Consider the following 40,732-nt stretch of genomic DNA (forward strand, 5'->3'; position numbering starts at 1 on the left):
TTTTTTGGGTGCCGTATGCACGCTTCGGGGCACCTGAGCATATTTCTCATTAACATAGGTTTGCAGCCATTGTTCAGAAACCTGGACGGCACGAGCGATTCCAGCCAGAGAAATGCGTTCCAACAGCAATCGGTCAATCAGCTCCCGTGTTGCTTGGTCGATCACTTTTTTAGTCGGTTGGAGGACAAACTGTCGTCCGCAGTCAAGGCATTTAAACCGTTGTTTACCGTTGTGGATACGACCATTCTTGACCGTTTTGGAAGACGCACAAATGGGACACGCAGGCATGGGAGGAGAACAGCAAGAAACTCTACTCCTCTATCATTACATCTTGAGCACTACCTATTTGGTTACTGGGTCATCCAAATGAGCGAACGGTGAGATATTACTACCATCGCCTATTCTGTTTATGCAACAGAGCGCAGATCCATCATCAAATGCCCCGGCTTCGATAGCGCTCAATAAGGAGCCCCTCTGTACTTGATTGGTTTGCCGCTTGGCTGCTGTGGAATCCCTTGCATGAATGCCTAACTCTCTAGCACTTTTAGGCACTCCACTTTGAATCTAACCGCTTTACTTTAGCGGAAGCTGCCACTGGTCGGTGCAAGGCATCTAGAATCTGTTTGCGCTCAGAGCTACTAGGCTGTGGAGTATAGATAGTATTTTCGGTCAAAGCTTTTTGAGTTGCCCTCGCTGAGGAGTGTAGGTAGTATTCTCAACTCTAGCCGGAAAGCTAAATAACACAGTCGCTAAAATGAAGCACAATTTTCGGGCACATGGCATAAGCCTGGTTCAAATCGGCAACAGCGAGGCGAGTCCAAGCGATAGTTACTTGCGCCATTTAGCAAAGGCAGCAGCTACTTCTTCGTCGCTAGCGAACTCGCCAGCATCCGCTTGACGCAGACCTTCTTTAATATGGTCTAGCTGCCAGGAATGGACTTCCAGATAAGCATCAATTGCCTGGTTGAGAACAAAGGAGCGATCTCGCTCTATACCCGACGCAATTTCATCCAGAGCGATTTTTTTTTCAGTATCCAAGCGAAAGGTGATGGTTTCTTTGCTCATGATTGACTTGTTGAAGTGGCAACGTCTTCTTCCATAATGCGCTGTACTACAGCGTGTCGCAAATATCGTCTATACCCAAAACCCATATACTCCGTGGCTTACTCGCCTACCACCAACAAGTTAGGAAGTTAATTTGTTGACTTCCTGACTTGTTGACTATTCAAGAAGTTAACTTGCTGTAAATTTGACTTGCTATATTGATAGCTTGCCAGTAAGCTGAGAAGTTATAAATCAGCTATCTAGTGAATGATCGTTGCAATCGCTAACCAAAAAGGAGGCGTGGGCAAAACCACCTCCGTTATCTCTTTGGGAGGGCTACTGGTTAAACAGGGTGCCAGTTGTTTAGCCGTTGACCTTGACCCCCAAGGAAATCTGACGACGGGTTTAGGAGTGGAAGTAGCCGACGGCCAACTCAGCTGCTATGACGTAATCACGGAGCAGGTGGATGTCTGCGATGCGGTTGTGCCAACCAAAAGCGGTCTAAGTTTACTTCCATCTGATATAACGCTTGCTAAGGGAGAAACAGAAATCCTCACTAAAGTAGGCAACTTCTATATCCTCAAAGAGCGCCTAGAACCTGCTATTGGCCAATTTCCCCACATCTTGATTGATTGCCCGCCTTCTCTGGGAATATTGACCGTTAATGCTTTGGCAGCGGCTGATGCAGTGTTAATTCCAGTGCAGTGTCAGTTTTTTGCCCTCAAAGGATTAGCAGCTCTTCTCGAAACAATTCAGAGCGTGCAGAGGCGACTCAACCCAAATTTACAGATATTAGGGGTTCTGCCAACGATGGCAGAGATGAACACTATCATGACCCAGGATGTCTTAGCTTCTCTAAAAAAGCGGCTAAAAGACACTGTAATTTTTGAGCCGGTACCTAAGTCAATTAAGTTTTCTGAGTCGAACTTGGCAGGGGAGCCGATTCATCTTTATGCCAGGGAAGCAAAACTGGTGCAGCCTTATCAGGCGATCGCCAAGGTAATAACTGCACTGCCTCACCGGAGTCAAGACTGATGGTAAAACGACGTGCCCGATTAACTGATGAGAATGACCCGCTTTCTTCTACTGACAAGGTTCTAGCTGGGTTTGAGGAGATTAGCCAGTCAGCTAGAACCTTGTCAGACAACAAGCAAAGCAGTCAGCAACTTGGCGTGTTAGGAAGTCAGGAAGATAACAACCTAACAAGTCAACTGTCTGACCAACCAACCAGTCAGCAAGCTAAACTCCAAACCTCTTCAGTCGAGGGAAAGCCAGCCAGTCAGCCCTTTGAAAAGCCAAAACTGCGTAAGTCTACATTTCAGCTTGGTGAAACGGTGTTGCATCAGCTAGACCAACTGCATCTAATGCTCCAGCTAGAACTAGGAAAAGCCAATGCTCCTTACAAGGAAGTAATTGTGGAAGAAGCGATCGCGCAGCTGTTAGAGCAAGCTAATTTTAACCGCTCCGAATTGATAAAAGTGTTGGTGAAAAGGCAACAGATGCGAGAGTAGATGTACAGTGCCAAATTAAATGACATCGAGACAAATTCGTGTCGTTCGCGCGGAGTCGCTCTACTGCAAGATTGCACAGAAAGTTTGCGCGAGCGGCCTATCATCAGCTCCAAAGGATTGCGTGCCCTGGCTCCAAGCCCAAAAGCAGCTAAGTTTAGCTTTGCTGCTTTAACGACACTAATATGCCTCCGCGACAATTAAAAAGTCGCTCTACCCTAGATTACAGCTCCCATACCCCCAACACCAAGTTGCATTTGGACAGGTTTAAGGTCTTCAACTCCATAACTGATTCGCTTACTTTCCCCATCCGGCTGCACCTCATAGTACCCACCCTCCATCACCTTCCTAACCGTACCTAGCTTTCCGATATAAGGCGATAAAGGATTCCAAGAACTTGGGTCAATACACACACGCGAACCAACTTCGAGTAAAGACACCACCTCCAAACTTTTAATCCGCCGTTGCTTTTCCGGCTCCAAAAGCTTCCAAGCTTCATCTTCGTAAGCCTCATATAAAGCAATCGCATTCTCAACCTCAGCCCAAGTTCGACACTGCAACAGTAACTTAGCTAATTGCAACGCCGGAGCCTCCTCACCAGCATCAGACACCACATCTAATACAGGTGACTCTAAGCTGGCTAACTCCACCTCTAAAGATTCCTCACAAGTGACGCATAAAGTGTCTAATCCCGATGGCTCCTCAAAACCCTTACCCGATAAAGCATTGAAACCAAGTGCCAGCTGACTGACTTCCCCTTCTTTACAATTACACTCCGTTGCCACTACTAATTCAGACTTACAATCTCCTTTATAAATAAGAGAAGATTCGTCATCAAAGCTAGAAAGCATACCCTGTATAGTTTCTGACCTGTCACCTAATTCACCACCTAATCCGGCACCTGAAGAATTACCGAGAGAATTCTCATCTGTCACCCGCTGCATCAACAAATAGTCATGAGTTGGGATATTCAGATCCACATCAGTACGTAGCCTCAACCCCTGAATAAACTTACCTATCTTCGTCACCTTCCGCGACACCTCCCAACCCAAGACACTCCGACACAACTCCAATAAATCTGGACTGAAATTCTTATTGGCTTTCGGAGAAGTCCCAGATTGTTTGCAGTGCAAGCAATAAGACCCGTACAAAGTCCGAGGAGTGCCGTTTAATCCCTCCTCCTTATCGTTACCAACCGGAGTAATAGCCAAAACATCGTAAATTACCCAGTCATTGACCCAAGCAGCAATAGAATCAACACGGGCGCGGTTTTCCCAAAACTCCAACGTGCATTCTGGGATATCCACCAGCCCCATCAACACCTTAGTGACATGGGCATCCGAGAGACCTAAAACATGATTAGTAAAAGCATCTAACTCCCCCGCGAACTCAGCATTCAGGTCACGACGTGAGTGGACTGACACCGAGTTATTGCAAGGGACCGTAATCACCCGTCGCGCTATCCGCGAAGCAGCATCCCCCGTGAAGATAGGAATATTAGATAAAACCAGCGTCATCCCGTCATATTGATACTGGAAGCCTTTTTTCCCCTTCTCCTCAGCCCGTATCCAATCATCACCTGTCAGAGAAAGAAACTTACCCAACTTCCCAGTCTGCTTATCTTCATCCCAGAACACCACTAAACGCTTTCTATAAGCATTAGCAGCTTCAAATCGATTCCCACACCAATCCTCCAAAGTCGTGCTGTAGATGTTGTCAGACCCAATTAAATCAGTCAGCAGCCGTCCAAACGTTCCCTTACCCGTTCCACCAAGACCAATCAAGTGCAGGAACTTATGCAAGTCTTTGCGCCCTTTTAAGACAGCATTACAAAAACACAGTAAGGTTTCCTTAATCGCTGCATTGCCGTGGGAAAGGTGGTTGAGAAACGCTTCAATCCTGCTCCAATTCCTGCCATTAGGGTCATGGTCGCGGGGTAGCTGCCAAGTGAGGTGATAACCTGGCGAGTGAGGCAGGAGCTTACCTGTAGATACTTCCAGAACCCCATTGCGGAAAGGTAGCAGTTCTTTAGGAGAAGGCTCTACCCATTTGCGTTTAATCAGCAAAACCCGCAGGTTCTTCACCACATTGGTGATATAGCTATAGCTCCCATAGCCTCTGATTCCTTTAGAATCCAAAATTTTGGCGACAATCGACTCCATATATTCATTAGTCTCGATAGACCAGATACCGGGATTGTCAGCTTCATAGCGCATCCAATAACCGATTTCATCGTTGAAGGCAAGTTGTTCGCGGTACTCTGCGGCGATTTCATGAGCCACCAGGTCTGCTGGGGGAATCTTTCCGGTTCTTTGACGCTGATTGTCAGCATTGCGATATCCGTGAAACTGCTGTTCTAGTTTCTTGAGCCATTCACTATAAGGTGTAGCGTTATTCACAACTTCATCCCATTTCTCTTGACCATGAGCCACAATGAAATCATCGCAACCCTTCCCTAGTTGTAAATCCCAAGTGACGATACGGACAATCGCTTTGGCAACATTGAGAAGATGCCCCAAGAACTTGAGTGCGGATTGGACTTCCGGCTTGACCACAATATCAGCGTCAAATACCAAGTCAACCTGTCGTCCTGGCGTAATGAAAGGTTGTAAGGACGGTATCAGAGCCCGTTTCTTTTGTTGACCATTCCAGACACCCGTCAGAGCGATTCCCACATAGCCACCGGAAAGCAAGCAGGCAGCTTTTTTAACTCCCTCAGTGATGCTAATCGGGATTTCTGGATGTTCTAGTACCCAAGCCCAGAAACCAAGGGCTTCTCCAGAATCATTGATTTCAACCTGCTCTGGCATAGACACCCCATAACGACAAGCTATCGAATACCAAGCACTCAAAGAAATTCGCAGGAAGATAGCTTCTGAGACAGCGCCTTTGGGGAAACTGAAATATTTTTGTGGTTTATCCGAGTCAGGGAACTGAATTGCCTCGTCGGGTTTGAACTGCCCAAAATTCCGAGAAGCGCCGGTTATCGGGTCAATTCCTTGGACGTACCAGCCAGCTGTGCCACTATAGGCTTTCCAGGAGAGTAGCTGAGCAATTTTGGTTGGGTGCTCCAGACTTTTGAGGTTGAGGCAAGCGATTTCGGGTGAGATTCCGCTGCCGTCCATCCATTCGTTCAGGTGAGCTGGGAAATATTCGGGAGAAAAAAAAGATTTGTTTGTAGATGTTGGTGCCACCATAAAAACCTCCAAAAGTATATGTAGTGCGCGATGGAGGCGTTGGAGGGAGGAATTTAATTAATCTTTGACCAAACTTAGGCAAAAAAAGTTGACAAGTTTGGAGCCAGATTAAGTAAAATGTAAATGCCACGGTCTAGCTCCCCACGATTTATTTCGTGGTTAGCCCTCATCGCGCATTCTCAGTTGGTGATCTGGTCAGCAAAACTTTCGCACCTTCTGAGTTAGGAAAAAATTCCTAGCCCGTGGCAAATATTTAGTTGTTTATCAATAGCGCTCTTAAAGAGCGTTTTTCGGGAAGCTGAAGTAACTTAAGGGTTTACTTGTGAGAACGTGGTCGTCTTTGAAGCACCCGATGCTAAGTAAACTTGCGAGCCCTGAGAGAATTATAAGCGGGCAGGTTGAATTTGCACGCGAAATTGATAGAGATTTTGGTTTATTTTTTGGATAAATTCTAATTTCTCTAGTGTGCAAGCACATTCGGTCAAGTTTATTTAGGTTATCAGTGTGTGTTTACGCCCAGCCAGTGCGATTACTCAAACCGCTCTGGGTTTATTTTGTTTAACCATGTCTTATGGAGCGGTGACACTAGAAGCGATGACTGTGCTTTGTAGTGGAGGTACGGTCACGTTTGCTCTTGATGGGAGAATGTTTCTTGACGCAAAACATCTTGAGCAAGCAGAAGAAATCTAGTGATCCCCCAACAGCTAGCAGAGTCACTCCAGCCAGCCGAACTTGTAAAAGTTCAGGCGATGATTGCGACTTTGGAAGTCAAAGCTCCCCAATCAGGCGAGGTTGGGTAGTCAGGTCCTACGTCTTAGCGAATGTAATTAGAGAGAATTAACGGGTGAGCATTCGCTAAGAAGTTATGCCTAGCTCAACCTCCCTAGACGCGATCGCTGTCTCGACTTCCGGTTCCCTACCGAGTGAAGCTTGACTTCGGCGCTCCGAAATTTTGAGGGCGAGCCCTGTCTCGATTTCCGGCCCCCTGCGGAACTGGAAGAACTGTAGGCACAGAGGGAACGAGGTTTGTTAAGTAGCTAGACAAAATTGATTACATAGATTTTTCCAAATTCTCTCAAAATCTTTTCAACAGATGCAACAAAAATTTCCCAGCTAGAGTAACCATCAATCTCAATCCATTCATACTTAATAAACTGCCACAAAATTTCAATCAAACTTAATTCGGGAGAGTAGGAGGGTAACTCAAAAATACTAAGATTTCGTTCTCGCCATTCTTCCTGTTTCTCAAGAATGGCATCACTGGTATAAATAGATGATTGATCGACAACAATCACTGTTGGCTTATCCACTACTGGGGAAAAAGCATCAATACAAGCGATAACCACATCGGAATTAATACAATCAAAATCAGAAACGTTGAATACTGATACAAAAATTTACATATTTAGGTAGAGTAAGATTAGCAAGGGAAAATTACTTAACAAAACATTATCTCCTCAAACCAATGGACATAACTAATTTTCTGACACATACAAGCTTGGAGATAGCGAAATTTATCTAATAGTTTATTACCCCATTGTTGGGAAATCGATATAAGTTGTAAAATTAGATAAGCAATGAGACTCGAATAAATTTGTATAAGAATATCATTCACACTTTTGCTAATCAATTTATCAAATTTTAGATGCATCTTTAAAAACTTCCCTAATAATTCAACTCCCCATCTTAAGCGATATATCTCTCTGATTTCATCATCAGAAACTGCTGCGTCTCCATCTACAGGCAAATTAGTCACTAAGCGAAACTCAGTTTTGTCTCCAAATCACAAAAAATTACCATTCTATAAGATTGAGCATCTGTCGATGAGCCAATTTTTACCAATCCGGTTTCTGGCTCAAATTCTAACTTCCAATTATTTTTAATTCGCAAAACTTGCGTATTTATTTTCTTGCACTAATTCTTGAATAAATTTTAATCCGGCAAATCCTCTATCCATCACTCCAACAGCATGGGCTGGTAACTTAGACATCATTTTTGAGCCAAATTTATAATCATGATTATGCCCAAAGCTGATTAGGTTGTCTTCTAGTCCTCCTGTAGCTAAATTTAAGGAAATAAAAAGTTTGACTTGATGATAACCTAGCACCCACAATAATTTACTTGTCAATGTAATAACTGTCGAATCAATTGGACAAATTGCGTATTTATCATGTAACTTTTTGTGGGGTTTATTCTGGACTAATTGATTCAAACGATGATAAATTTCCTGAAACGGTTCTAGACTTCGATGAGTGTTAGCTTTGGAAAAAGTTGAAATATCAACATCAAATGCTGTCTTGTTTAATCGGTTAAATAAATCCCGCATAATCGTTAAGCTATTATCGAGCGCATAAGCTAGCCAACACTCAACAAAAAGACGGCTATTCAAAACTGGATAATCATTTTTTGGTAGCTCTTTGAGGATACTTTTGACAACTTTGGGAAATGAGTTTAGAATCATTGCTAATCGGATATATTAAAATCTCTTACCCAAAAACTAACATATTCTTGGCTATTTTCATCCCTCATTTATTAACATTCAATATTTGTATGGTATGGTAATGAAAATGAATGAGGAACGATAGCTGATGACCCAACAAACACAAACCAATATGGTGAGGGATGGTATCAAAATTCGCATTGCCTGGAATTGTTACTAAATATACCTATTAATCTATTCTTAATTTTTAGTTCAAACATTCTTAACTAAATTTTACTGTGAGGGATTTTTTTAAGACATAGCCTCAGCTATCCTTCAATCATGGTTTGATAAGGTTTGAAATTGGTATTAGCAAACCCTCTGACAGAAGATGATTCAAAGCCTACAGATCAACTCCTGCTAGTTTACTAGGGAAAATCTCATGACTCACTTTGGTATTATCTGTCCGGCAGAAACTGGCCATCTCAACACGATGCTCCCGTTAGGTCGCGAACTGCAACGGCGTGGTCATCGCGTTACTCTTTTCGGATTACTCGACGCTCAACCAAAAACAGTAGCAGCAGGATTGGATTTCTGGGCAATTGGAGAGGCAGAATTTCCAGCAGGAGCATTGCCCCAAGCCTTTGCCCAGCTAGGAAAACTTAGCGGGTTAGCTGCCCTGCGATATACTATCAATTTGCTGAAGCAGGGGGCGGATGTAATTCTCCGAGATGCCCCGCAAGCCATTAAAGAAACTAATGTAGAGGCACTACTAGTAGACCAATCTTCACCAGAGGGAGGGACTGTTGCAGACTTCCTAGAGATTCCCTTCATTACCGTATGCAGTGCTGTGGTGCTAAATCGAGAGGAAACTGTTCCCCCCTTTAACACCCCCTGGAGTTACAATCCTGTCTGGTGGGCACGTCTGCGAAATCGCATGGCTTACTCTTTACTCAGTCGGATCACAAAACCCATCCGAGAGTTGATAAATGACTATCGCAAAGAATGGAAGTTACCTCTGCATTCTCATCCCAATCAACTCTATTCCCAACTGGCTCAGTTAAGTCAACAGCCGGCGGAATTGGAATTTCCTCGCACTACTTTGCCCAAATGCTTCCATTTCACCGGGCCTTACCATAACTCAACGGGACGGAAGTCTGTGCTTTTCCCCTATGAGAAATTAACAGGGCAACCGTTGATTTACGCTTCGATGGGAACCTTACAAAATCGTCAGCAGGAGATTTTCCAGCGAATTGCTGAGGCGTGTGTAGGGTTGGATGCTCAGTTGGTGATTTCTCTGGGTGGTTCAGGTAGTCCGGAATCTCTACCAGAATTGCCCGGTTCACCTCTAATTGTAAGTTATGCACCTCAACTAGAACTGCTTCAAAAAGCGACGCTCACCATTACTCATGCAGGGATAAATACCACTCTGGAATCCCTCACCAATGGGGTGCCAATGGTAGCGATTCCGATTGCCAATGACCAACCTGGAATTGCCGCACGTATAGCTTGGACAGGAGCAGGAGAGGTTGTGCCCCGATCCGGATTGACTGTTCCCAAGCTTCGAGATGCCATACAACGGGTACTGACTGAAGAATCTTACAAAAACAATGCAACCAGATTACAAGATGCGATCGCTAGTGTAGGAGGAGTGCATTGAGCCGCCGACATTATAGAACAGGTCATATCTATGGGGAAGCCAGTCTTGGCTCAAACACAACAATAAGCGAGTTTTTTTGCATACGTGGCGAAACAAGCTCTCTCCGAAAACATTCAACAGGTTCCCACAGCATCACTATGGACTCCCTAAATAGGAAACTTAGTCTAATCGAGAATCTGTTTGAAATTCTCCACGATCTGAGAGCAATGATTGATGTCAATTTTGCCCGTATCGAAGGACTACTAACACCTGATATTCTCCGACAGGCTCTCAATTTAGTGCAAAAGGGTCATCCAATGCTTCAAGTCCACCTGATTGAGCTAGCAGATGGCTTGTATTTTGAATCGGAAGGTACACAGGAAATTCCATTGCGCGTCATAGACAAGCAATATGAGAATCAAGGAATTGAGATTGCTGAAGGCGAGCTGTACCAAAGATTTTCTGGTGGCTTAGCTCCTCTTTGTCGGGTAAATTTTCTTCATTCTTCTATCAGTAACAGTGTCAGTGAAATTATTGCAACGCTTCATTACGCTATCACTGATGGGATGTCATGTATGTGTTTTTTCGACGATCTCTTGTCCTATTGTCACCAAATTGCTGCTGGATGCTTTGATCTTGCATCTTAGTAGTGCTATTTTTCACGGGCTGCTCACTTTGGCAATGAGGGTACTTCATAGGCAGAATCCACGCACTATGACTATTTTAGCAACCATCCTTTAGAAGACCAGTGCCTTCTGACCTAAACGCTTACGAGTAAGTAAGTAAATGAGCACAATTAAAAAGTTTTGTAACTATCTGCATAATTCTGACCTAAACACTGACGAGTAAGTAAGTAAATGAGCACAATTGAACGGAAGGTGGGCATTACTTATTCAAAATCCTGTAGTTAAACTCCAGAGAGAATAATGGACAATTTCCAGTCTACAAATACGCTGTGTTTATTTATGTCAATCTACCTAACAACGCTCAACTTTATCTATCCCAAAAGTGTATGAATTACTCTAGCTTACACCCATGAAGAATATAGAAAGAAAGCTTGCAAGCTAAACGCCTATTCTGCAATCGGTAGGGATAAAAGCACATAATCATATTTTTATCAATGTGTAACCCCTATTTTAGAACATCACGAATTTGGGCAACAGAGCCCGAACAAAAAATGTAGTAGCGAGTTGATGTATGACTTTTAATCAGAGCATTCCAGAGTCAAGCAATCTTCAGTTTACACCGCAACCGGAAGAGGAGTTACAGCTTATTAAGTTTCTAATGGAGCGTGTTACAGATGCTGTTTTCTGTGTAGCTCCAGACACACATCTGCTGTACGTTAATCAGTCAGCCTGCACAATGCTCGGGTATTCTCGTGAGGAATTGCTCTCCCTAACTATGGATGACATAGACCCAGACTTTTTACTAAAAGTTCGGTCAAATCACTGGAAAACTATTAAGCAGCAAGGCTCCTTCATTTTTGAATCTCAACATCGGACTAAGGACGGCTGGAGCTTTCCGGTGGAAATCACCGTTACCTACGAGGAATATCATAGCAGGGAGTATAACTGTATTTTTGCTCGCGCTCTTACCCAACGCAAGCAGGTAGAGGTAACTTTACAGAAAGCCAATAAAGCAGTAGAGTCTAGGCTGGAAGAGCGTACAGCTTTAGAGGAAGCGCTGCGGCAGAGCAAAGTCGAATTTGGCACTTTCCCCCATCTGAATGAAGTCTTTCACTTCATCGAAGCCAATTATCACCAACCGATTACCCTAAGCGATGTGGCGCAGGCAGTGGGTTACTCCCCGGCTTACTTAACTGATCTAGTGCGCCGACAGACGGGACAGACGGTGTACCGCTGGATTATCAAGCGCCGTATGGCAGAGGCTCATCGCTTACTTCTTATGACTAGTCAGTCGGTGCAACAGATCGCTGAGGCAGTAGGTTATCTCGACCATGGTCATTTCATCCGACAGTTTCGCCGATTCAATAGCATGACTCCGCAAGCATGGAGAAAGGCTTATCTAAGTAACCTGACTTCGGGTTAAGCTAAACTTTTGCAACGTTCCATCCAAGCATTTGAGTCCTCAATGACCCATCGAGTTGCGACTACTACAAATCCCGTTTTCCCAAGTGCTGCTTTTTCGGCTTTTGCCGGTTTGAGTGGCAGTTCAAATCGGATCTTGGTCATGATCTGGGGGTAGAGGTCTTGCAAAGCTGCCGTCACCACCTCTGGATGATAGCCATTGTCCAGCAGAATGGTGATATAAGAGGATATTGACTTGTTTGGCGCGAAAGTAGTCGAGATTGTGGCTCAACATCTCGGATTTTGCCTTGGTCATCGGAGACATTGGCTTTCGTGCAGTGGGTAAAAAACAAAAAGCCCAGCGTATCAACGGCGAGATGTCGTTTGATGCCGTTGGTACATTTGTAAAAGCAAAAGCCTTTGGACTCAACACTGGCATTGCAGGTATTCTTCACGGCTTGCGAGTCAATCATCAGCAACGTTGTCCACTTGGCTTTTTTTTGACTTGTTCACGCACTTGTCCATGTAAGACGGTCATTAGTACCAGAAAAGCTCCTGCATCCCGCCACTGCTTGTAGTGCCAATAGACGGTTGAGTAGGGCGGCAAATCTTTGGGTAAATCTTGCCAATTACAGCCATTCTTAAGTTGATAGAATATGCCATCCAACAGCTCTCGTTTCGTCCAACCACAGGGTCTTGTCTGCTTCTTCACCAGCAATATCTGGGGCAGGAGGGGTTCAAGAATTTCCCATTCTTCGTCGGTGAGACTGCTGGAGTACGGCATGGTGAGTAGGATATGGCTTTTGCGCTACCTTAAGTCAACGGGGTGAGAGATATCAAATGGGTTCTATAAAGATGTGTGAGGCAGCTAGGGTAAAGCGATCAAGCCGTGAGCGCTAAATAGGGTTGGCTAAGTTCGAGTAATCAACCTGAAACGGGTGAGTTTCTTTCCTGTCGATAGCGCTAAGGAAAGTGAATTCTCTTACCCAAGTGTTAAATTTTCTATTCCAATCAAAAACGAAATAATGTTCAATTATTCCGAAATATTGTTCCTGGTAATTGTGTTTTATATTTCCTAAGCTTGTTTTTAGCAAGATAGCTAAAAGTTGGTGTTGCACAAATAAAAATATGAACCTGTGTTTCACGGGACAAAGTGTTGTTCTGAATCATAAAGCTATCAGTAACTCCTTCTCAATTTGATAATGGGACTTAGACATTTTCTAGCCTCTTAATGGGCCGAAAAGCATTCTGGGCAAGGAAAAGAGGTTGATGACCTCAAAACGCCTGAAATCCTTGTCAATACTAGCTTTATTCCCGTTTGAGCCAAAAGTCTTTCTAGTTTTAAATTTGAAGCCATTTTTGCTTCATTTTTTGTCTCAGTCCCGATAAGTTCTACCTTGGTGGGCACTGATATAAGTTCCCGCAGTTGGCTCGCTAGTTCTATTTACGTGCAATAAGTTGCTGATGACAATGCAAGATACTTAATACACTTATTACCTAATAGGGCCATTCTTTCAAAAGTTCCGTTGACCAAATACAGATTGATTATTTATAGCTAAAACGATTAATGCAACAATTGCTTAATACAACTTGGGCTAGAAGAAAGAGTTTTTATTCTATCCTGCTACCCTCCGTAGAACTTCAAATATGACTATTTTTGTTGTGAAAAACTATCCTATACCTCAACATACAGTTGTTAGTATTGACGAAACTTTAGCACAATTGCAAAGCGATGTAGCCGATCTATTTAAGTACCAAGAGAAGCTAAGTGAACTGAAAAAGAAGCAAATTCAGGAAAATTTAAAGATCGAGGTGGCTGAAGGAATTCAAGAGCTAGCATCTCTGGCTGATAGTATCAACACTTTATCTAGTCAGTTAGAGGCTAAAATGCTCAACTTTAAGAGAGTTGCCATCGAAACTAACAAGGCTTACCGCGCTATCCATCTGGATGCAAACTTGAAGGCTACGGGTATAGAACAACCGGGATTTCAGGGCTGGAAGCCTCTTAGTATCTGGCAACTTCATCATTCAGCTGTGCCTGCTGTAGTAGAAGGAAAAATGGGGTTTATCTTGACGGCAAGAACTGTGAACTTGTCCGAGGTAAACACAGAAAGAGACGCCCAAAGACGAGCAGAAGCAGCAGAAGAGCGCAGAAAAGCATTTGAACATTGGCTAGCAGAACGGCGGCAGTTCTAAGAGCGACCGTCCTGACTTCTGAGAAGTTGATTGAAAAGCTTGCGAATGCTTTTAGGTAGCTTACTGACAGGTTAAGTCTGCGACCTAATTAATAAAGCTGATTGAAACACTGAATCTGAACTTTTTAAACCCCCTGTGAGTAGCTGAAGATGATTTTTTTCTTGAGACTCAAATTTATAGGAAAGAGCAAATGATCGACTCTCCCAAGAATTTTAATTTTTCCAATCTAGTTAAATGCCTGCGCTACAGAGCTCTAGATCAACCTGACAAAATTGCTTTTACCTTTTTGCAGGACGAAGAAACCGAAGAAGCCAATTTGACTTATCAAGCCTTAGACGAGCAGGCTCGATCCATCGGCGTTATGCTCCAAAATCTAGGATTAAGCGGAGAGCGAGCGCTGCTGCTTTACCCACAGGGTTTGGAATTTACTGCCGCGTTTTTTGGGTGTCTTTACGCTGGAGTTGTTGCTGTCCCTGCTTATCCCCCCCGGTCTAATCAATCCTTGTTCCGTCTTCAAGCGATTATGGCAGATGCACAGGCAGCGATCGCGCTCACCACCACAAGTGCGCTGTCCAATGTAGAGCGACAGTTCACCCAGGCTCCGGATCTACAAGCTCTGCGCTTGTTAGCCACCGACGACATTCCTATCGATTTAGCACAAGTATGGCAGGAACCAGCGTTGAGCAAGGACACGTTGGCGTTTCTCCAGTACACGTCGGGTTCTACAGGCAAACCTAAGGGGGTAATGATCACTCATAACAATTTGCTGCACAATTCGGAGTACATTAAGCAAGCATTTGAGCTCACATCGGACAGCGTGTCCGTATCGTGGTTACCCAGCTTCCATGATATGGGACTCATAGATGCGATTATTCAACCCTTGTATACAGATTTTCTGAGTGTCCTGATGCCGCCAGTATACTTTCTTCAACGACCAATTCGGTGGCTTCAGGCGATTTCACACTACAGGGCGACCCATTGCGGCGGACCTAACTTTGCCTACGATCTATGTGTTCGCAAAATTACACCCGAACAACGGGAGACTCTTGACCTGAGTAGCTGGTATAGCGCTTATAACGGTGCTGAGCCAGTTCGCCGAGAGACCCTAGAGCGGTTTGCACGCACTTTCGCTGATTGTGGTTTCCAGACCAAGTTCTTCTATCCCTGTTACGGGATGGCTGAAACCACCCTGATGGTTTCGGGCGGTAGCGTGAAAGATGAGCCGGTTCACTGTACGGTTCAGGCAGATACTCTGGAACAAAATCGGGTCTTGGAGACATCTGACGATGCTCAGAATGTTAGGCATCTAGTAGGGTGTGGGAAAGCGATTCTGGATACGAAGATTGTCATTGCTGACCCAGAATTGCTGACGCAGTGTGTTCCTGACCAAGTGGGAGAAATTTGGGTATCAGGTTTGAGCGTGGCTCAAGGTTATTGGAACCGACAAGAGGAGACAGAAAAGACTTTCAATGCCTATCTAGCAAATTCGGGCGAGGGACCGTTTCTGCGTACTGGTGACCTGGGATTTTTGAAAGACGGAGAACTATTTGTCACTGGTCGTCTCAAGGATCTAATTATCATCGGGGGTCGCAACCACTATCCTCAGGACATTGAATTAACAGTGGAACAGAGCCACCCAGCTCTTCGGTCAGGCTGTGGTGCAGCTTTTGCGATTGAGGTGGACGGTATTGAACGACTGGTGATCATACAAGAGGTAGAGCGTCAATACCTCCGGCATCTAAATGTTGATGAGGTGGTTAAAATAATCCGTCAGGTGGTGGCGGAACAGCACGAACTCCAAGCCTGTGCTGTAGTACTACTCAAGACCGGGAACATTCCGAAGACTTCCAGTGGTAAGATTCAACGCCATGCCTGTAAAGCAGGGTTTCTAGCTCAAAGCCTAAGCGTAGTAGGGCAGTGGTCTCAGCAGCTAAAAAAAATCAAATCGCCTCATGTTTCAGCGTTATTCACAGCCAGCCCAACCCCACAGCAGAATCCAAACTTATTTGTAAGCAGCAACGCAGGAGAAGTCACGAATGTCGCCCCTCTCTAAATTAGACAACCAAACACAATTGCGCCAATTAGATATGAGACTCTAAGAAGCGAAAAACAGTCAGTTCTGTACCTTATCCAATAGGAAAGGTTTTGACGAACCAACGACTTTGCACAATAAGGAAAGGAGTCTATGAGCGCAGAAGACATTCAAGCCTGGTTAATCTCTAAGATATCTGAGGAGTTCGAGTTAGACCCTGATGGGATAGACATCTACGAACCCTTTGCCTGCTACGGTTTAACTTCGATGACGGCAGTAAGCCTTTCCGGTGACTTAGAAAATTGGCTTCAAATTAAACTGTCTCCTACATTGACATGGGACTACCCAACTATTGAGACTCTTGCCCAGTATTTGGATGGCAAAGTCAATGTCTCAGTTTTGAATCCAAAACTCAAGGTTAATGTCAACAGGGGGCGGTGGTGAAATGGAGCCTATAGCTATTATCGGTATTAGCTGTCGTTTTCCAGGAGCCAAGGATAAGAAAGCTTTCTGGCAGCTTCTGCGAGACGGGGTGGATGCGATCACAGAAATTCCCTCAGACCGCCCGAATCTCCTTGCCTCCTATGACCCGAACCCTAAAGAAGCCGGTAAAATGAGTGCCCGTTGGGGTGGGTTTCTGGAACAGGTTGATCGGTTCGACCCCCACTTTTTCGGAATTTCTCAAAGGGAGGCTGTTGCAATGGACCCCCAGCAACGGCTCTTACAGGAAGTGTCCTGGGAGTCTTTGGAGGACGCGGGAATAGCGCCGGAACGCCTAGCTGGCACTCGAACTGGCGTGTTTATCGGAGCCATGTGGAACGATTACACTCAGATGCAGATGAAAAATCCATCTAGCATCGACGCCTATACGGGTTCAGGCAGCGGCGGTTTTATGATGGCTAACCGCCTCTCCTATCGGTTTAATTTTCACGGACCGAGTATGACGGTTGATACTGGCTGTTCCTCATCGCTAGCTGCGGTTCACCTAGCTTGCCAGAGCTTGTGGCAGAGCGAGTCCACCCTTGCCTTAGCTGGGGGCGTGAACCTGATGCTCGAACCTGGTCCGAGCGTATTTTACACCAAAGCGGGACTGATTGCGATCGATGGTCGCTGCAAAACCTTTGATGCTCGAGCTAACGGTATAGTGCGCGGCGAAGGCGTTGGGGTTGTCGTCCTCAAGCGCCTGTCAAGTGCCCTGAGCGATGGCGACCCGATTTATGCAGTCATCCGAGGCAGCGCAGTTAACCATGATGGGCTGACCAATGGTGTTACTGCTCCCAGCCAGTGGGCTCAGGAGGCCCTACTGCGGGAAGCCTACCAGCGGGCAGGTGTCTCTCCAGGTCAAGTTCAGTACGTAGAGGCCCACGGTACGGGTACGTTGTTGGGCGATCCAATTGAGGCTAAGGCTCTGGGAGGCGTGCTAGCAAACGACCGCTATCCCGGAAGCCCTTGCGCTATCGGTTCGGTTAAGACCAACATCGGGCATCTGGAAGCGGCAGCTGGGATTGCTGCCCTGATCAAAGTTGCGCTGGCACTCAAGTACCGAGAAATCCCACCCAGTCTCCATTTCCAGGAACCTAATCCCCATATTCCTTTTGATATTCTTCCCTTGCGGGTTCAGCAGACCTTGAGTCCGTGGTCTAAGAAATCCGGTTCGGCTTTGGCTGGCGTGAGTTCCTTTGGTCTGGGGGGAACTAATGTACATATGGTACTGGAGGAGGCACCGGTACTCATTCCAGCAATCAGCGATGTCGAGCGTCCCCTGCATATGTTGACCCTATCAGCTAAAAGTGAGAATGCCTTACGAGCCATGGCTTGCTGTTATGAGGCCTTCTTAGCGAACCATAGTAAAGTCTCGCTTGTAGATGTTTGCTTCACCGCCAATACAGGGCGATCGCACTTTGCCCACCGCCTTGCGCTCGCGGTAGAATCCACCGAGACGTTGCGCGAGCAATTGAGTGCTTTTGCTGCCAGGAAGCAGCCTACCGGACTGGCGAGTGGGTACGTGCGTAGCAGGAAGCAACCCAAGGTAGCATTCCTGTTCACCGGACAAGGCTCCCAATACGTGGGTATGGGACGCCAGCTTTACGATACCCAGCCTACCTTCCGTCAAGCGCTGGAGCGTTGCGACGAACTGCTGCGCCCCTACCTCGATCAGCCTCTGTTGTCGGTACTCTATCCCGAATCTAGCGCGACCTCGCCCCTCAATGAAACCGCGTACACCCAGCCCGCACTATTCGCGTTGGAGTATGCGTTGACCCAGTTGTGGAAGTTGTGGGGCATAGAACCTGATGTAGTCATGGGTCACAGCGTAGGAGAGTATACGGCAGCTTGCGTGGCTGGTGTCTTTAGTTTAGAAGATGCACTGAAGCTGATTGCCACACGAGGTCAACTCATGCAGCGTTTGCCGCACGACGGTGAGATGGCAGTTGTGTTTGCGCCTGAGGCACGGGTTACTGTTGCCATATCGCCTTATGCTGAAGCGGTTTCTATCGCGGCAATCAACGGTCCTGAGAACATTGTCATTTCGGGTGCGCGTCAGGCAGTACAGGCGGTACTGCGACAGATGGCGTCTGAGGGGGTCAGAACTACTCAGCTAAATGTATCTCACGCCTTTCACTCACCTTTGATGGAGCCGATGCTCAATGACTTTGAGCGGACGGCTGCTGAGGTAGACTATTCATCTCCACGGATTCAGCTGATTTCAAACCTGACTGGGCAAGTGGTGGGGGCAGATGAACTGATGCTCGCTGAGTACTGGCGTCATCATATCCGCGAGACAGTAAGATTTTCAGAGGGGATAGAGAAACTTCATCAGCAGGGCTATGATCTGTTTGTTGAGATAGGACCGAGTCCCATACTATCGGGGATGGGACGGCGGTGTTTACCCGAAGGTGCCGGGGTTTGGCTCCCTTCACTAAAGAAAGGACAGGAAGATTGGCTACAATTGCTCGATAGTTTAAGGGCGTTATACGTTGGTGGTGTGGAAGTGAACTGGTCTGGATTTGACCGGGACTATTTACGGCGACGCCTATCGCTACCGACATATCCCTTCGAGCGAGAAAGTTTCTGGCTTCAGACTGAAGCGGTGGAAACAAGCTCCAGTCGCCAAAGAGTTCAGCAGGAGCAGAAAGTTGTGGAATCTCCCCCTAAAACCAAGCTGCAATCTATCGCAGGACAAGCAACAGCAGAGGAGCAGGGGAGCAAGGTAGCAAGGGAGAAAGTACATTCAAATAACCTGTCTCTACAAAGTATTTCCGAGGCGAGAACCTCAGCTTCTGCAACTCAACACGGGTTTTATAACTGGCAATGGTACCCAGAATCCTTTGTCGAATCCAAAGAGATTCCTTCAGGAGCTATCCTCATCTTGAAGGACTCTCAAACGATCGCCAAAAACTTAGAAAAGCTGTTTGATGCCGAACAGTACACTATTTACTTTGTCGCTTCCGGTCAAAAATTCACACAGAAAAACCAACGGAATTTTACTATTAATCCTGCCTGTCCTGAAGATTATGAGAGGCTAATTCGAGTTCTTAAAGAAGATGGTTTGAAGATTACGGCGGCTATCCATCTTTGGAATTACAGTCAAGCTCTAGTGTCAAGGATGCCCGTAAGTTCAAATGACCCTGTACTGTACGAAGGTGTGTACAGCGTCTTGTTCTTGGGACAGGCACTAATGAAGCATTACCGAGATTGTCCGATCGATCTCCTTGTGGTGACTCAAGGTGCCTATGCAACCTCTGCCATTGAATCTCTTCAGGGATTACATCAGGTGATGGGAGCTACTTTAGCCCAGGGACTTGCTCAAGAAAACGCGACCATCCAAACCAAAGTAGTAGATGTAACCCCCCAGAGCTTATCCTCAGAAACATTAGCCAAAATTTTATTTCAGGAGATGAAAGCTAAACCTTCTGAGGAAGGTATTGTGGCTATCCGCCAGGGACAACGATTGATCCGAACTCTAGAAAGAATGGAGGTATCTCCTACTGGGAACTCTCAGCCAGTCCTAACAGCAGGCGAAACTTGGTTGATTACTGGGGGAACCAGTGATGTGGGAGGAGAAATAGCAAAGGGGCTAGTTAGTCAAGCACCCCTTAATTTAGTGCTCACTGGACGGCATCCCCTTCCGCCCAAGAAGGACTGGGACAGGCTGGCTGGAGATGACACGACCGCAAGTAAACGCATCCGAGTCATTCAAGACTTAGAGCAGCTTGGAGCTACGGTGATGTATCAGGCTATAGACGTTACGGATGCAGAGGGTATGGAGCAGTTGATGGAAACCATCCGAGCCCGTTTTGGTCATCTGGATGGAGTAATACACGCTGCGGGTGTTCAAGATACTACCAGCTTCAAACTGTCTCAAAAGAAACCCGACACAGTCACACAAGTGTTCGCGCCTAAAGTTCAAGGAACCATCATCCTGGATAATGTCACCCAAGATGAACCTCTGAAATCCTTTGTTGTCATCTCGTCCGCTGCGGCGTCGAAAGCAGAATGGGGAGCTAACTTAGGAGACTATGCGGCAGCGAACGCTTTTCTGGATAATTATGCGATTTACCGTACTCAGGGGGGAGCATCAGGGCGATCGCTAGCTGTTAATTTTTCCCTGTGGCGCGATAAGGGGATGGCAAAAATCGGTGGATTTGCGCTTGTACTAGTGGCGAAAGCCAAAGGGCTTAATCTGCTGGAACCAGAGCAGGCTGTTCATGCCTTTATCAAAGCTCTGTCCATGGATAGCTCTTCTGTGATTCATATTATTGATTTGATTGAGCAAAAGGCAGTTGAGGTAGCACCACAATCTTCACCCGTCCAAGAAGCAACTGTCGTTTTGCAGAATATCCCTACCTCCCAACCTAAATCCAAAAATCTGCGGCATCTGGTTCAGGAAATCTTAGCTCAATATCTGTCTATTCCCCAAGAGCAGCTAGAAGGACATAAAACGTTTCAGGAGCTAGGGCTAGATTCAATTGGTGCCATAGAAGCAATTAAACAGCTCAGCAATACTCTCAATGAAGAGCTATTTCCAACGTTGCTGTTTGAGTATCAAACGCCCAATGACCTCGCCGATTACTTAGAACGCCAGTATGGATATGCCACCAAAACTGTGCTGACAGCCACTCCCCCATCATCAGCAGAAGCCTCTACAAGCAGCATTGAAACAGATAAACCGAAGACCCAGAATCTAACAAAACTCAGCATTCAGGAACAGGAATTTAAAGAACAGGATATCGCCATCATCGGTATGGCTTGCAAAGTGCCAGGAGCTGAGAATTTAGAACAGTACTGGGACTTGCTTATGGCAGGAAAATCAGCCATTCGTGAAGTACCTACAGAGCGTTGGTCTAGTGAGGACTACTTTGAAGAAAATGGAACTTCTGCTCACACAACTTATTGCAAACATGGTGGTTTTATAGAGCGTCCGTTTGATTTTGATGCGATGTTTTTTGGCATCTCCCCACGCGAAGCAACTGCAATAGACCCACAACAGCGATTATTCCTAGAGGTGGCTTGGCAAGCCTTACAACAGGCAGGCTACGGCGGAAGATACCGAACACAGGATATCGGCGTATTTGTTGGTTGCGGACAAAATAACTATGTAGAACACTTCATCAATTATCAACAATACGCGGTATTGCGTCGGCGTTTGCAAGAAAGTTCCTGGTTCAGTACCTTGTCTCCCCAGGAACGCAAGCGCTTGCTAAAGACCCTAACAGAAGTGCTGCAACCGAGCGAAATCCTCCCTGAAACAGCCGCTGGCAACGAGTTGAATGGAATTGCAGCGCGGGTTAGTCACTGTCTAGATCTCAAGGGACCAAGTCTGGCAGTCAGTACAGCTTGTTCCTCTTCTCTTGTGGCATTGCATCTCGCCTCTGAAAGTTTACATGCCGGTCAAACCCGCATGGCTATCGTGGGTGGAGTTAATCTCAATCTCAGTCCTAGCCCCTATACTTTTCTGAGCAAGGTAAAGGCGCTCTCCCCAACTGGAACCTGTTACCCCTTTGACCGCCGTGCCAACGGCATGGTTTTGGGAGAGGGTGCAGGTGCAGTAATCCTAAAACCCCTTAAACAGGCTATAGAAGATGGGGATTTTATTCATGCTGTTATTAAAGGTTCAGCCATTAATAATGACGGTCACTCTCAGGGAATTACCGCTCCTAACCCCAGAGGTCAGGCCGAAGCAATCCGTAAAGCTTACAGCAATGCGGGTATCGATCCTCAAACGGTATCCTATGTTGAAACTCATGGTACGGGTACTCTGCTGGGAGATCCCGTAGAAATTGAGGGGATGACCCAGGCGTTCCGCACCTTTACCGACAATCGCGAGTTTTGCGCCATCGGTTCTGTCAAGTCTTCGATTGGTCACATGCTGTCTGCCTCAGGCATTGTCAGTCTGATCAAAGTGGCACTAGCTATGCAGCATGGTAAGATACCTGGGACTTTGGGCTTCCAGGAGTCTAATCCACATATCAATTTTGCCGATACACCGTTTTATGCGGTTGGCGAGAGAAGTATGAGCTGGTCTGGAAACGGTAGCCCATTTCGTGCAGGTGTCAACGGATTTGGATTTGGCGGAACTAACTGCCACGTTATTGTTGAACAATCCCCGGTATTGTCAACGTTCAAATCCGAAGCGAACAATTCTTCCCCTTATCTGTTATTTCTGACAGCACGCAACCAACAAGCTCTCAAAAAAGTAGCTGGGCAACTTCGCGAGCATATCCTCAAGAACCCCAAACAGGAAGCGTCCCAAGTCTGCTTCACCATGAACAATGCCCAGCGGGAACTGTCCAACAAGGCGGCTTTACTAGTCAATGACCGTCAGCACATGCTGGATGCTCTGGATGCCATCTGTTCGGAAAACACAAGATCATACATTTACATCGGTCGAGCCAATCCGCAACGGGTAACGCCGATACACCTGGTAATAGATGGCAGCAGTCCCTTAGCGCCTGAGGAAGTGGAGATTTTAGGAAAGCGTTTCCCAGATTTTCAGCAAGCTTATGCTGAGTGCCAACAGCACTGGGTTCATGGGCTAACCCAAGAGAATGGACACCACCGAACTGGGCTGGCAGGAAAAGCATATGCCTTTGCGGTGCAATATGCGTTGGGGCAGTTGCTGATGTCTCTGGAACTTCAACCCACCACCCTGCTGGCACAAGAGACGGGTATTTTGGTGGCAGCCTGTCTAGTGGGAATGATGACATTAGAACAGGCAATGACTTTGCTCGTACAGCTAGAAACACACAAAAGGATCAATCCTGACAATGTGCCAATGTTGGAAGAAGCGTTAGCGTCTACCTGGGCTTGCCCATTGGTGACTGCGGGAGGAATTTTTAGACATCCTGTCAAAGTTCCTGGCTTACAATTGGCAGCGCTGGTGCAAACCTCTCAGCCATTGGACGCAGCTTGCTATCGAGAGGTTATCGACGAAGAAGGAGTTTATTTGCACCTGGGAGGTTCCTTATCTGTCAGAAAGCAATTGGGAGTTTTGGATGACCCCCACGTTTGGATAAATCCGGACAAAAAGCAACCGACAGTAAATCGTTTGCTGGCAACTCTTGCAAAGTTGTACGTCGCAGGAGTTCGGTTTAATAGTACACCTCTATTTTCCTGGAATGTTCGTCGAGTACCGCTACCGACTTATCCTTTCGAGCGAAAAACCTACAAAGTATCACTTGCCGATAGTAGCGATGAAGATAACGATACCAAGTTTGATTCAGTTGCGAACAATATCAAGGAAGAGAAAACTATACCAGAATTATCTGAATGCATAGTTTTCCCTGCTCTCAGTTTTACGCAACCGAATGCAACTGGGTATGAGATTTCGACTGCTGGTACTAGACTCTTGCCTGTACAAAAACTGTCTCCCCTTTCAGAAGAGCAGCGTCAGTCAAGTTATATCGCTTTAGCCAGGGAATTGGGTAACTTTGGCAAACCCGATCTGGATATTCCTAAGTAGTGTATTTCCTGGATTTGCTTAACTGGCTTAGTGACGAATCACAGCTTACAACCCACGTTTCATACCAAGTCCGGTTAATCGCTTCGTTTACAATATGTTGCTTTTTGCTAGTAGCTATAGAGGCGCAGAAGTGGAAAATAACCACTAACTTAAGTTTTGTATCAAACAGCGTGAACCCTGGGCTTGGGTCTGACAAGTCAATAGGAGCATAACCAGTCAAACGGCATAATCTCTTGTTGCATCATTGGCGGGCTAAAAACTTCTGTTGGTCTAGATGGCTCGGAAAAACTGAATGCTTCACAGCTTAACTTCAACCTTCTAACCATTCCTTAAGCGTAAGATGATGAAATTACCTGATGGTCCTAAGACTCACCCCTTACTACAGTTACTACTGTGGATGATTGACACACTCGGATATATGGAGGGTGCAGATCAACGCTATGGTGATATCTTCACAGCACGGCTCGGCTCAAAATCGAAACCAATAATTTATGTTAGTAATCCAGAGGCAATTCAACAGATATTAAACGGTGAGTCAAAGCAGTTTGATAATCCTGGTAACCAGCTTTTTAAGCCGATTTTAGGGGAAAACTCGCTGATCGTACTCACTGGCGATAGTCACCGTCGTCATCGCCAGCTAATTATGCCTTCATTTCATGGATCGCGCCTGAAAGCCTATGGGGAACTAATCTGTAACATTACTGAGCAAGTGTTTAGCCAGTTAACTCCTGGGGAGGCTTTTTCAGCTCGTTCTGCTACAGAAAATATCTCAGGGCAAGTCATCCTAAACAGCGTGTTTGGCATCAGTAAAGGAGAGCGTTTACAAAAGCTCGATCAACTCATTAGTTCAGTGCTTGAATTTGCTAAGTATCCCTTAGCTTCTAGCCTGTTCTTTTTACCCTTCTTGAGAAAGGATTTAGGTCGATGGAGTCCGTGGGGATATGTTTGTTACCTGATACGGCAAATTGACGAACTCCTATACGCTGAAATTCAGGAACGTCGCCAGCAATATGACCCGGAGCGTACCGACATCCTCAATTTACTCATGTCTGCTCGTGATGAAGCAGGTGAGCCAATGACCGATGAAGAATTACGCGATGAGTTAATTACGCTGGTGTTTGGTGGCAAAGATGGCCTTGCATCGGCAATGGCTTGGTCGTTGTACTGGGTTCATCATCTGCCTGATGTCGCTGAAAAGCTGCTCCAAGAACTCGATTCCCTCGGCCCATCACCAGATCCGTTAAGCATTGTCCGACTGCCCTATCTAAGTGCGGTTTGCAAAGAAATTTTGCGGATCAGTCCAGTTGAGATACAGGCTCAACCACGGGTTGTGGTATCACCGGCTGAGTTCATGGGATATGAGTTGCCACCAGGTACAGTATTGATGCCCTCAATTTATCTCCTTCACCGACGCGAGGATTTATACCCAGAGCCTCAGCAGTTTAAGCCTGAGCGGTTTCTAGAAAAGCAATTCTCTTATTACGAGTATCTGCCCTTTGGTGGCGGTAGTCGTCGCTGTATTGGAGCCGCGTTTGCTGAGTTTGCAATCAAGCTGGTATTGGTAACAACCCTATCACGCTATCAGCTAAGACTGGCTGGGAACCGACCCGTGCGACCCGTTCTCAGTGGTTTAAACCTCGTACCTAGTGATGGCGTGAAGATGGTGTTTTTAGGGTTACGGGCGAACGTCGGTTTCAAAGGGGAACCCTCGCTATCTGAATGTGCCTAACTGCAAGCGATTGTAGCTAATGCTCAGCAATTTTGAATGATTTAGGGAGGCAGAATGAATCCGAAAAGCTTGGAATGGCAGATTTTTGCAGTGGTTGCCAAAATCACGGGACATGGAGTGGAAGATTTAGAGCGAGATATGTTCCTAGAGGCTGACCTGGGCTTCGACTCCATTAAGATGGTGGAACTGCTCAACGCTCTGATGCAACTGATTCCAGAGGAACAGCAAGCAGAATTTATGCAAGCAGTGCCTTTGCAAACTTTGATGCAGTTGCAGACTGTAGGAGAGGTGGTTCGAGCCGTTGAAAATTGGTTACTTCCCCAAAAACAAGAATTTAAAACGTCCCCAACTAGTTCATTGCAACAATCTGAAGGAACGTCCACCCAACTGGAACAAAAGCGGAGAGACAATTGGAAATCAGTTAGTAGCCTGGAACAGCAGATCTTTGCAGTGGTTGCCAAGATCACGGGACATGGAGTGGAAGACTTAGAACGAGATATGTTCTTGGAGGGTGACTTAGGCTTCGACTCGATCAAAATGGTGGAACTCCTGAACGGTCTGATGCAACTAATTCCAGAGGAACAGCAAGCAAGATTTATGCAAGCAGTGCCGTTGCAAAATTTGATGCAATTGCAGACTGTGGGAGAAGTTGCTCAAACAGTTGAAAACTGGTTAATTCCCCAAGCCAAAGAAGTGACAGTCTCCTTAAGCAAATTGTCACCGCAGCCTGAGAAGATATCTAGCCAAGTGGAAGCGGAAGTTGAAATTCTCCATGCCCAAAATATCTTCCTTGCAGCTCACTGGGCTGTATCTTCCTGTAGTTTGTGTTCTACGTTACGTTTGAATGGGCCTTTTGCTCCTGACGTTGTCCAGCAGAGTTGGAAAGACCTGATTTTACGTCACCCGATGCTAAGGGCACACTTTTCTATACCTACAGGTGCAACCAGTTTTAGGGATTACCGACTGGTCGTACTCGCCAATCCAACTCCCCCAGAGATTTCCATAACCGATTTAAGGCATTGCGATCGCGATACTCAAGAGCAGATCATAACAGAGGAAGTAAACCGATGCATCAATGCCAAATGGTCACTAGAGCAATGGCCTTTGCATCGATTTTTCGTATTTCGTCTTGAAGATTCAGTCTATGAACTCTTTTTTACTAACCATCACTTAATATCTGATGGTTTGAGCAATCAAATAGTGTTACGCGAATTCATGGAGATTTATGGTGCGAAACTCAGTAACACTGAGCCTAATTTGCCTCCACTAACTCCAGTGAAAGATTACCTTAAATTTGTCCAGGCAATTAATAGTTGGCAGGAACCGCAGGCGGAGCAGTCACTGCAAAACTATTTAAGCAAGCAGGGCAAGGACAAATTCTTCTGGAATCCGAAAGAAGATACCATCACTGCGACTCATTCCAATACCCGTTCCTTACGCTATCGATTAGGTCGCGATGTCACAACCCATTTGATTGCCTGCACCCGCGATTGGCGATTACCTCTGACTTCTCTGCTAGTAGGAGCGTATCTACGGGCTATTGAAAAGTTTGGAGAATTACCTAGCTCCGTTATCCTTAATATTCCAACCAGTGGTCGTATCTATCCTGGCGTGGATGTCTCCGATGCTGTTGGCTGTTTTGCTCAGAACGTAGCGCTTAGTTTCAATTCTCCAAGCTCTGGTGAAGACTGGGAAACGCTACTGCATGAAGTTCACCGCGAAATCCTAGCCGCATTAGTTGCCAATTACGACAGCGCTCAAACCCGCCGGATGGGTACTTCACTCCAAGAAAAGGTCATGTTGGACGATGGAAAAATTCCTAACACTACTGCTAGCTTAATCAGAGCTGGTGTGAAATCTAATCTGTTCCTTTCCAATATTGGTCAAACCCATCTTGAAGCCCAGTATGGTTTTGTGAGGGTACTCGATTATCGGGCCGCTACTGTAACCAATATTGGCAGTTTAGACACCTTGGTGGAAATATTTAATGATTGTTTGTACTTAAACACTAATTATGATAGCAGTTTCTTCACAGAGTCCTTCGTAGATGCCTTATGTAGACAGTTTATTGCACAGATAGAGAAATTAGCCTCGCTGAAAATTCAGCCCCAACAAGCTACCCAATCATTCCAAGAGTCAAGAGAGGATAGGTTCATTGAGTCCCAAATCCGACAGATAACTGAGGAAATCTGCCATGAGCGCATTACTCCCGCTGATATGGACAGAGATTTGGAAGCAGACTTGGGCATAGATTCTCTGAGTCATATCCGTCTAGTTACCCGACTCCAAAGTCTTCTCAAAGAAGTAGATCGCGAGACCTTAATGAACTGTAGAACGCTACGGGAAATGGTCTGTGTACTTAGCAAAAAACAGTCGCTTCCGGCTTTAGAAAGCCAACCCGTTGCTGAAGACAAAAAGTTTCTAGAAATTCCTTATCTACAGATTGTAGAGCAAGCCCGACGCACCCCTGACGCCGTGGCTGTTCTTGATGAGACGACTCAACTCAGCTACCAAGAGTTGCACCGTCTTTCCAACCAGGTTGCCAATTATTTGAGGAGTCAGGGAGTGGGGGCTGGTGACCTCGTGGGCATCATGATGCGACGCGGATCCCTAATGTTGGTAGCAATTCTCGGTATCCTTAAGGCTGGGGGAGCTTACGTTCCCTTAGATCCCTCCTATCCGGCAGAACGAATTCGATACATGCTCGAACATGCCGAAATCGGGATTTTGCTGAGTGAGCACTCGTTGACCTCCAAATTAGCAGAATCCCTGACTCGGCAGTTACCGTTGCATACTCTGATGTTCTTGGACGAGGGGGAATACTTTGATAATGGTCAAACATTGACGCAAGTAGATAGAAACACTTGGTCAAGTTGGTCGGATAGGGAGCCAATCTGGGTCAATACCCCAGACGATCTGATGACAGTGTTATACACCTCTGGCTCCACGGGTCGTCCTAAAGGGGTCATGCTCAATCACCGAGGCTACATGAACCGCTTACAGTGGATGCAGGATGCCTTCCAACTCCGTTCCGGCGATCGCATAGCCCAGAAAACGTCTTGCTGTTTTGACATATCGGTATGGGAACTATTCTGGCCGTTGATGGTGGGAGCCACGGTTTGTCCTATAGAAACGGAAACAGTGAAAAATCCCTGGCGGTTTGCACAGTGGATGAAGGACACCCAGATCAACATTGCCCATTTTGTCCCTTCCTTGTTTGGAGAATTTCTCAGTGCATTGGAAGCCGAATCGTGGACTTTCCCCGACCTTCGCTGGTTAATCTTTAGTGGTGAGGCTTTACCCGGACCTTTCATTCAACGTTGGATTGACAAGTACGGCATGAAGGTTGGGCTTGCTAATCTGTACGGCCCCACCGAAGCGTCCATAGATGTAACCGCCCATATCATTCGTCAACGTCCTGGTGAGCAGGGAGAGAACTGTATTCCTATCGGCAAACCCATTGACAATGTCTATATCGTCATCCTGGACGAACAAATGCAGCCGATGGCACCAGGACAATTGGGAGAACTTTGGATTGGAGGCGTACAACTAGCTAAGGGTTACCTCAAAGATCCACAACGCACATCAGAGGCATTTCGCGCCAATCCCTTCCCCCACATTCCAGGAGAACACTTATACCGAACTGGGGATTTAGCCAAGGAATTACCAGACGGAAGTTTTGAATACCATGGACGCATCGACCACCAAGTCAAGATACGGGGTTTCCGTATCGAACTGGGAGAAATAGAGAGTGTGCTCAATAGCCACCCAACAGTTCACGAAGCGGCTGTTTTGGCTGTAGATTATGGTAACGGGCAGAAAAGGTTGGTAGCTTGGTTAGCGGGTCGTCAGGTAGACAATAAACAAATCAAGGAACACCTTGCTCACCGATTGCCGAATTACATGATTCCCCACCGCTTGGAATGGTTACCAAGCCTACCCAAGACCCATAATGGTAAGCTCGATCGCAAAGCTCTCCAAGATCTATTGAGTGATGGGCACTCGACACCGGACAAGCGCGAGATTGATGGATCTGATGAATACCTGCCTTTAGGGCCTGCTCAACGCTGGCTGATGAAATACTTTGAGCCTCCGTATCAATGGACTGGGTACACGCGTTTTCGTTACCTCCAACCCTTGGATACGGATGCTTTCAACAAGGCGCTTAACCTAGTAGTGGAGAGCCATTCTGCCCTGCGTACCGTATTTGTCCTACGCGATGGACAATGGTGTCAACAATTAATCCGTCCAGAAAAACCGCTAACTACAGAAGTCTACGACGGTAGTCATCTGGAAGCTGAACAACGCGATCGCGAAATCCGCAACCTGATCGAGCAAATCGGTCAACAAATCAGAATCGACGAGTGGCCCTTGCTGAAGGTAATTGTTGTCAAGGTTCATGAATCATGCTACGACATTGCCATAATCGGGCATCATATAATCGGCGATTTGCTGAGTTACACTGCGGTTTTCAATCAATTCTGGTTGGTCTATAACCAGATTTTTTGTAACCCAAGCGAGAGCCCAGAAGGTAAGCTTCCTAAACCTTCTTATACAGACTACGTGCGCCTGCTTCTGGAAGAAGAAAAACGGGGAGCCTTGACCAGCCATGTTGATTATTGGAAATCTCAGTTTCCCTCTCAGGACTATACCTTTCAGGTTCCCTGTGATCATGAAAAGGGAGCTAACGTGGAGGCTTCTGCCGCCAGCGAACAATTTACTCTCAAAAGAAGCGATAGCGACACGCTGTTACGTCGAGCCAAACAGCACTACGGGTGTAACTTGTACGCGCTTTTACTGGCACCCCTATACCGACTGATGGGCGAGTGGAGCGAACGGCATAGAGTAGTACTCAGCCATCGCAGCCACGGTCGGAACCTGGGCAACAACCAAACGTTTATGGAAAGCGTCGGTAATTTCGCTGTCAATTTCCCTGTTGGGATAAAGGTAAGGCACGATGAACAGTGGAAGCAAACCGTCAAGCAAATTGCGGAAGCCTTTGACGCGCTGCCGATGAATGGTATCACGTTTGATTGGATAGCCGACCAATTGCCGGGTTACATTTATCCCGATAACAATCTAACGCCGATAAGAGCCAATTACCTAGGTAACCGTACTGTTCCATCTTCTAAATTGTTCGAGTTTATAGAGGCAGACCGTGATCGTCGATTATCCCCTCCCGAACAGAAACGCACAACTCTGTTAGAGTTCTTCTTTTCCATCATTGATGGAACCTTACAGTTAGAAATTGAATACTCACGCAATTTCCATCTTCCTGCAACTATCCGCAAGCTGGGCGAGCGCTACTTAGAGCTGATGCAGGAGATGCTGGCGGCTATCTTCGAGGCCAATACTCCATCATCAATCAGCCTGATTAGCATGAGTAACGGTCACCCACCTCGACGCGAGACTTATCCTAATGCCCTTCGCAATCTTCCGCTAGCTGGTAAAGTCGCCATTGTTACAGGCGGCGGACGGGGTATTGGTCGGGCGATAGCGCTCAAGCTGGCTGAACAGGGAGCTCACGTTGCAGTAGTGGCGCGTTCTTCCGCTCAACTCGAAGAAACTACGGCACAAATTCGGGAAATAGGCGGAGAAACAATAGCTATTCCTACTGACATCAGTGACCTGGATCGGGTCAAGGGCATGGTAGAAAGCGTAGTCAGCCAATTTGGAGGTCTTGATATTCTGGTCAACAATGCTGGAATTACAGGATTTGCAGCATTAGCTAATTCCGACCCTGCACAGTGGCGGCATATTGTTGAGGTGAATCTTTTTGGCACCTATTATTGCTGCCGCAGCGTTATTCCTCATCTCAGTCAACGCGGACAAGGAAAGATCGTCAATTTGGGTTCAGATTCCTCCTTGATTGGCTATCCCTTATTTAGTGCCTATGCTGCTTCAAAGCATGCGATATCGGGTTTAACTAAATCCCTAGCCGAGGAACTGAAACAGCAAAACATTCAGGTTAATGCGGTATGTCCTGCCTTTGTAAACACCGATCTGACTCCCAAAGCTTACCGACAGGAATCTATTCCGGTGGAACAAATTGCTGAGGTGGTTTTGTTCCTTGCTTCACCCCAATCGAACAGCATCACAGGAGAATGCTTGAAGGTATTTGGCAAACAGGACATGTTTTTTTACGGCTCGAAGAACATGTTAGATCCTTTCAAGAATAAACAGTAATGGCAGACGACAAAAGCCCAAACTGATCGCTTAAGCTGCCAACGCCCTACGGTTAATTTACTTTAGCTTAAGTCATCGGCAAAGCAGGTATCTCACCCAAGACTTAAGCTATGGCTGGAAGGAGAGAGGATAAGGGTTTCATGCGTTCAAGTCAGGACGGCAACTGTCTACGAGTCAATATGATTGCAGCACTGTGTAACCAGCAACTGGTGGCTCCTTTTACAGTCGAAGGTTTTTGCAACCGAAGCGTATTCGAGATTTGGTTGGAAACCTGCTTGATTCCTCGGCTGCGATCGGGGTAAGTAGTGGTCATGGATAATGCCACGTTTCATAAAGGCGGACGAATTGAGCAACTGATTCAGGACGCAGGCTCTCTCATTGCTGTACTAACCTACTTATTCACTAGACCTCAACAAGATTGAGCGATGCTGGTCCTAGCTCAAAAGTCGGTAAGCCAAGCAACTTGACCAGTTTGAGTGTCTCCGCGATGCGATGGAGTATGTCCTGCACCTAGTGTCCTAACCGCCCTGGCGGTTGCTATAACTCATAACTTTTGAATATATAGGTTACAAATTGAAAAAAACAATGCAGCAATCTTCTTCTACAAAAACGGGTTCTCTGTTCTCCACTCGGTTACTTGCCTTATACATCATCTCTTTTTCGGCTGGCGCATCCTTAGGAATTTTTAATCCTCTAATATCAACATTCATGGAGCAACGGCAGATTGATGAGGTATGGATAGGAGCAAATTCCACGGTCTATTTTCTGACCATCGCCCTTAGTACGCCATTGGTGGAGAAACTATTACGCCAAACTGGAATTCACCGCATCATGATGTTTGGTTTGTTGCTTACAAGTTTTAGCGCTCCTCTGTTTCCAATGACCGCGCAATTACCGTTCTGGTTTGTCATTCGCATAGTAATGGGCTTCGGGGTCTGTTGTTTCCTGGTCAGTGGGCAAACAGCATTGAATAATTTTTCTCATGAAAGCAACCGAGCAAGCGTTAGTGGGATATATTTTCTCGCTCTTGGCATGGGATTTGTTATTGGTCCAGTCATCGGTTCCCGGATTTACGCAATTTCTCCACAACTTGCATTTATTGTGGGAGGCGGAGTGCTTTTGTGTGGACTAGCTTTTGCTTGGCGCGACCTGCCCAGAAAACTTATTGTTTCTACACCGTCGCCTACTTCATCTTCAAAGATTTTAAATAAGCTTACATTGCCTATTTTTGGGGTATTTTCCTATGGCTTTGCTGAGGCTACCTTAATCACTTTATATCCCGTGTTCCTACTACGCCAGAACTACAGTGTGCAACAAATGGGTTATACCTTCTCTGTATTCGTAGTTGGAAGTATACTTAGTACTGTTCCCGTTACTCAACTAGCAGACCGCTCCGGGAAGGTCAGAATACTTTTCATTAGCGTGTGTATTGGATTGTTGGCTAGCTTGGGACTGATTTGGGTAGAGACATACGAGATTGTCCTGTTCGTTTCCTTCTTGGCTGGAGCCAGTATTGGTCCAATTTATCCCCTGTGTCTGTCTTTAATTGGAGAGCAACTTTCTGAGGAGGAATTGCCCTCTGGAACTGCCTTATTTACTACTACATACAGCTTCGGTTGTGCTGCTGGACCTATCTTATCTTCCATAATGATGGAAACTTTTGGCGGTCGCCACTTATTCAGCTTGTGCATTCCACTTTATGCAATGTTATTACTACGTATTGGGTTACAACATCGAAATTTACGACGGTTTCAATAGAATAATAGTTTAATGATTCTCACAGTCTAGTTTTGAACCGCAACCCAGAATTTCTATCCTCTACTCGTAGATTTGGTCATTGACAGACAGCGATTTTCTCTCATGTCCACATTAATCTTTTCTCCCTGGCTTGCTTGCCCCAAGCCCAATCCTCAGGCTCACCTACGTCTATTCTGCTTCCCCTATGCGGGGGGTGGTGCCTCGACATTTCGCACATGGACGGATGACTTGCCAGCAGATATCGAGGTCTGCCCTGTTCAGCTTCCTGGTAGGGAAAACCGACTGGGGGAACAACCATTTACCCAACTGTTGCCCCTCGTTGAGACGTTGGCATCAGCCCTCCGACCCTCTCTGAACATACCGTTTGCATTCTTCGGTCATAGTATGGGTGCCTTGATTAGCTTTGAACTAGCCCGTCAACTCCGCAGACAGGGCGCTCCCGAACCCGTTCACTTGTTTGTTTCTAGCCGCCCTGCTCCCCAACTACCCGATTTAGAACCCATCCATCAATTGCCTGAAGCCGCCTTTGTTGCAGAACTATGTAGTCGTTACAATGGTCTACCGGAGGTATTGCTGCACAATACTGAGCTGATAAAGCTTTTTCTGCCGCTTCTGCGAACAGACTTTGCAATTTTTGAAACATATATTTACACAACTGAGGCTTCACTCGACTGTCCTATCTCTGCCTTCGGTGGCTTGCAGGATAGTACGGTTAGCCAGGAAGATCTCTTAGCTTGGCGTCACCAGACTTGTAAGTCTTTCACACTGCAAATGTTTAACGGCGACCACTTCTTCCTGCAAGATGCCCGAACCCTCCTGTTACAGACTGTAGGTCAAGAGCTAATGCAGCAGATGAGCCTATGAAGACTTTTAATATGTTGTGGTTCTCTCCATCCGCTAACTTTGTACTATCCAAAGATGAAGTCTATGTCTGGCGTGCTTCTCCCAACCAACCCACATTGCTTGTTCAGCAGCTAGCACAAACGCTCTCTGTTAACGGGCAGGTAAAAGCCGACCGTTTCTGTTTGTATGCGGTTACGTGCGATCGCGAGATTGGCATCGACCTCGAACACATCCGCCCCATTTCTGACACCGAGCAGATCGCACAACGCTTCTTTTCGGATCGAGAGTATGCTGTATTGTGTACGCTCCCTCAAAGCCAAAAGCAAGCAGCATTTTTTAATTGTTGGACTCGCAAAGAAGCATACATCAAGGCAATGGGGCGACGTTTTTCGCTCCCTCTAAACCAATTTGAGGTTTCCTTGACACCGGGAGAGCCAGCAGCATTATTGGGTACTCTAGGAGAGCCACAAGAAGCTTCCCGTTGGTCGTTTCGAGAGCTAACTCCTGACCCTGAGTATGTGGCAGCTCTTGCAGTAGAGGGCAATGGCTGGCAACTTCAGTGTTTTCAGTGGTCAAGCTAGCCAAGCATAGCCTACGGCAAAGCTATCGCCTACGGAGAAACGCCTTTGTATAGTAATGGAGAAATTCTGGTCGCTACAACTACAGTTCGGCTACTTTGCCCCTGGTGACAGCGATGTTCAAACTACCCTATCCCGTGAAAAGTCAGCTTGCAAAATTGGGATGCTCCCGTCCCGAAGCCACATGAGTACTGCCAAATGGAATGTACTTGATCTGGATAAGCAGAAGCCAAAAAATATCCCATTTTGACGAAAGATTAGCTCTGGAAAATGGGTTGTGGAGTTCATAAACTTATGATTGAACTTTGATACGAAAAACACTAGAACTTAGATGAAGATAAGCTTTGTTAAGTTGGTTAGCCAGTCCGAATCCAACTTTTGATTAAAGCCTTTATCGAACCAATCCAGATGATAACAAATATAATCAGAAATTCTATGAAAGCTGTCATAAGTAATGGGTATGGATCTGCTTGTGTCCTCCAATACACTTCGGTTGAAAAGCCTATCCCCAAAACCAACCAACTGCTAGTCAAAATTTATGCCACCAGCGTCAATCCTATAGATTGGAAAATCCGAAAAGGTTTGCTCAAGTTATTTACGGGTAGTAAATTCCCGATGATCTTGGGGTTTGACATTTCAGGAGAAGTGGTAGCAGTAGGTAACTCTGTTACGCAATTCCAACCTGGAGAGCAAATCTACGCATACCTCGATTCTTTTCCTGGCGGAGCTTACGCTGAGTATGCAGTAGTTTCTGAACAGGCAGCTTGTCTCAAACCTAGCAACATGACCCATACTCAAGCGGCGGCTGTGCCTCTAGCCGCCCTAACTGCTCTGCAAGCATTACGAGATGGGGGCAAAATTCAGCAGGGATATAATGTCCTAATAAACGGTAGTTCAGGTGGAGTGGGTAGCTTTGCCGTTCAAATTGCTAAGGCACTCTCAGCTGAAGTGACGGCTGTATGCAGTACCAAGAATATCGAATTGGTAAAATCGCTGGGAGCTGACCGCATCATCAATTATAAAATACAAGACTTCACGCAGGATAAGGCTAAGTACGACATCGTTTTCAATACAGTAGCCAATCAATCCTTTTCTCAATGCAAAAGAATTTTGAAACCTAATGGGATTTACCTCACCACTTTGCCCACCGCCGAAAGCTTTGTGCAAAGTTTCCTTACTTCTGTTATGCCAGGTAAAAAGGCAAAACTCATCATGGTCAAACCCAGTGGCAAGGATTTGGCTTACCTAAAGGAACTGATTGAAGTCGATAAGATTCGGTCGGTTATCGAGCAAACTTATCCTCTATCAGAAGTAGCCAAGGCTCATTCAATCAGCGAACAAGGGCACGTAGTTGGCAAGCTTGCAATCAGTGTGCCCTAGTTAATGGCGACTAGGTAATGGTGAAAGGAAGTCCTTTGAGGGGGTTTGAGTATCATCCGAACAGAAAGTTACGCTAAGCTCTCAGCTCCAGGTGTACCAATTGAACCTGTTGAAAATTAGAAGCTTCAAGCCTTTGAAAATTCGTAACCAATTACCGTGCCAAATAACTTAGAGTCCAATTGGTACGCTGAGTATACTGAATAATTCCATCTCCTAGGCGGTGAGTTACTCAAACTCACCGCCTAGGAGACTTTTTTACCACGTTTGGGTTTACTGCGATCGCTGCTTAAGTCAGTGCCATTCAACCCTAGTTTTACCCCAATTGGTATAAGTTTACGCCCCCCGCTTGTTCTTCTGTTTTTTCAAGTGAGAAACTGCACCCAAAGCTCCAAGCATCAGTATCCCCAATGCTGAAGTAGGTTCGGGTACTGTTGCAGAGGGTACCGCTCGAAGAGAACCCACGAATTGAAAATTTAATATACCGAACCCGTTTCCGATAGTAAAAGTACCTTCCTCAACTGCGGTGTCCTCAACGACGATCTGGGCTGCGCCACCAGCCGTAGAAATATCTTGTAAGAGAGCGTTAGCCAAAGCATCTGCAAATGGATCTAGCCCAGCCACCTTTGTTGCCGTAACTGGGTCAGTAAAAGCAGCATCAATATCATCAGAAAGTGATGTTGTAGCACCGTAATCGAGAACTGCGTAAATATCGGAATACCCAAAACTAACTATTTTAGTTGTGCTAAACGTGAGGAATATTTCAACATCATCGGGATTCGCTGCATAAATTCTTTCCTCAATGGTTGAATCCGGACTAGCGAACCAATCCTGACCGAGAATGTCATCACCCAAATTCCAGGTTGCGGTAAAGTCACGATCACTTCTTTGACCAAAGCCGAAGCCAAGACTACTGAATGAAATTCCATTATTTGTCAGGAAGCTGTTCAACGTAGGGAAGCCAGCAATTTCACTCACGCTTGATGTTCTGGTAGCACCGCTTGGAGGAACTTCAGGACTTCCCTGCCGACCAGTATTATAATAAGGAGCACCATCGCCTCTCGAATTCAAGCTGATATCTGTATGACCAAAGTCTGGGGCAGAGGGATCTAGATTGAAGAAAGCTGTAAATCCCTGATTCTCGGAAGGCTCTCCCAAAAGGTTAAGACTGTACTCAGAGTCAATGGGTCGTGATGAAATATTTTGCAATTGGTCGAAGTTGAAGGTTGCTGCTTGAGCAGATAGAGGTGCGCCTACTGCGACAGTAGTAGTTAGCCCAAGCAGTATTGAAAGGTAGTAATTATGCATAGTGAATGGTCTAAAAAAGTTCCAAAAATTGTGCCGTCATCATCGCACCATATTCAGAGTATCCGTGGTATTCCGGCAACCAGGGAAGCTAAACTATCAACCAGGGAGGCTAAACCATTGCTGCCAATGTGGAGAATAATTTTCCGCTAAATAATTTATAGAGAATGGTTGCTTCCAAAAAACTTTGGCTGGATGAACCGGAGGTCAAAGGCTTTTTTGCCTGGATAACGGTAGTCGTGCTAACAACCTTATGAACTTGAGTAATATCTCAAATACCATTGCTATAAATCATTACTTAATTTTTGCAATACCCCTTTTGGTCTGGTAAGGTCGATAGCAGAATCACTTCTACTCACCTCCTATTCGGAGCCGTGCCTGAGAGTTTCCAGCTCACACGGCTACTGTGTACCGCTCCTTTGCCAGTGTTAGTAATTAGGAAGTTTCTAGATAACGAATCGTCTTTGCTAAACATAATAATGAGTCTAAAGGAGATAAAACCCAGTTGCAATAGACAATCTTTCGGAAAAATTGGGCATTTTTTCGGTCTTGCCCTGTATAACTTTCGGCGCTGGTCTTCTAAAGGGTGGTTTATAAGATGAGCCTCCGATCGAAAGCCTTTGTAACTTGTAATATGGGTTAGCTAAATATTTGCTACAAATAACCCCTCAACAATAGATTGCCACTTGGTTAAAGAAGTTATCTACTGCCAAGCTTTCATAAAAATGCTCTTGACAACAAAATCTACCTAATTTAAGGTAGGTATATGGTTAAAAAAAGTAACCAATCCTCGTCTAGAGAAGTTGTGCTTGACACTGCCGAGCAGTTATTTATGGCTCGCGGATATACAGCAGTGACGCTCAAGCATATAGCTGATCATCTTGGGATGAAACAAGCCTCCCTGTACTATCACTTTCCACAAGGAAAGGAGGAACTTTATGTGGAGGTCATATTGCGTCATCTGGAACGACGACGTGTTCGCTTAAAGCAATTGCTAGCAGAGGCTCCGCCAGAATTGGAAGGGCGTTTACAGCAAATTGGTACTTGGCTGATTCAGCAACCACCTTTAAATGGAAGTCGGATGATTTTAACAGACTTGCCAGAGTTATCACCTGAAAGCTCGGCTCGGCTTGAAGTAGCCATGTATCACTGCATCTTCGCCCCCTTGGAGGCGTTATTTGTTGAGCACCGAGACCAGTTGCATCCTGCTTTGCAGTCTGATCCAGGGCTGATTGGAGGCACATTTCTGTCTGCGATTGAAGCCCTTTACACCGTTAAGCGATATGGAAGCAAAACAGATGAAGCATTAGTAGCAGACTTAATCACATTACTGTTGGAAGGGGCATTGAAGCCTTAATTTTTTTGAAGTCAAACCTACCTAAATTTAGGTAGCTAAACAATTACATTTTTAAGGAAAAGACTGACTATGTTTGAAATGCTGCCAAATTTTTGGACTCCTGTATTGCCTGTTAGCGAAGTGGGTCAGAACCCGATATCTGTCACGTTGGCAGGGGAAAACCTGGTGTTGTTTCGCTCACAAGGAGGTGAGATTCGAGCATTACGCGATCGCTGCTCCCATCGCAGTGCAGCCCTTTCTTTAGGACGTGTAACTGCAAATGGTTGTCTCGAATGCCCTTATCATGGTTGGCAATTTAATGGTGATGGAGCTTGTGTTCAGGTTCCTTTTAACGATGCTAACAAGATTAATTTGTCTGGTTTGGCTGTCAGCAGTTTTCCCTGTCAAGTCATTGCCGGCTGTGTTTGGATTTTTACAGGGGAAGGGGAACCTACTGCCCCAAAAATCCCTGACAGTTTGAAATTACCGGAAACGGCCTATTACATTCACCAAGAGGTCTGGAATACTCACTGGACAAGAGTGGTTGAGGCTAACTTAGATTTTGTTCATCTGCCCTTTGTGCATCGTGAATCCTTTGGTCAAATAGCCCAACAGGCTCTGGAGGCAGGTGCTATTTTCAACCTTAAAGTTGAAGATGCTGATGATCGCATTGAAGTGTTTACACCCTATGGGAGTGTACCGTCTACCTTCTCTTTAGAGTGGTTTCAACCCAATTTAGTCGTAGTTAAGTTTGATGATATGGGCTTCCCTGTAAAGCGACAACATTTCTTTGCTGTGCCGATCAATGAGCATCAAACCCAATGCACAATGATTCTTCAAATGGCAGAAGGAATGGATGCTCAAACTCAGCAATTTGCAGCCCAAGAATTCATTAAACCTGCGTTAGAAGACCGAGTAGTTATTGAATCTCAATTGGGTGCAGTTCCAGTGATGACTGAAGAATGCCATGTCCCTACGGATAAACCTGCTCTACTGTTTCGCCGGTGGTATGAGCAAACCATCGCCCGCCAACCTGTACTCCGGTAACTACGTTTCTCGACCGGCGATCTCATTGGTGTCTGATACTTTTTTACATCGTCATAAACTCTTTTCCCGACTCTAACGTACTTTTGCCATCCCTCCTGCGACTTTTCCATGAGGTCTTATTGCTTCAAAGGCATAAGTCATCCCGCAGATCGCACAGATCGTACTTTGTAAGCTTCACTTCTACTTTGCAGCGTTGCTCTTGAAAAGATCAGATGAGCTCACTCTCAGCTCAATTTCGCAATCCTTTTATAGTGTGTGCCGTGCATCCCACGGGAGCAGATAGCGATCGCTGTCTCGGTTTCCAACTCCCTACCGAGCGCCCTCTTGATTTCCAACTCCTTGCTGAATCGGAAGAACTGCGGACACCAGAGGGAACAAACTATTAGTTACAAATTCAAGGAAAGGATTTTACTTGATAACGGTGATAACAGCGCAGGCATAAGCAAAAATCATCTATTGCGCCCGAAACCCTGATTCTCTCGTGAGGCGGATGGAGCGGGATTGATAAGCTCTGTTGAATCCGGCAATCCGAAATTTTTAAAACAACGCTA

Annotated in this window: 25 protein-coding genes and 3 pseudogenes; 20 read left to right on the top strand and 8 right to left on the bottom strand. The window is 45.9% G+C overall.

What is annotated here, in order from left to right:
- On the bottom strand, nucleotides 1-288 hold a 288-nt coding region (locus NDI42_RS20685), incomplete at its 3' end, for an IS1/IS1595 family N-terminal zinc-binding domain-containing protein (protein ID WP_190450710.1).
- Between the two features lie 540 nt (nucleotides 289-828).
- Entirely contained in the window at nucleotides 829-1,065 is a 237-nt protein-coding gene (locus NDI42_RS20690; RefSeq protein WP_190450712.1) for a CopG family ribbon-helix-helix protein, read from the bottom strand.
- Nucleotides 1,066-1,311: 246 nt separating this feature from the next.
- On the opposite strand from NDI42_RS20690, the gene NDI42_RS20695 reads away from it, so the two are divergent.
- Nucleotides 1,312-2,079, top strand: coding sequence for a ParA family protein (locus tag NDI42_RS20695; protein ID WP_190450714.1), 768 nt, complete (start codon nucleotides 1,312-1,314; stop codon nucleotides 2,077-2,079).
- Complete coding sequence (locus NDI42_RS20700; RefSeq protein ID WP_190450716.1) at nucleotides 2,079-2,555, top strand: hypothetical protein; 477 nt, start codon at nucleotides 2,079-2,081, stop codon at nucleotides 2,553-2,555. The genes NDI42_RS20695 and NDI42_RS20700 overlap by 1 nt, the downstream gene beginning before the upstream one ends.
- Nucleotides 2,556-2,770: 215 nt before the next feature.
- Here NDI42_RS20700 and NDI42_RS20705 read toward each other — a convergent pair whose 3' ends face one another.
- On the bottom strand, nucleotides 2,771-5,749 hold the full coding sequence (locus NDI42_RS20705) for a DUF3854 domain-containing protein (RefSeq protein WP_190450718.1): 2,979 nt from the start codon (nucleotides 5,747-5,749) through the stop codon (nucleotides 2,771-2,773).
- A gap of 504 nt (nucleotides 5,750-6,253) precedes the next feature.
- Here NDI42_RS20705 and NDI42_RS20710 point away from each other — a divergent pair.
- The gene (locus NDI42_RS20710; RefSeq protein WP_190450720.1) at nucleotides 6,254-6,439 is read left to right on the top strand and encodes a hypothetical protein; all 186 of its coding nucleotides are present in this window, start codon (nucleotides 6,254-6,256) and stop codon (nucleotides 6,437-6,439) included.
- A 347-nt stretch (nucleotides 6,440-6,786) separates the two neighbouring features.
- On the opposite strand, the gene NDI42_RS20715 is transcribed toward NDI42_RS20710, so the two are convergent.
- Together NDI42_RS20715 and NDI42_RS20720 are read right to left on the bottom strand one after the other, a co-directional pair.
- A complete protein-coding gene (locus NDI42_RS20715; RefSeq protein ID WP_313930555.1) occupies nucleotides 6,787-7,146 on the bottom strand; it encodes a transposase in 360 nt (119 codons plus the stop codon).
- Between the two features lie 41 nt (nucleotides 7,147-7,187).
- Nucleotides 7,188-8,210 (bottom strand): annotated as a pseudogene (locus tag NDI42_RS20720) (IS4 family transposase).
- Between the two features lie 400 nt (nucleotides 8,211-8,610).
- On the opposite strand from NDI42_RS20720, the gene NDI42_RS20725 reads away from it, so the two are divergent.
- The 3 genes from NDI42_RS20725 to NDI42_RS20735 all read left to right on the top strand — a co-directional run bounded on the left by NDI42_RS20725 (nucleotide 8,611) and on the right by NDI42_RS20735 (nucleotide 11,856).
- Nucleotides 8,611-9,828, top strand: coding sequence for a glycosyltransferase (locus NDI42_RS20725; RefSeq protein WP_190450721.1), 1,218 nt, complete (start codon nucleotides 8,611-8,613; stop codon nucleotides 9,826-9,828).
- A 137-nt stretch (nucleotides 9,829-9,965) separates the two neighbouring features.
- The gene (locus tag NDI42_RS20730) at nucleotides 9,966-10,454 is read left to right on the top strand and encodes a non-ribosomal peptide synthetase family protein (protein WP_199310907.1); all 489 of its coding nucleotides are present in this window, start codon (nucleotides 9,966-9,968) and stop codon (nucleotides 10,452-10,454) included.
- A gap of 550 nt (nucleotides 10,455-11,004) precedes the next feature.
- Nucleotides 11,005-11,856, top strand: coding sequence for a helix-turn-helix transcriptional regulator (locus NDI42_RS20735; RefSeq protein ID WP_190450722.1), 852 nt, complete (start codon nucleotides 11,005-11,007; stop codon nucleotides 11,854-11,856).
- On the opposite strand, the pseudogene NDI42_RS20740 reads toward NDI42_RS20735, so the two are convergent.
- Both NDI42_RS20740 and NDI42_RS20745 read right to left on the bottom strand, forming a co-directional pair.
- A pseudogene (locus NDI42_RS20740) lies at nucleotides 11,853-12,307 on the bottom strand (transposase). The gene NDI42_RS20735 and the pseudogene NDI42_RS20740 sit on opposite strands and share 4 nt — an antisense overlap.
- Entirely contained in the window at nucleotides 12,307-12,618 is a 312-nt protein-coding gene (locus NDI42_RS20745; RefSeq protein ID WP_190450725.1) for a transposase, read from the bottom strand. The pseudogene NDI42_RS20740 and the gene NDI42_RS20745 overlap by 1 nt, the downstream one beginning before the upstream one ends.
- An 863-nt stretch (nucleotides 12,619-13,481) precedes the next feature.
- Here NDI42_RS20745 and NDI42_RS20750 point away from each other — a divergent pair.
- The 11 genes and pseudogenes from NDI42_RS20750 to NDI42_RS20800 all read left to right on the top strand — a co-directional run bounded on the left by NDI42_RS20750 (nucleotide 13,482) and on the right by NDI42_RS20800 (nucleotide 36,496).
- Nucleotides 13,482-14,030 (top strand): hypothetical protein, encoded by a 549-nt coding sequence (locus NDI42_RS20750; protein WP_190450727.1) that lies wholly within the window; start codon nucleotides 13,482-13,484, stop codon nucleotides 14,028-14,030.
- 190 nt (nucleotides 14,031-14,220) lie between these two features.
- Complete coding sequence (locus NDI42_RS20755) at nucleotides 14,221-16,083, top strand: fatty acyl-AMP ligase (protein WP_190450728.1); 1,863 nt, start codon at nucleotides 14,221-14,223, stop codon at nucleotides 16,081-16,083.
- A 132-nt stretch (nucleotides 16,084-16,215) separates the two neighbouring features.
- A complete protein-coding gene (locus NDI42_RS20760; protein WP_190450729.1) occupies nucleotides 16,216-16,506 on the top strand; it encodes an acyl carrier protein in 291 nt (96 codons plus the stop codon).
- Between the two features lies 1 nt (nucleotide 16,507).
- Nucleotides 16,508-24,022 (top strand): type I polyketide synthase, encoded by a 7,515-nt coding sequence (locus NDI42_RS20765; protein WP_199310908.1) that lies wholly within the window; start codon nucleotides 16,508-16,510, stop codon nucleotides 24,020-24,022.
- A gap of 340 nt (nucleotides 24,023-24,362) precedes the next feature.
- Nucleotides 24,363-25,751, top strand: coding sequence for a cytochrome P450 (locus NDI42_RS20770; RefSeq protein ID WP_348231465.1), 1,389 nt, complete (start codon nucleotides 24,363-24,365; stop codon nucleotides 25,749-25,751).
- Between the two features lie 54 nt (nucleotides 25,752-25,805).
- Nucleotides 25,806-31,937, top strand: coding sequence for a non-ribosomal peptide synthetase (locus NDI42_RS20775; protein ID WP_190450731.1), 6,132 nt, complete (start codon nucleotides 25,806-25,808; stop codon nucleotides 31,935-31,937).
- A 170-nt stretch (nucleotides 31,938-32,107) separates the two neighbouring features.
- Nucleotides 32,108-32,459: pseudogene (locus NDI42_RS20780) on the top strand (transposase); the annotation flags it as partial.
- A 63-nt stretch (nucleotides 32,460-32,522) separates the two neighbouring features.
- Entirely contained in the window at nucleotides 32,523-33,695 is a 1,173-nt protein-coding gene (locus NDI42_RS20785) for an MFS transporter (RefSeq protein WP_199310909.1), read from the top strand.
- 102 nt (nucleotides 33,696-33,797) lie between these two features.
- A complete protein-coding gene (locus tag NDI42_RS20790) occupies nucleotides 33,798-34,559 on the top strand; it encodes a thioesterase II family protein (protein WP_190450733.1) in 762 nt (253 codons plus the stop codon).
- Complete coding sequence (locus tag NDI42_RS20795; protein WP_190450735.1) at nucleotides 34,556-35,119, top strand: 4'-phosphopantetheinyl transferase family protein; 564 nt, start codon at nucleotides 34,556-34,558, stop codon at nucleotides 35,117-35,119. The genes NDI42_RS20790 and NDI42_RS20795 overlap by 4 nt, the downstream gene beginning before the upstream one ends.
- Nucleotides 35,120-35,551: 432 nt before the next feature.
- Nucleotides 35,552-36,496: an NAD(P)-dependent alcohol dehydrogenase gene (locus NDI42_RS20800; RefSeq protein ID WP_190450737.1), complete on the top strand. Its 945-nt coding sequence runs from the start codon at nucleotides 35,552-35,554 to the stop codon at nucleotides 36,494-36,496.
- Nucleotides 36,497-36,829: 333 nt separating this feature from the next.
- Here NDI42_RS20800 and NDI42_RS20805 read toward each other — a convergent pair whose 3' ends face one another.
- Complete coding sequence (locus tag NDI42_RS20805; RefSeq protein WP_190450739.1) at nucleotides 36,830-37,801, bottom strand: PEP-CTERM sorting domain-containing protein; 972 nt, start codon at nucleotides 37,799-37,801, stop codon at nucleotides 36,830-36,832.
- A gap of 763 nt (nucleotides 37,802-38,564) precedes the next feature.
- Between NDI42_RS20805 and NDI42_RS20810 the strand changes: the two genes are divergently transcribed.
- The 3 genes from NDI42_RS20810 to NDI42_RS20820 all read left to right on the top strand — a co-directional run bounded on the left by NDI42_RS20810 (nucleotide 38,565) and on the right by NDI42_RS20820 (nucleotide 40,567).
- Nucleotides 38,565-39,155 (top strand): TetR/AcrR family transcriptional regulator, encoded by a 591-nt coding sequence (locus NDI42_RS20810; RefSeq protein WP_190450740.1) that lies wholly within the window; start codon nucleotides 38,565-38,567, stop codon nucleotides 39,153-39,155.
- A 69-nt stretch (nucleotides 39,156-39,224) separates the two neighbouring features.
- Nucleotides 39,225-40,181, top strand: a complete 957-nt coding sequence (locus NDI42_RS20815) for an aromatic ring-hydroxylating oxygenase subunit alpha (protein WP_190450742.1) — start codon at nucleotides 39,225-39,227, stop codon at nucleotides 40,179-40,181.
- Between the two features lie 212 nt (nucleotides 40,182-40,393).
- Nucleotides 40,394-40,567 (top strand): hypothetical protein, encoded by a 174-nt coding sequence (locus NDI42_RS20820; RefSeq protein WP_190450745.1) that lies wholly within the window; start codon nucleotides 40,394-40,396, stop codon nucleotides 40,565-40,567.
- Nucleotides 40,568-40,732 lie beyond the last annotated feature (165 nt).

Source organism: Funiculus sociatus GB2-C1 (assembly GCF_039962115.1).
GTDB classification, from domain to species: Bacteria; Cyanobacteriota; Cyanobacteriia; order Cyanobacteriales; family FACHB-T130; genus Funiculus; species Funiculus sociatus.

What these genes read in the sequence shown, in the direction of transcription:
- NDI42_RS20690 (WP_190450712.1), bottom strand. Translation starts at nt 1,065, where the DNA reads ATGAGCAAAGAAACCATCACCTTTCGCTTGGATACTGAAAAAAAAATC.
- NDI42_RS20695 (WP_190450714.1), top strand. Translation starts at nt 1,312, where the DNA reads ATGATCGTTGCAATCGCTAACCAAAAAGGAGGCGTGGGCAAAACCACC.
- NDI42_RS20700 (WP_190450716.1), top strand. Translation starts at nt 2,079, where the DNA reads ATGGTAAAACGACGTGCCCGATTAACTGATGAGAATGACCCGCTTTCT.
- NDI42_RS20705 (WP_190450718.1), bottom strand. Translation starts at nt 5,749, where the DNA reads ATGGTGGCACCAACATCTACAAACAAATCTTTTTTTTCTCCCGAATAT.
- NDI42_RS20725 (WP_190450721.1), top strand. Translation starts at nt 8,611, where the DNA reads ATGACTCACTTTGGTATTATCTGTCCGGCAGAAACTGGCCATCTCAAC.
- NDI42_RS20730 (WP_199310907.1), top strand. Translation starts at nt 9,966, where the DNA reads ATGGACTCCCTAAATAGGAAACTTAGTCTAATCGAGAATCTGTTTGAA.
- NDI42_RS20735 (WP_190450722.1), top strand. Translation starts at nt 11,005, where the DNA reads ATGACTTTTAATCAGAGCATTCCAGAGTCAAGCAATCTTCAGTTTACA.
- NDI42_RS20745 (WP_190450725.1), bottom strand. Translation starts at nt 12,618, where the DNA reads ATGCCGTACTCCAGCAGTCTCACCGACGAAGAATGGGAAATTCTTGAA.
- NDI42_RS20750 (WP_190450727.1), top strand. Translation starts at nt 13,482, where the DNA reads ATGACTATTTTTGTTGTGAAAAACTATCCTATACCTCAACATACAGTT.
- NDI42_RS20755 (WP_190450728.1), top strand. Translation starts at nt 14,221, where the DNA reads ATGATCGACTCTCCCAAGAATTTTAATTTTTCCAATCTAGTTAAATGC.
- NDI42_RS20760 (WP_190450729.1), top strand. Translation starts at nt 16,216, where the DNA reads ATGAGCGCAGAAGACATTCAAGCCTGGTTAATCTCTAAGATATCTGAG.
- NDI42_RS20765 (WP_199310908.1), top strand. Translation starts at nt 16,508, where the DNA reads ATGGAGCCTATAGCTATTATCGGTATTAGCTGTCGTTTTCCAGGAGCC.
- NDI42_RS20770 (WP_348231465.1), top strand. Translation starts at nt 24,363, where the DNA reads ATGATGAAATTACCTGATGGTCCTAAGACTCACCCCTTACTACAGTTA.
- NDI42_RS20775 (WP_190450731.1), top strand. Translation starts at nt 25,806, where the DNA reads ATGAATCCGAAAAGCTTGGAATGGCAGATTTTTGCAGTGGTTGCCAAA.
- NDI42_RS20785 (WP_199310909.1), top strand. Translation starts at nt 32,523, where the DNA reads ATGCAGCAATCTTCTTCTACAAAAACGGGTTCTCTGTTCTCCACTCGG.
- NDI42_RS20790 (WP_190450733.1), top strand. Translation starts at nt 33,798, where the DNA reads ATGTCCACATTAATCTTTTCTCCCTGGCTTGCTTGCCCCAAGCCCAAT.
- NDI42_RS20795 (WP_190450735.1), top strand. Translation starts at nt 34,556, where the DNA reads ATGAAGACTTTTAATATGTTGTGGTTCTCTCCATCCGCTAACTTTGTA.
- NDI42_RS20800 (WP_190450737.1), top strand. Translation starts at nt 35,552, where the DNA reads ATGAAAGCTGTCATAAGTAATGGGTATGGATCTGCTTGTGTCCTCCAA.
- NDI42_RS20805 (WP_190450739.1), bottom strand. Translation starts at nt 37,801, where the DNA reads ATGCATAATTACTACCTTTCAATACTGCTTGGGCTAACTACTACTGTC.
- NDI42_RS20810 (WP_190450740.1), top strand. Translation starts at nt 38,565, where the DNA reads ATGGTTAAAAAAAGTAACCAATCCTCGTCTAGAGAAGTTGTGCTTGAC.
- NDI42_RS20815 (WP_190450742.1), top strand. Translation starts at nt 39,225, where the DNA reads ATGTTTGAAATGCTGCCAAATTTTTGGACTCCTGTATTGCCTGTTAGC.
- NDI42_RS20820 (WP_190450745.1), top strand. Translation starts at nt 40,394, where the DNA reads ATGAGCTCACTCTCAGCTCAATTTCGCAATCCTTTTATAGTGTGTGCC.